General features: G+C 27.5%; 62 protein-coding genes and 1 pseudogene (2 of these 63 cut by a window edge). 51 read left to right on the forward strand and 12 right to left on the reverse strand.

Annotation, left to right across the window (positions count from 1 at the left end; all coding sequences use genetic code 11):
- From INR60_RS09220 to INR60_RS09250, 7 genes are all read left to right on the forward strand, one after another.
- Window positions 1-621, forward strand: partial view of a beta-glucoside-specific PTS transporter subunit IIABC gene (locus INR60_RS09220; RefSeq protein WP_194191229.1) — the final stretch only. Its footprint begins 1,239 nt before the window's first position; only the last 621 of its 1,860 coding nucleotides appear in the window; its start codon lies beyond the left edge, outside the window; it ends in the stop codon at window positions 619-621.
- 15 nt (window positions 622-636) lie between these two features.
- Window positions 637-2,064, forward strand: a complete 1,428-nt coding sequence (locus INR60_RS09225) for a glycoside hydrolase family 1 protein (protein WP_194191230.1) — start codon at window positions 637-639, stop codon at window positions 2,062-2,064.
- A gap of 246 nt (window positions 2,065-2,310) precedes the next feature.
- Window positions 2,311-3,216 carry an N-acetylmuramic acid 6-phosphate etherase gene (gene murQ, locus INR60_RS09230; protein WP_194191231.1) on the forward strand — a complete coding sequence of 302 codons (906 nt, stop codon included), beginning with the start codon at window positions 2,311-2,313 and terminating at the stop codon, window positions 3,214-3,216.
- A 104-nt stretch (window positions 3,217-3,320) separates the two neighbouring features.
- Window positions 3,321-4,685 (forward strand): PTS transporter subunit EIIC, encoded by a 1,365-nt coding sequence (locus tag INR60_RS09235; RefSeq protein ID WP_194191232.1) that lies wholly within the window; start codon window positions 3,321-3,323, stop codon window positions 4,683-4,685.
- 66 nt (window positions 4,686-4,751) lie between these two features.
- Window positions 4,752-5,831: a MupG family TIM beta-alpha barrel fold protein gene (locus tag INR60_RS09240; protein ID WP_194191233.1), complete on the forward strand. Its 1,080-nt coding sequence runs from the start codon at window positions 4,752-4,754 to the stop codon at window positions 5,829-5,831.
- A gap of 12 nt (window positions 5,832-5,843) precedes the next feature.
- Window positions 5,844-6,689 (forward strand): MurR/RpiR family transcriptional regulator, encoded by an 846-nt coding sequence (locus tag INR60_RS09245; RefSeq protein WP_194191234.1) that lies wholly within the window; start codon window positions 5,844-5,846, stop codon window positions 6,687-6,689.
- Between the two features lie 107 nt (window positions 6,690-6,796).
- On the forward strand, window positions 6,797-7,573 hold the full coding sequence (locus INR60_RS09250) for a dimethylarginine dimethylaminohydrolase family protein (protein ID WP_194191235.1): 777 nt from the start codon (window positions 6,797-6,799) through the stop codon (window positions 7,571-7,573).
- A gap of 14 nt (window positions 7,574-7,587) precedes the next feature.
- On the opposite strand, the gene INR60_RS09255 is transcribed toward INR60_RS09250, so the two are convergent.
- The 5 genes from INR60_RS09255 to INR60_RS09275 all read right to left on the reverse strand — a co-directional run bounded on the left by INR60_RS09255 (window position 7,588) and on the right by INR60_RS09275 (window position 9,260).
- Complete coding sequence (locus INR60_RS09255; RefSeq protein ID WP_194191236.1) at window positions 7,588-7,884, reverse strand: hypothetical protein; 297 nt, start codon at window positions 7,882-7,884, stop codon at window positions 7,588-7,590.
- Window positions 7,874-8,017, reverse strand: coding sequence for a hypothetical protein (locus INR60_RS09260; protein WP_194191237.1), 144 nt, complete (start codon window positions 8,015-8,017; stop codon window positions 7,874-7,876). The genes INR60_RS09255 and INR60_RS09260 overlap by 11 nt, the downstream gene beginning before the upstream one ends.
- A gap of 56 nt (window positions 8,018-8,073) precedes the next feature.
- A complete protein-coding gene (locus INR60_RS09265) occupies window positions 8,074-8,397 on the reverse strand; it encodes a hypothetical protein (RefSeq protein ID WP_194191238.1) in 324 nt (107 codons plus the stop codon).
- A gap of 86 nt (window positions 8,398-8,483) precedes the next feature.
- Window positions 8,484-8,741: a hypothetical protein gene (locus INR60_RS09270; protein ID WP_194191239.1), complete on the reverse strand. Its 258-nt coding sequence runs from the start codon at window positions 8,739-8,741 to the stop codon at window positions 8,484-8,486.
- 24 nt (window positions 8,742-8,765) lie between these two features.
- Window positions 8,766-9,260, reverse strand: a complete 495-nt coding sequence (locus INR60_RS09275; protein WP_194191240.1) for a hypothetical protein — start codon at window positions 9,258-9,260, stop codon at window positions 8,766-8,768.
- Between the two features lie 210 nt (window positions 9,261-9,470).
- On the opposite strand from INR60_RS09275, the gene INR60_RS09280 reads away from it, so the two are divergent.
- From INR60_RS09280 to fliB, 5 genes are all read left to right on the forward strand, one after another.
- Window positions 9,471-10,022: a hypothetical protein gene (locus INR60_RS09280; protein ID WP_194191241.1), complete on the forward strand. Its 552-nt coding sequence runs from the start codon at window positions 9,471-9,473 to the stop codon at window positions 10,020-10,022.
- Between the two features lie 198 nt (window positions 10,023-10,220).
- Window positions 10,221-11,531: a PTS sugar transporter subunit IIC gene (locus tag INR60_RS09285; protein WP_194191242.1), complete on the forward strand. Its 1,311-nt coding sequence runs from the start codon at window positions 10,221-10,223 to the stop codon at window positions 11,529-11,531.
- Window positions 11,532-11,560: 29 nt separating this feature from the next.
- Window positions 11,561-12,382: a MurR/RpiR family transcriptional regulator gene (locus tag INR60_RS09290; protein ID WP_194191243.1), complete on the forward strand. Its 822-nt coding sequence runs from the start codon at window positions 11,561-11,563 to the stop codon at window positions 12,380-12,382.
- Between the two features lie 13 nt (window positions 12,383-12,395).
- Complete coding sequence (locus INR60_RS09295; protein WP_194191244.1) at window positions 12,396-14,633, forward strand: glycoside hydrolase family 3 N-terminal domain-containing protein; 2,238 nt, start codon at window positions 12,396-12,398, stop codon at window positions 14,631-14,633.
- 193 nt (window positions 14,634-14,826) lie between these two features.
- On the forward strand, window positions 14,827-15,885 hold the full coding sequence (fliB, locus tag INR60_RS09300) for a flagellin lysine-N-methylase (RefSeq protein WP_194191245.1): 1,059 nt from the start codon (window positions 14,827-14,829) through the stop codon (window positions 15,883-15,885).
- Between the two features lie 28 nt (window positions 15,886-15,913).
- Here the strand turns inward: fliB and INR60_RS09305 are convergent, their stop codons facing one another.
- Complete coding sequence (locus tag INR60_RS09305) at window positions 15,914-16,234, reverse strand: DUF3784 domain-containing protein (protein WP_194191246.1); 321 nt, start codon at window positions 16,232-16,234, stop codon at window positions 15,914-15,916.
- Between the two features lie 128 nt (window positions 16,235-16,362).
- On the opposite strand from INR60_RS09305, the gene INR60_RS09310 reads away from it, so the two are divergent.
- From INR60_RS09310 to INR60_RS09360, 11 genes are all read left to right on the forward strand, one after another.
- Window positions 16,363-17,325, forward strand: coding sequence for a tRNA dihydrouridine synthase (locus tag INR60_RS09310; RefSeq protein WP_194191247.1), 963 nt, complete (start codon window positions 16,363-16,365; stop codon window positions 17,323-17,325).
- A gap of 17 nt (window positions 17,326-17,342) precedes the next feature.
- Window positions 17,343-17,504: a hypothetical protein gene (locus INR60_RS09315; RefSeq protein WP_194191248.1), complete on the forward strand. Its 162-nt coding sequence runs from the start codon at window positions 17,343-17,345 to the stop codon at window positions 17,502-17,504.
- Between the two features lie 239 nt (window positions 17,505-17,743).
- On the forward strand, window positions 17,744-18,685 hold the full coding sequence (locus INR60_RS09320; protein WP_194191249.1) for an iron-hydroxamate ABC transporter substrate-binding protein: 942 nt from the start codon (window positions 17,744-17,746) through the stop codon (window positions 18,683-18,685).
- 67 nt (window positions 18,686-18,752) lie between these two features.
- Window positions 18,753-19,766: a FecCD family ABC transporter permease gene (locus tag INR60_RS09325; protein WP_194191250.1), complete on the forward strand. Its 1,014-nt coding sequence runs from the start codon at window positions 18,753-18,755 to the stop codon at window positions 19,764-19,766.
- A 1-nt stretch (window position 19,767) separates the two neighbouring features.
- Window positions 19,768-20,775, forward strand: coding sequence for a FecCD family ABC transporter permease (locus tag INR60_RS09330; RefSeq protein ID WP_194191251.1), 1,008 nt, complete (start codon window positions 19,768-19,770; stop codon window positions 20,773-20,775).
- A 22-nt stretch (window positions 20,776-20,797) separates the two neighbouring features.
- The gene (locus tag INR60_RS09335) at window positions 20,798-21,589 is read left to right on the forward strand and encodes an ABC transporter ATP-binding protein (protein ID WP_194191252.1); all 792 of its coding nucleotides are present in this window, start codon (window positions 20,798-20,800) and stop codon (window positions 21,587-21,589) included.
- Between the two features lie 4 nt (window positions 21,590-21,593).
- Window positions 21,594-22,961: an MATE family efflux transporter gene (locus tag INR60_RS09340; RefSeq protein ID WP_194191253.1), complete on the forward strand. Its 1,368-nt coding sequence runs from the start codon at window positions 21,594-21,596 to the stop codon at window positions 22,959-22,961.
- Window positions 22,962-23,033: 72 nt separating this feature from the next.
- The gene (locus INR60_RS09345) at window positions 23,034-24,101 is read left to right on the forward strand and encodes a deaminase domain-containing protein (RefSeq protein WP_194191254.1); all 1,068 of its coding nucleotides are present in this window, start codon (window positions 23,034-23,036) and stop codon (window positions 24,099-24,101) included.
- A 123-nt stretch (window positions 24,102-24,224) separates the two neighbouring features.
- Window positions 24,225-25,901, forward strand: a complete 1,677-nt coding sequence (locus INR60_RS09350) for an immunoglobulin-like domain-containing protein (protein WP_194191255.1) — start codon at window positions 24,225-24,227, stop codon at window positions 25,899-25,901.
- A gap of 171 nt (window positions 25,902-26,072) precedes the next feature.
- Complete coding sequence (locus INR60_RS09355; protein ID WP_194191256.1) at window positions 26,073-26,738, forward strand: N-acetylmannosamine-6-phosphate 2-epimerase; 666 nt, start codon at window positions 26,073-26,075, stop codon at window positions 26,736-26,738.
- 17 nt (window positions 26,739-26,755) lie between these two features.
- Complete coding sequence (locus tag INR60_RS09360) at window positions 26,756-27,592, forward strand: MurR/RpiR family transcriptional regulator (protein ID WP_194191257.1); 837 nt, start codon at window positions 26,756-26,758, stop codon at window positions 27,590-27,592.
- A gap of 13 nt (window positions 27,593-27,605) precedes the next feature.
- On the opposite strand, the gene INR60_RS09365 is transcribed toward INR60_RS09360, so the two are convergent.
- Window positions 27,606-28,073, reverse strand: a complete 468-nt coding sequence (locus tag INR60_RS09365; protein WP_194191258.1) for a GreA/GreB family elongation factor — start codon at window positions 28,071-28,073, stop codon at window positions 27,606-27,608.
- Between the two features lie 100 nt (window positions 28,074-28,173).
- Between INR60_RS09365 and chbG the strand changes: the two genes are divergently transcribed.
- From chbG to INR60_RS09405, 8 genes are all read left to right on the forward strand, one after another.
- Entirely contained in the window at window positions 28,174-28,908 is a 735-nt protein-coding gene (gene chbG / locus INR60_RS09370) for a chitin disaccharide deacetylase (RefSeq protein ID WP_194191259.1), read from the forward strand.
- 76 nt (window positions 28,909-28,984) lie between these two features.
- On the forward strand, window positions 28,985-30,163 hold the full coding sequence (locus tag INR60_RS09375) for an MFS transporter (RefSeq protein ID WP_194191260.1): 1,179 nt from the start codon (window positions 28,985-28,987) through the stop codon (window positions 30,161-30,163).
- Between the two features lie 58 nt (window positions 30,164-30,221).
- On the forward strand, window positions 30,222-31,436 hold the full coding sequence (locus tag INR60_RS09380; protein ID WP_194191261.1) for an MFS transporter: 1,215 nt from the start codon (window positions 30,222-30,224) through the stop codon (window positions 31,434-31,436).
- 71 nt (window positions 31,437-31,507) lie between these two features.
- Window positions 31,508-32,170 (forward strand): ABC transporter permease, encoded by a 663-nt coding sequence (locus INR60_RS17545; RefSeq protein ID WP_338015012.1) that lies wholly within the window; start codon window positions 31,508-31,510, stop codon window positions 32,168-32,170.
- Complete coding sequence (locus INR60_RS17550; RefSeq protein WP_194191262.1) at window positions 32,154-33,080, forward strand: glycine betaine ABC transporter substrate-binding protein; 927 nt, start codon at window positions 32,154-32,156, stop codon at window positions 33,078-33,080. Before INR60_RS17545 ends, INR60_RS17550 begins: the two co-directional genes overlap by 17 nt.
- An 11-nt stretch (window positions 33,081-33,091) precedes the next feature.
- The gene (locus INR60_RS09395) at window positions 33,092-33,814 is read left to right on the forward strand and encodes an ATP-binding cassette domain-containing protein (RefSeq protein WP_194191263.1); all 723 of its coding nucleotides are present in this window, start codon (window positions 33,092-33,094) and stop codon (window positions 33,812-33,814) included.
- Window positions 33,815-33,883: 69 nt separating this feature from the next.
- Window positions 33,884-34,648 carry a 4Fe-4S binding protein gene (locus tag INR60_RS09400; RefSeq protein ID WP_194191264.1) on the forward strand — a complete coding sequence of 255 codons (765 nt, stop codon included), beginning with the start codon at window positions 33,884-33,886 and terminating at the stop codon, window positions 34,646-34,648.
- 102 nt (window positions 34,649-34,750) lie between these two features.
- The gene (locus INR60_RS09405; protein WP_194191265.1) at window positions 34,751-36,064 is read left to right on the forward strand and encodes an amidohydrolase; all 1,314 of its coding nucleotides are present in this window, start codon (window positions 34,751-34,753) and stop codon (window positions 36,062-36,064) included.
- Between the two features lie 39 nt (window positions 36,065-36,103).
- Here the strand turns inward: INR60_RS09405 and INR60_RS09410 are convergent, their stop codons facing one another.
- On the reverse strand, window positions 36,104-36,835 hold the full coding sequence (locus INR60_RS09410) for a GntR family transcriptional regulator (protein ID WP_194191266.1): 732 nt from the start codon (window positions 36,833-36,835) through the stop codon (window positions 36,104-36,106).
- 237 nt (window positions 36,836-37,072) lie between these two features.
- Here INR60_RS09410 and udp point away from each other — a divergent pair, with 237 nt between their 5' ends.
- The 7 genes from udp (at window position 37,073) to gloA2 (ending at window position 41,991) form a co-directional block, all read left to right on the forward strand.
- Complete coding sequence (gene udp / locus INR60_RS09415) at window positions 37,073-37,858, forward strand: uridine phosphorylase (RefSeq protein WP_194191267.1); 786 nt, start codon at window positions 37,073-37,075, stop codon at window positions 37,856-37,858.
- Window positions 37,859-37,904: 46 nt separating this feature from the next.
- Window positions 37,905-39,095, forward strand: a complete 1,191-nt coding sequence (locus tag INR60_RS09420; RefSeq protein WP_194191268.1) for a phosphopentomutase — start codon at window positions 37,905-37,907, stop codon at window positions 39,093-39,095.
- A 231-nt stretch (window positions 39,096-39,326) separates the two neighbouring features.
- Window positions 39,327-40,052, forward strand: a complete 726-nt coding sequence (locus INR60_RS17630; RefSeq protein WP_194191269.1) for a metalloregulator ArsR/SmtB family transcription factor — start codon at window positions 39,327-39,329, stop codon at window positions 40,050-40,052.
- Between the two features lie 148 nt (window positions 40,053-40,200).
- Window positions 40,201-40,926, forward strand: a complete 726-nt coding sequence (locus tag INR60_RS09430) for a ferredoxin-like domain-containing protein (protein ID WP_194191270.1) — start codon at window positions 40,201-40,203, stop codon at window positions 40,924-40,926.
- Between the two features lie 19 nt (window positions 40,927-40,945).
- A complete protein-coding gene (locus INR60_RS09435) occupies window positions 40,946-41,278 on the forward strand; it encodes a hypothetical protein (RefSeq protein ID WP_194191271.1) in 333 nt (110 codons plus the stop codon).
- The gene (locus tag INR60_RS09440; protein WP_238480424.1) at window positions 41,275-41,541 is read left to right on the forward strand and encodes a hypothetical protein; all 267 of its coding nucleotides are present in this window, start codon (window positions 41,275-41,277) and stop codon (window positions 41,539-41,541) included. The genes INR60_RS09435 and INR60_RS09440 overlap by 4 nt, the downstream gene beginning before the upstream one ends.
- Before the next feature lie 60 nt (window positions 41,542-41,601).
- Entirely contained in the window at window positions 41,602-41,991 is a 390-nt protein-coding gene (gloA2, locus tag INR60_RS09445; protein ID WP_194191272.1) for an SMU1112c/YaeR family gloxylase I-like metalloprotein, read from the forward strand.
- Between the two features lie 8 nt (window positions 41,992-41,999).
- Here the strand turns inward: gloA2 and INR60_RS09450 are convergent, their stop codons facing one another.
- Window positions 42,000-42,332 (reverse strand): winged helix-turn-helix transcriptional regulator, encoded by a 333-nt coding sequence (locus tag INR60_RS09450; RefSeq protein ID WP_194191273.1) that lies wholly within the window; start codon window positions 42,330-42,332, stop codon window positions 42,000-42,002.
- Window positions 42,333-42,477: 145 nt separating this feature from the next.
- On the opposite strand from INR60_RS09450, the gene INR60_RS09455 reads away from it, so the two are divergent.
- The 4 genes from INR60_RS09455 (at window position 42,478) to INR60_RS09470 (ending at window position 46,567) form a co-directional block, all read left to right on the forward strand.
- Window positions 42,478-43,593: an NADH:flavin oxidoreductase gene (locus INR60_RS09455; protein ID WP_194191274.1), complete on the forward strand. Its 1,116-nt coding sequence runs from the start codon at window positions 42,478-42,480 to the stop codon at window positions 43,591-43,593.
- Between the two features lie 84 nt (window positions 43,594-43,677).
- Window positions 43,678-44,319 (forward strand): response regulator transcription factor, encoded by a 642-nt coding sequence (locus INR60_RS09460; protein WP_194191275.1) that lies wholly within the window; start codon window positions 43,678-43,680, stop codon window positions 44,317-44,319.
- Complete coding sequence (locus tag INR60_RS09465) at window positions 44,294-45,700, forward strand: sensor histidine kinase (RefSeq protein ID WP_194191276.1); 1,407 nt, start codon at window positions 44,294-44,296, stop codon at window positions 45,698-45,700. Before INR60_RS09460 ends, INR60_RS09465 begins: the two co-directional genes overlap by 26 nt.
- 33 nt (window positions 45,701-45,733) lie before the next feature.
- Complete coding sequence (locus INR60_RS09470; RefSeq protein ID WP_194191277.1) at window positions 45,734-46,567, forward strand: metallophosphoesterase; 834 nt, start codon at window positions 45,734-45,736, stop codon at window positions 46,565-46,567.
- Between the two features lie 119 nt (window positions 46,568-46,686).
- Here INR60_RS09470 and INR60_RS09475 read toward each other — a convergent pair.
- Window positions 46,687-47,685, reverse strand: a pseudogene (locus INR60_RS09475) (NAD/NADP octopine/nopaline dehydrogenase family protein); the annotation flags it as partial.
- 321 nt (window positions 47,686-48,006) lie between these two features.
- On the opposite strand from INR60_RS09475, the gene INR60_RS09480 reads away from it, so the two are divergent.
- The 3 genes from INR60_RS09480 (at window position 48,007) to INR60_RS09490 (ending at window position 52,134) form a co-directional block, all read left to right on the forward strand.
- On the forward strand, window positions 48,007-49,977 hold the full coding sequence (locus INR60_RS09480) for a tetratricopeptide repeat-containing diguanylate cyclase (RefSeq protein WP_194191278.1): 1,971 nt from the start codon (window positions 48,007-48,009) through the stop codon (window positions 49,975-49,977).
- A gap of 18 nt (window positions 49,978-49,995) precedes the next feature.
- On the forward strand, window positions 49,996-50,166 hold the full coding sequence (locus INR60_RS09485; RefSeq protein ID WP_194191279.1) for a Spo0E family sporulation regulatory protein-aspartic acid phosphatase: 171 nt from the start codon (window positions 49,996-49,998) through the stop codon (window positions 50,164-50,166).
- 117 nt (window positions 50,167-50,283) lie between these two features.
- The gene (locus INR60_RS09490; protein WP_194191280.1) at window positions 50,284-52,134 is read left to right on the forward strand and encodes a sensor histidine kinase; all 1,851 of its coding nucleotides are present in this window, start codon (window positions 50,284-50,286) and stop codon (window positions 52,132-52,134) included.
- 13 nt (window positions 52,135-52,147) lie between these two features.
- Here INR60_RS09490 and INR60_RS09495 read toward each other — a convergent pair whose 3' ends face one another.
- Window positions 52,148-52,873 (reverse strand): LytR/AlgR family response regulator transcription factor, encoded by a 726-nt coding sequence (locus tag INR60_RS09495; RefSeq protein WP_194191281.1) that lies wholly within the window; start codon window positions 52,871-52,873, stop codon window positions 52,148-52,150.
- A gap of 147 nt (window positions 52,874-53,020) precedes the next feature.
- On the opposite strand from INR60_RS09495, the gene INR60_RS09500 reads away from it, so the two are divergent.
- Complete coding sequence (locus INR60_RS09500) at window positions 53,021-53,584, forward strand: beta-class carbonic anhydrase (RefSeq protein WP_194191282.1); 564 nt, start codon at window positions 53,021-53,023, stop codon at window positions 53,582-53,584.
- Window positions 53,585-53,627: 43 nt separating this feature from the next.
- Here the strand turns inward: INR60_RS09500 and INR60_RS09505 are convergent, their stop codons facing one another.
- The gene (locus INR60_RS09505; RefSeq protein WP_194191283.1) at window positions 53,628-54,437 is read right to left on the reverse strand and encodes a choline/ethanolamine kinase family protein; all 810 of its coding nucleotides are present in this window, start codon (window positions 54,435-54,437) and stop codon (window positions 53,628-53,630) included.
- A gap of 63 nt (window positions 54,438-54,500) precedes the next feature.
- Between INR60_RS09505 and cobT the strand changes: the two genes are divergently transcribed.
- The 5 genes in view from cobT to INR60_RS09530 are tightly spaced (at most 14 nt apart) and all read left to right on the forward strand, a layout consistent with a single transcriptional unit that may run on beyond the window.
- Window positions 54,501-55,583, forward strand: a complete 1,083-nt coding sequence (cobT, locus tag INR60_RS09510; protein ID WP_194191284.1) for a nicotinate-nucleotide--dimethylbenzimidazole phosphoribosyltransferase — start codon at window positions 54,501-54,503, stop codon at window positions 55,581-55,583.
- A 14-nt stretch (window positions 55,584-55,597) separates the two neighbouring features.
- The gene (locus tag INR60_RS09515; protein ID WP_194191285.1) at window positions 55,598-56,128 is read left to right on the forward strand and encodes a cob(I)yrinic acid a,c-diamide adenosyltransferase; all 531 of its coding nucleotides are present in this window, start codon (window positions 55,598-55,600) and stop codon (window positions 56,126-56,128) included.
- Entirely contained in the window at window positions 56,125-56,664 is a 540-nt protein-coding gene (locus tag INR60_RS09520) for a bifunctional adenosylcobinamide kinase/adenosylcobinamide-phosphate guanylyltransferase (RefSeq protein WP_194191286.1), read from the forward strand. The genes INR60_RS09515 and INR60_RS09520 overlap by 4 nt, the downstream gene beginning before the upstream one ends.
- Window positions 56,657-57,415 (forward strand): adenosylcobinamide-GDP ribazoletransferase, encoded by a 759-nt coding sequence (locus INR60_RS09525; RefSeq protein WP_194191287.1) that lies wholly within the window; start codon window positions 56,657-56,659, stop codon window positions 57,413-57,415. The genes INR60_RS09520 and INR60_RS09525 overlap by 8 nt, the downstream gene beginning before the upstream one ends.
- 11 nt (window positions 57,416-57,426) lie before the next feature.
- Window positions 57,427-57,671, forward strand: the 5' portion of a protein-coding gene (locus tag INR60_RS09530) for a bifunctional adenosylcobinamide kinase/adenosylcobinamide-phosphate guanylyltransferase (RefSeq protein ID WP_194191288.1). The gene runs 142 nt beyond the window's last position; 245 of the gene's 387 nt are visible here — the first part of the coding sequence; it begins with the start codon at window positions 57,427-57,429; the stop codon falls past the right edge of the window.

Genomic DNA, 57,671 nt, shown 5'->3' on the forward strand with positions numbered 1-57,671 from the left:
GATTATAAGAACTTTTATTCAATGATAATTGCAGTAGTTATTGGTTTTGTAGTAGCTTGTATTGTTGGGTATTTAATTGGAATACCAAAAGAGGATGATTCAGAAGATGATAATATAGATAAAATAGAAGGATCAAATGAAATTAAAGATAATAAATCAATTATTAAAAAGTCAGTAGTTTATGGCTGCACATCTGGTGAAATAGTAAAACTTTCAGATATTAAAGATAAGGCTTTCTCTAGTGGTGCACTTGGTAACGGAGTTGGTATTAATGCAAATTCTAACCTTATAGTCTCACCTATAGAGGGGGAAATAGTTAGCATTTTTCCAACAAAACATGCCTTTGGGTTAAAAAGTAAAGATGGGGTAGAATTATTAATTCATATAGGAATTAATACTGTCGAACTAGATGGAGAAAATTTTGAACTTATGTCAAAGGTTTCAGATAAAGTTGAAGTAGGTACTCCTTTAGTAAAAGTAGATTTTGATAACATAAAGAAGCAAGGCTATGATACTACAGTAGTTATGATAGTAACTAATTCTTATGAATATATGGATGTAATACCTAGTGAAGCGAATAAAATTGATGAGAAAAATGAATGTTTAAAAGTTATTTTATAAATTACGGAGGGTTTTATGATTAGAGAAGATTTTTTATGGGGAGGAAGCATAGCAGCGCATCAATGCGAAGGTTCATTTGATAAAGATGGTAAAGGAATCGGGATAATGGACTTAGTAACAAGCGGGAGCTATGAAAAACCAAGAGAAATATGTACTGAAATAGATAAAAACAAATTTTATCCATCTCATACAGGAATAGATTTTTATAATAGGTATAAAGAGGATATAAAGTTATTTAAAGAAATGGGATTTAAGGCTTTAAGAATATCTATAGATTGGTCGAGGATTTATCCAAATGGAGATGATGAAACTCCAAATATAAAGGGATTAGAATATTATAAAAATCTTATAGATGAGTTAATTAAAAACAATATTGAACCTATAGTTACCTTATACCATTTTGAAATGCCTATAAATTTAGTTAATAAATATGGTTCTTTTGAGAATAAAAAGGTGGTGGACCTATATTTAAAATATTGTGAAACAATGTTTACCCTACTAAAAGGAAAGGTTAAATATTGGGTTACGTTTAATGAGATGAATCATATAGACCCACAAACAGAAGCATCTGATATTTTTACGTATATTATAGCAGGGCTAAAATATAGCACAATGAAAGAAAAAAAGAAAACCCTGGCGACTATAGGCTACAATATGACCTTAGCGGGTGTAAGGGCAGTAAATTTAGGGCATAAAATAGATAGTTCTTATAAGATAGGATGTGTTTTTGGGTTAACGCCAGTATATCCTATAGATTGTAACCCTAAAAATGTTTTAAATGCTTTTAAAGAGATGGATAGAGAGTTTTATCAGATAGATGCTATGTGTAACGGGAAATTCCCAGAATATAAGCTAAAACAATACAAAGATTTAGGGATTGTTTTAGATATAACGGAAGAAGAGAAGGAAGAATTTAAAAGAGGGAAAATAGATTTTATTGGAATTAATTATTATTCTTCAAGCGTAGCCCATCATGATAACGCTTGTAATGAAGAAGAAACTTTGTTTGGTGGAATACAAAACCCGTATCTTGAAAAAAGTAAATGGGGCTGGGCGATAGATCCTTCAGGGTTAAGGTATTTATTAAATTATGTATACAGAAGATATGAATTACCTATAATAGTAACTGAAAACGGCTTAGGAGCTATTGATAAAAAGGATGAAAACGGAAAAATCCAAGATGATTACAGGATAGAATATCTAAATAGGCATTTAATTGAACTTAAAAAGGCAATCGAAGAAGACTACGTAGATTGTTTTGGCTATCTTATGTGGGGGCCGATTGATTTAGTTAGTGCAACTACAGGTGAGATGAAAAAAAGATATGGTTTTATTTATGTTAATAAACATGATGATTTAACAGGTGATTATAAAAGAGAAAAGAAAAGGTCTTTTTATTGGTATAAAGAAGTAATAAAGACAAATGGAGAAAGTTTAACTTAATAAAAATAAATAATGTGGAGAATTTAAATAGATACTAGATCAGTGATTAGAAACCATAGATTTAGTATCTATTTTTTTTATTAAAAGAAGGATTTTAGGGAATAAGAATACTATGGAATAAATTACTAGTGAAATAAAATAAAATATTTTAAATAAATACTTGAAACGTTGTTTCAAAGGTGATAATATATAATCAACAAATGAAAATGATTTCAAAGAAAATTTAATTAAAGGTGGTTTAAGGATATGGATAGATTAAATTTAGAAAAATTAACAACAGAAAGCAGAAATTCAAACACATTAAATATAGATAAAGTATCAACTTTAGAAATGGTTAAAATGATAAATAACGAAGACAAAAAAGTTGCAGAAGCAGTAGAAAAGGAACTTCCAGCTATAGCAGAAGCTATAGATGGAATAGTTGATAGAATAAATAAAGGGGGAAGGCTTATTTATATAGGGGCTGGTACTTCAGGAAGACTTGGAATTTTAGATGCATCTGAGTGTCCTCCAACTTACGGAGTTTCAGAAGAGTTAGTTCAAGGAATTATAGCTGGAGGAAAAACAGCTATCTTTAAAGCAAAAGAAGGGGCAGAGGATTCTAAAGAACTTGCAATAGAAGATTTAAAAGATAAAAACATAACAGAAAATGATACAATAGTAGGCTTAGCAGCATCAGGGAGAACTCCTTATGTAATAGGTGGCTTAGAGTATGCAAATTCTATAGGTGCCTTAACTGTTTCAGTAACTTGTAATAGCAATTCAGAAGTTTCAAAAGCTTCTAAGATAAAAATATCTCCAGTAGTTGGAGCAGAAGTAGTTACAGGTTCAACTAGATTAAAATCAGGAACAGCCCAAAAGTTAGTTTTAAATATGTTATCAACAGGAAGTATGATTAAACTTGGAAAAGTTTTTGGAAACCTTATGGTAGATGTTCAGTCTACTAATGAAAAGTTAGTTGAAAGAGCAAAGAGAATAGTAAGTGAAGCAACAGGTGTTACTTTAAAAGAATCAGAAGAAACATTAAATAAAACAGACTTTGATGTAAAGCTTGCAATCTTTATGATTTTATCAGGATTAGATTTAGATAAAGCTAAAGAAAAGCTAGATAAAAACAAAGGTTATATAGCTAAAGCTTTAGAAGATAAGTAATTTATATTTGGGAGATTTTAAATCTCCCAAATAATTAAATAAAATTTATTTAAAGGTATTATAGGAGCTATGTAAACGATTATAATTAAAGGGAGGCTATTATTATGACAAATGCAGAGATTGCAAAAAATTTAGTCCAATTAGTTGGGGGAAAAGATAATATTAAAAGTGCACAAAATTGTATGACTAGATGCAGACTAGAACTTTTTGATTTTAGTAAAGCTGATATTGAAGGGTTAAAAAAATCAGAAGGTGCTTTAGGGGTAGTAGAAGCAGAGGGTCAACTTCAAGTTATTTATGGTCCAGGTAAGGTTAATAAAGTAACAGAAGAAGTACAAAAACTTTTAGGTGATAAAAAGATAGCTTTAGGGGAAGAAGCAGTAGCAGAAACTAAAGCAAAACTAAAAGAAAAAAATAATACTAAATTTAAAAATATATTAAAGAAATTAGGTAATGTATTTATTCCACTTATTCCTTTATTTGTTGCTTGTGGATTAGTTTTAGCTGTTAATAATATTGCTAATGTATACTTTGGTGAAGCTTATAAAGCTACCAACGTTTCTCAAATTATAGGTTTAATCGGAAACGGAGTATTCTCAGTTTTATCAGTGTTAGTTGGTGTAAATGCAGCTAAAGAATTCGGTTCACAAATGCCTATGATGGGCGGTGTTTTAGGTGGTATTTTATCAGCACCAGCACTAGCTAACATAACTTTATTTGGTGAAAAATTAACTCCAGGACGTGGCGGAATTATTTCAGTAATATTAGTTGTAGTACTTTCAGTTTATATAGAAAAACTTTGCAGAAAGTTTGTTCCAGAAGTTTTAGATTTATTTATAACTCCATTAGTTACTTTAACTATTTCAGTTCTTATAGCATTATTTATACTTCAACCAATCGGAGGGTTTATATCAGATGGTATAGGAATGATAGTAGCGCAAACAGTAGCATCAGATAATAAAATAATTGCAATAATTTCAGGTGCAGTATCTGGAGGTTTATTCTTACCTTTAGTTATGACAGGAATGCACCAAGCTTTAACTCCAATCCACGCAGATTTAATTGCAACAGTAGGATTTACAGTTTTATTACCAATCTTAGCTACAGCTGGTATGGCACAAGTAGGTGCAACAGTTGCAGTTCTTAAGAGAACTAAAAACGAAAGACTTAAAAAGACAGCTAAAAACGGCTTAGTTCCAGGGGTTCTTGGAATAGGAGAACCTTTAATATACGGAGTTACACTTCCTCTTGGAAAACCATTTTTAGGAGCTTGTCTTGGAGCTGCAATAGGTGGAGCTGTTATGGCAGCCTTTAACGTAGGTGCAGTAGCACTTGGGGTTTCAGGTTTACCTTTAGCATTACTTATAGCAAACGGAAAAATGCTTCAATTCTTACTAGGAGTTTTAGCTTCTTATATCGGAGGATATGTATTTACAAATATGTTAGGGTTTGAAGATCCTGTAGAATAATTAAAATATAAATTAAGGGGGTGCTAAATTTAAGCATCCCCTATAAGTAGATAAGGAGAGTTTTTTATGAGTTTAGGTTTTTCAGTTTATTTTGGTTTAGATAACACTAAAGAAGAAAATATGGAGCTTTTAAAGGGTGCAAATACTTTAGGATTTACTAGAATATTTACATCACTTCATATTCCAGAAGCTAATTACGAAGTATTAAAAAAAGAAGTTAAAGAGTTTTATAGCCTTGCAAGAAAATTCGATATGGATATTATAAGTGATATTTCACCTAATACTTTTAAGTTTTTAGAACTAGAAGATATGGATATAAAAGGACTTAGAGACTTAGGTGTTAAAACTATAAGAATAGACTTTGGATATACAGAAGAAGAGATAGCTAAGATGAGTAAAAATAATTTTGGAGTTAAGATTCAATTAAATGCATCTACTATAACTAAAGAGTTTTTTAGAAGATTAGATAAATTCAATCCAAACTACGAAAATGTTGATGCTCTTCATAATTTTTATCCAAGAATAGGTACTGGTATTTCAGAAGAATGTATGATAGAAAAAAATGAAATACTACTAGATAGAGGGATATCTCCTTCAGCGTTTGTGGAGTCAAGCTTTAGAAAGAGAAGCCCTTTAAAAGATGGCCTTCCGACTTTAGAGGACCATAGAGGAGTCGATATAATTAAAGCTGCAAACCACTTAGTAGCTTTAGATAACAAATCTATCTTTATAGGAGACTCTTTGCCTAGCTTAAAAGAATTAGAGGATTTATCTTCTTTAAGAGAAGATGCAGTTAAGATAGATATAAAATTAAAAGTAGAATTAGACGAAGTTTCAAAAAGACTTTTAAAAGAGACTTATAGTTCAAGAACAGACGACGCAAGAGACGCTATAAGAGCCTCTGAAAGCAGACTTTTATTAAATGGAGGAGTAATAAAACCTTTAAATACTATAGAAAGAAAAGCCTTTTATATAACTATAGATAATGAAGATTATAAAAGATATATGGGAGACTTACAGATTTTAAAAAGGGATTTAGAAAGAGATGATAGAATAAACGTAGTAGGGGAAGTTTTACAGGAAGACTATTATCTATTAAAATATATAAGAAACGGAAAGAAATTTTATTTTAATATAGTAGATTAAAAGGGTGATTAGATGGACGTGATCGAATTTATAAAACAAAATTATGATAATTTTACTGAAAGAGAAAAAAAGATAGCAGATTATCTAATAAAAACTAAAGAAAGTATTATAGAACTATCAGCTAAAGAAATAGCTGATAAAACTGATACTTCCGCGCCAACTGTAGTTAGGTTTTCTAAAAAGTTAGGTTTTAGTAGTTTAAACGAGATGAAGTTAAAGTTATCTATTTCTTTAGAAAAAAAAGAAGAGCCTAAGGGATTTGAATATTTAGATAAAAGCTTAGAAACTAAAAGTATTATTTATGGAATAAAAAATTCCATTCATCAAGCCGTAGATAGTACTGTTGATTTAATTTCAGAAGAAGAATTAGATAAAGCTATTAAACTACTTGTAAATGCTAAAAATATTTACGTATTTAGTATAGGAAGTTCTCATTTAGTAGGTTTAGACCTTTATTACAAATTAAGTAGAATAAATAAAAGATGTATCGTCCACTCAGATACGCACCTTCAAATAACTTCTTCAGTCTTAATGGAAGAAGGAGATGTTGCAGTAGCTATATCATATTCAGGTGAAACTCGTGAAATATTAAAGTGCACAGAAAATGCAAAGGAAAAGGGAGCACCTGTGATTTCAATTACTAGGGCTGCTGTAAACAACAAACTTGAAGGACTTTCAGATATAACTTTAAAAGTTCCTTTTAAAGAGCGTTCTTTAAGAGAAGGCGCTATAAGTTCTAGAATCTCTCAGCTTGCGATTATAGATATGCTTTATCTTGGTATTGCAAGAAGTGATGTAAAGTCAGTAGAAGAAAAACTTATAGAAACAAGAAGTGCAATAGAATATTTAAAAGAATAGAAAATGCCTACATAATCACTTAGATTATGTAGGCATTAAAATTTTAGGATAATTTAAAAGATATAAAGGGATAATTAAAATAAGAACATTTAGTAAAGGAGATTACTATGTTTTATAAAGAAATTCTTTTATGTTATCCAGTAAATTATGATATTGATTCAAAAAATATAAATAAGGAATTAATGTATTCCCAATATAATTCATTAATTAATATGTTGATTTCTAATAAAGTAAATATAAGGTTTTTAGAACCGATTTACGGTAAGTCGCAAGTTTATACTAGGGATTTAGCTTTTCAAATAGAGGATATATTTTTTGTTAGCAATATGAAATCAGAAGATAGAAAAGAAGAAGTAAAAACTATAGAAAACTATTTTAAAGATAAAAAAATAAAATATTACAAAATGAAAAATAATATTGAAGGTGGAGATGTGATTCATTACAAAAATACAGTATTGGTTGGAATGAGTAATAGAACAACAAGGTCTGCAGTAGAAGAGCTAAAAAAATACTTAGAATTTTTAAAAAAGGATATTGATATTATTAAAATCGAATTTGAAAAAGATAAGCTAATTCATTTAGATTGTGTATTTAATATAGTAAATCCGGAAACTTGTGTTGTATCAGAGTATGTTTACAATATAGAAGAAATTAAAAAATTATTTAAAAAAGTTATTGTTATAAATAAGAAAGAAACATTAGATTTAGGTACAAATTTTATTACTATAAATGATAATATTATCTTAACTTCAAACAAAGAAATCCATAAAACTTTACTAAAAGAAAACCTTAATACTATATACTTAGATTATTCAGAGTTTGTAAAAGGTGGAGGGAGTTTTAACTGTACAACGCTACCCTTACTAATAAAAAAAGAGAATTGAAAAATTCTCTTTTTTTATTGTTCCAGTTTTGTATATAATTTAAATTTATAAAAGTAACCTTCTAGTATTTTAAGGGTAAAAGCGTATTTACCGAATTCATTTGCAAAAATACACCCTATAGTTTCTTCTTGGTTATTTTTGATGCAAACTCTAATTATTTCTATACCAGCATTTGGAACAGGAACTCCAAATGGGTCTAAAACTATTCCATCTATTAAGGTACTTTCAAAATTATTAACCTTTAAACAAACATTTGCAGTTTTATGCTCATAGAAGTAAGAAGATGGGATTCTAGCTATACTATGCTTCATTTTCATTACCTCTTAAAACTATATTCATAGTTATTTTCTTATTTTCTTTAATGTACTCAAAGTCAAGGTGGTCATATTTTTTATCATTAATAATAAGATAATCTATAATAAAAGGATTTAAAATATTATCCATATTACCTCCTAAAAGGTGGAGTAGCAAAAAAGCTACTCCTATATTAAAAATTTATATTAAGAAGCTAAATCAAAGCTCATTGTATAAGCAGTTGAAGCTGCTAAATTAGAAGTAGATGCACAAGTTACTATTAAAGTTCCAGGAGTAGTAGTATCATCTACTGTAACATTACTAACAGGAGTATTAGGAGCAGCTGTTAAGAAGAATTGGAATCCTTCGTTGTAAGTGTATCCAGCTGGGATAGTTACATTAAATACTGTAGATCCATCGTCAGTTGGTTTGTTTTGAGCTGTCATTCCAGTTACATCATAATAATATCCAAGATTAGCTACAGATATAGCAGCATCAGTAGTATATTTTTGTACGTTAATACTTGCCATTTAAATTTCACCTCTAAAAATATTTGGGATAAATTTTATTCCCAATAATATAATATGGAAATACTTAAAATTTGTTACATAATAATTTAATATATTTCTTTAAATGGATTGTTAGCTTCAATTATAAAAGTACTTTCAGGATAATCTGAAAGATTTATTATAAAGCTAAATTCTCCAAATAAATTAGTAGTAGTGTAAGCTAATTTTTCAGTTATTTCTATATTTCTTTTGTTTATATAATTTACATAAAGTATAACAACTGAGTCATAAACAGGATTATTGTTTGAGTCTGAAACATAACCACTTATAAGCCTTTTGCCATTTTTATTCACACAAATTTTCATAAAATTTACTCTTCCCTATTATATTTAAAAGTCAGTATAACTTGCTAACATTTCATAGTTACAATTAGTTTTAATAGGTAAATTAAAATAATACTCACCTAATTCATTAGTAAATGAATTTCCTATAAAAATTTTTTCACTTTCTGAAATAATTTCATAAAGTTCTACTTTTATATAATGAGGTGGTGGTAAATTTAAACTTATAAGTCCCTTAATTAAAACTCTTGCATTTTTTTTATATTTGAAATTTAGATTATAGTTACAACTTCTTTTAGAATTAAGAATATGTGTTTCATATGGATAGAATCTACTTCCTAATCTTTTTTTATCTAAAATTATAGAAGGAGGATCAATATTTGATATAGGTAATGTTTCTATCTTATATATGAAACCGGATAAAAAATCAGTCAGAGTCCCTTTACCGGTATAGGTTTTTGGAGGGGTAGGCTGCGTTATATTATACATATAGCCTGTTTCATCAATGCTGAAAGTAGTGATAAATTTTGTTATTTCACTCATAAAGATCATCCTTTTTTTTTTATAGTGAAAAATAATTATAAAAAATATAATTATATAGTATTAATATATGAATAATTATGTTGAAATGTTCATTTTTATAGTTTTGTCTAAATAAATAAAAAATTGTAGAAAAAACTTATTGAACCGTTGTATAATATTTATTAATAAAAGATATTAAATTAATATCTTTTAGCTTTAGGAGATATGTATATGAAAAAAAAGTTCGGGTTTATTAAAGAGTTTAAAAAAAGTTATGGGAAAGTTTTTAGTATTTATATGTTAGCTTCTATATTTGTAGTAACAGTTGGAATAGTTATATTAATTAGTTTGTTTTACCACGATAATCAAAAAAACTTACAGGTAACTGCAAATAAAGTTAAGGCAGTAGATGTTTACGAAAAAATACAAAAAGATTATTATGATAAAGTAAATGAAGCAAAGGAAATAAGCTTAGAAGATAAGGGTCTATATAAATGTTATAAACTCCTTTTAGACTCAATAACTTCTTATAATATAAATGAAGTTCAAAGTGCAAAGGTTGTTTATAATTTGAGCGAGGAACTTTTAAATGGATTATTTGATAAATTAAAAGAAATAACTTTAAATGAAGAAATAGAAAATTTTAGGCAATCACAAAATGATTGGCTAGAGAAAAAATCAGATATAAAAAATCAAGATCATAATAATGAATTAATAATGTATCAAAAACTTATCGATTTAAATACTACAAGATGTGAAGATTGGATAAGTTACTATAAATAGGTTTAATTAAACCTATTTTTTTTGGAAAAAAAGTTTCAAATTGAGAGCAAAATTAAAACATATAGCTTAATTTAATATAAATAAAGGAATAAAAATTCCATAAAAAATAATATATAGGAGTTTTTATTGACTGGAACTATATATAAAATTAAACTGTAAATGTAAACGATGTACATCAATAAAAAGTGGAGGTTTATTATGAGTTCAAAGATTGATAAATTTGTAGATAAGATTATGCCAGTTGTAGGTAAAATTGCAGGTCAAAGACACTTATGTGCTATAAGAGATGGCTTTATTGTACTTATGCCATTAATTATAGGTGCATCAATTTTCGTTTTATTAAATAATGTAGTTTTAGATTCAAACAATGGTATTTTAAAGTCCTTTGTTAACTTAGATAAATATAAAGAAATTGGAGTAATAGCAAATAATGCAACACTTGGAATATTAGCTATTTTGTTTGCTTTTACTCTATCATATAATCTTGCTAAATCTTATGATGAGGATGGAGTTAATGCTGGAGTTATTGGAGTATCAGTTATGGCAACAATGATTCCTCAAGCTATTACTATAATTCCTGATGGATTTAAAGACAGTATAACTGTTTCTGGCGTTATAAGTAGCGTTAATATTTCTTCATCAGGATTGTTTTTAGCAATTATTGCAGGACTTTTAGGAACTGAATTTTTTATTAGATTATCAAGAAATGAAAAGTTAAAGATAAAACTACCAGATGCTGTTCCATACGGAGTTTCAAAATCATTTAATGTTATGATTCCTTCAATAATAACACTAACTGTATTTTCAGTAATTGTATTTTTAATAAATCAAATCTCTAGCGTTAGCATACCTGAATTAATAAGTAAAATAATACAAGCACCCTTACAAAGTTTAGTTCAAAACCCTGGTGGAATGATTTTTATAACATTTATCTCAAACTTATTGTGGGCATTTGGAATACATGGTTCTAGTATTTTAAGTCCAATAACTAGTCCTACACTTTTAGCAGCTATGCAAGAAAACATGGATGCTTTTAATGCGGGACAAGCTGTACCAAATATTGTTACAGAACCATTTATAAATTCTTATAGCCTAATAGGTGGAGGCGGATGCATGCTTTGCTTAGTTATAGCAATATTTATAGCATCTAAAAGATCAGATCACAAGGAAATAGGTAAACTTGCTGCACTTCCTAGTGTATTTAATATTAGTGAGCCTATAATGTTTGGATTACCAGTAGTTTTAAATCCTATTTTTATACTTCCTGTAGTATTAGTGCCAGCACTTAATCTTATAATAGCATATTATGCAACTGCCTTTGGATTTGTTTCAAAAACAGTAGCTTTAGTTCCGTGGACAACGCCTCCAGTTATATCTGCTTTTTTAGCAACGGCAGGAGATTATAGGGCTGCAATTTTAAGTGTTATACTTTTAATTATTTCTGTACTTATTTATATTCCATTTGTGCTTATGGCAAATAGAGAGCAGGAATTAGAGAATAAAAATTAATTATCTTATTAAAATTAAGGAGATTAAGTATGAATGAAGTTAGTATAGTCACAAATATAAAAAGTTTATTTTCAAGCTTAACTAAAAAGGAAAAAATAGTTGGGTTATATATAATAAAAAATTATAGGGAAGTCTCTTATATGAGCATAAAAGACTTATCAGAAAAAATAGAAGTTGGAGAAACAACTATTTTAAGGTTTTGTAAAAGAATTGGATATAGTGGCTACTATGAGTTCAAAAAAAATCTTTCAAAAGAAATAAAAAGCGAGAAGGATATAACTTTAAAAAACTGTATATCAAATGCATTTGGAGATATTTTAGAAATGTTAGAAGATACATTGAATTTATCAACTTATAGAGAGATCAATAGAGTTGCAAGTCTTATAAAGGGGTGCGATACAGTATTTATTTTTGGTGTAGGATTTTCAGGGCTTTCAGCAACAGGAGCTCAAATAAGGCTAAATTCTATGGGACATAAAGCTTTTTCAAGTTCAGATAATTACACTCAAGTTTTATCTGCATCTGTAGCTTCAAAAAATGATGTAGCCATAGGGTTAAGTATTTCAGGAAAAACTAAACAAACTGTAGAAAACCTAAAAATAGCAAAGAAAAATGGTGCAAAAATAATTGGGATTACTAATAACAAAAAATCTCTAATAACAGAAATTAGTGATATAACTTTATATACTGCAGGAAAAGATTTAGGTGAAGAAGGAAGTACTCTAATAACAGAGATGTCTCAATTATTTGTGTTAGAGCAAATTTTTAATAGGCTACATGAAATTGATTTAGAGAGAATTAAATTTATAAATAGTAAGGTTTCTAATTATATAAATAAAGAAGAAATTTGATTAGGAGATATATATGGAAAATAGATATATTAAAGACTTAATAAAAAGTATGACATTAAAAGAAAAGGTCGGTCAGTTAAATCAAAAGTTATATGGATGGAATGTTTATAAAAAAATAGGAGATAAATTTGAGTTAACTGATGAGTTTAAAGAACACGTAAAGTGGGGAGGCGGAATAGGTGCTATATATGGAGTACTAAGAGCTGATGCATGGTCAGGAATAAGCTTTCCAAACGGAATAAAAAAAGAAGAAAGCAAAATAGTTATAGATATGATACGTGAGTACGTATTTAATAATACTAGATTAAAAATACCAGTTTTATTTAGTGAAGAGTGCACTCACGGACATCAAGGTTTAGACGGAGAAATGTATCCTTGTAGTTTAGGGATTGGGTCATCTTGGAATGAAGAACTAGTAGAATATGTATTTAAAGAAATATCTAATGAAATAGCAGCTAAAGGAGTAAATTTAGCACTAGTATCTTCTTTAGATGTGTTAAGAGATCCAAGGTGGGGAAGAGCAGAAGAGTGTTATAGTGAAGATCCATACTTATCGTCAAAATATACTGAATCTATAGTTAAAGGGATTAATAATAAAACTTCTGAAAATGGAGTTACAGTTGTATTAAAGCATCTTTGTGCTCAAGGGGAACCTGTAGGAGGGCATAACTCAGGAGCTGCAAGCATAGGAGAAAGAGAACTTAGAGAAATATTTCTACCACCTGTAAAAAGTGGTGTATCAAGTGGTGCTTTAGGTTTTATGGCAGCCTATAACGAAATAGATGGAGTGCCTTGCCATATTAATAAAAAGTTACTCACTGATATTTTAAGGGATGAATATAAGTTTGATGGCGTTGTAATGGCGGACGGTTGTGCTTTAGATAGACTGCTTCTTATGACTGGAAATGTAGAACTGGCTGCAAAACTTGCATTAGAAGCTGGAGTAGATTTAAGCTTGTGGGATGATATATATACTTCTATAGAAAGTGCTGTAGAAAGTGGAGCTCTAGATATAAAATATGTAGATAGAGCGGTTTATAGGATTTTAAATCTAAAGAATAAACTAGGCTTATTTAATAAACAAAAAAATACAGATTTAAGATTTATAAAGAGCACATTAAATGAGAATATATCAAAGGAAAGCTTAGTTTTATTAAAAAATGATAAAAGCTTGCTTCCACTTAAGAAAATAAAAAAAATAGCAGTTATAGGACCTAATGCAGATAGTAAGTATAATCAATTAGGAGATTATACTTCACCACAAGATGAGAAAAATATAATAACTGTTTTAGAAGGAGTAAAAAATATAGTTTCTAAAGATGTAGAAGTTTTTTATGAAAAAGGTTGTAATATAAGGTCATATATAGAAAATGGAATAAGTAATGCAGCTAGTGTAGCCGCTAAATCAGATGTAGCTATAGTTGTTTTAGGTGGTTCAAGTTCTAGAAATTTTAAAATGTCTTTTGAAAGTAATGGAGCTGTAGTTACTTCTTATGATAAATTTGATATGAATTGTGGTGAAAATGTAGATTTAGCAAATTTAGATTTAGAAAAAAATCAAGTTGATTTGATAAAAGAAATAAAGAGCAGGGGAACTAAAGTGATAACTGTGATAATTCAAGGGAGACCTCACAGCATAAAAGAAATAGTTAAGTATAGTGATTCAATAATTTGTGCTTGGTATCCTGGAAGTTATGGAGGGAAAGCTATAGCAGAAACTATTTTTGGATTTAACAATCCAAGCGGTAAGCTGCCTGTATCTATTCCTATTTCTTCAATGCAGCTTCCTTGTTATTATAATGGTAAAGATAGCGGTCAAAAAGAAGATTATATAGATATGGAAGGAGAATCACTTTATCCTTTTGGTTATGGACTTAGTTACTCAAAGTTTTTATATAGCAATTTAAGGTTGAGTAATGAAAAAATATCTATTAAAAGTATGGAAAAAGGTGAAAAACTAAGAGTTACTGTTGATTTGTATAATGATAGTGAGTTTGATGGACTGGAAGTTGTACAGTTATACATTAAAGATTTAGAAGCCTCTATTACAAGAAGAATAAAGGAACTTAAAGGGTTCAAAAAAGTTTTTGTAAAGAGTAAATCCAAGATCCAAGTTGAATTTTATTTAACTATAGATGATTTGAAAATTTGGGATATAAACTTAGAAAATAAAGCAGAGAGTGGAAATATAAAAGTTATGGTTGGTAAAAATTCAAAAGACTATCTAGAAAAGACTTTTGAATTAATATAAATCTTTTTAACAAATATAAGCTTCTAAATTATCCTTGTGTTTTGTATGTTAAGGTTAAGGTATTGCAATAGTTTTGAAGTGAATAGTTTGTTAAAACTATAAGGTGAAGTCTAATTTTTTAGGCTTTATTTTTTATTCAAAAAAAACAGTTTAAATATGTTACACTTAAAATATAAAAAGGGGATGAAATATAATGGATAAAAGAAAAATTGTATTTTCAAATTATAATAAATTTAATTGTATAGGAGATAAGTGTAAATATACTTGTTGCTCTGGCTGGGATATTAATATAGATAAAGTAACATTTGAAAAATGGAAAAAAGAAAAACAGGAGTTTTTAAAATATACTAAAAAGAAAGAAAAAGAAATTTTTATAGATAAAGAAACAAAAGATGATTGCAGTTTCCTAGATTGCAAAGGGCTTTGTAAAATTATAAAAGAGGATGGTTATGATTATATATCAGAAACTTGTAGGTGCTTTCCAAGAATTATTAATGATTATGAAGACATAACAGAATATAGCTTATCTTTAGCTTGTCCTGAAGCTATAAATTTTATAAGAAAAAATACCTTTCTTATAGATAATAATAGAAAAGTAATAGAATCAAGAGAAGTTATTTTAAATATATTAAATCTTGAAGATATTAGTTTAAATGAAAAATTACTAATAGCTTTTCAAGTTTTAAATATTATGAGAGAAGAAGATATTAAAGGAATTTATAATGATAAAGAATTTTTATATGAAATCTTAGATAATTTAAGAAGAGTAGAAACTGATAGGGAAGAAGCAATTTATGAATTAAATAATTTATTTTTAGATATAATTACTAATTATAAAGACATAGGTATTTTTAAAGAGCTATTTAAAGATATTGGTGATTTTTCAGAAAATGAATATTTAGTAGATTATTTAGGTGTTTTTGATAAATCCAAAAAAGAAATCAAAGGTAATGAAGGATTTTTATTAGATATAATAAAATCAAAAGTTATAAGTAACGTTATATCAGAAAATATAACAGAAAATATTATTTCACTTCAAAATATAATTTTAGAGAGCTTTTTAATTGATTACTCTTTATTTTTAAAATTTTCTTTAAAAGAAAAGATTAATAAAGAATCTATAAGTGATTATACTTTAGCTTTTTCTAGAATAATTACAAGTAATAAAGAAGCATTTTTAGAATTTATAATTGAGTCATTTGAAAGAGAAATAATTGATATATCTTATTTAGCCTTTATAGGGCTAATATAAAAATAAAGCTTGAATTTAAATTCAAGCTTTATTTTTTAAACTTTTTAGATACGTTAAGATAGATTACTGAAAAAAGTGTTGTTCCGATTATTAAAAAAGGTACAAGTACAGACATACCTTTAATTTCGTAGTAAGTATTTATTATTAGTAGAAGAATATAAAAAGCTATAGCAAAACAAAATTTGCTCATAAATTTGCAAACATTTAATAGATTATATTGTTCTCTTTCTTCTTTACTCATAGTATTAAAGCCAGCTATAAGAAATATCCCTTTTCCTTTTGATAAAAATATTCCTATAGTTATAAATAAAAGTATTATTAGTATTGGAATTAAAACCTCAAATCCCATAAAGATGTCTCCTTAAAATAATATTAATACAATTTTACCATATATTTGGTAAAAAGTAATGCTATAGATAAGTAAAAAAAAGATTGATATAATGACTTTAGTAAATAGAGAAACAAAGGAGATACTAAATGAAATACTATTTAGCACCTATGGAAGGTATAACTGGATTTATATATAGAAATGCATACAAAAAATATTTTGATAATATTGATAAATATTTTATGCCATTTATAGTACCAAACAAAAGCAGAAGCCTAAAGACTAGAGAACTTAGAGATGTTTTGCCGGAAAATAATAAGGAGATAAAGGTAGTTCCTCAGATTCTAACTAATGATAGTGAAGGGTTTATAGAAACTTGTAAAAAGTTAAAAAAACTTGGGTACGGTGAAGTAAATTTAAATTTAGGGTGCCCTTCAGGAACTGTTGTAGCTAAGGGAAGAGGTTCAGGATTTTTAGCTAAAAGAGAAGAACTTGATAAATTTTTAGAAGAAATATATAAAATAGAAGATATGAAAATATCTTTAAAAGTAAGGCTTGGAAAAGATAGCCCAGAAGAATTTTATGAGCTTATAAAAATATTTAATAAATACCCTGTATACGAGCTTATAATTCACCCTAGAACTCAAAAAGATTTCTACGGAAATACTCCTAATTTAAAAGTATTTAAAGATGCATTAAAACTTAGTAAAGCTGAGATTTGCTATAACGGTGATATCTTTACAAAAAAGGATATGGAAAAGTTTAAAGAAGAATTTGAAGGCGTAGATAAAGTTATGATAGGGAGAGGGATTTTAGCAAATCCAGGATTACTTAAAGAAATAAAAGAGGGGGTAGTTATAGATAAAAAAGTTTTAAAAGAATTTCATGATGAGATATTTAACTCATATAGAGAAGTTTTTAAAGAAGATAAAAATGCAATTTTTAGAATGAAAGAACTTTGGGGATATATGATTTATATTTTTAGTGATAATAAAAAATATTCAAAAAAGATTAAAAAATCACAAAAGCTTTCAGATTATTTAGAAGCTGTAAATAGTCTTTTTAGAGAAAGTGAAATAATTAAGGGAGCTGGACTTTTTTATAAAGAATAAATTAGGAGGTGAAATCTTTGAAATGTAAGTACTGCAATAAAGAACTTGATGAAAACTCATTTAAAAATAAAATCGGGGAGTTTTGCACAGAAGATCACTTTGATAAATATTTAAAAAGTCTTTCAAATGAAGAATACGTAAAATTACAACATTCATTTTGTGTTTGTAGTGATGATTAGATAAAAGCTAGTATGAAAATACTAGCTTTTTTATATTTATAAAATAATTTAAATTAAAAAAATGTAATAAAAATAGTAAAAATATTATAAAAATAAGAATTAAACAAAGTTTTTATGAGAAATTGATAAAAAAATGTTGACTAAATATATATGAATAAGATATTATACAAACATAACATGATATTAATTATCAATAACAACGGTAAATAAATATCAAAAGAAGAAGCGGGAGAGGGAAAATGAAAAGGATAAAAAATATTTTATTAGCATGTACAGTAGTTTTAACTTTAGGGGTTTTTGTTGGATGTTCACAAAGCGGAGATTCTAAAAATGAAGGAAGCGAAACTAGAAAAGTTCAAACAGTTAAAGGTGAAGTCGAAATTCCAAAAGATCCAAAAAAAATAGTAGATATTTCAGGAAGCAGTGAAGAGTTAGTTTTATTAGGATATACACCTGTTGGTACAGCAAATGTTGATTCTTATGAAACTGATAAAGTTCCAGCTTACGTTAAAAATAAATTAGGAAATTCAAAAGTAGTAGGACATTCTATGATGGATACTATGGACGTTGAATCTATAATAGAATTGCAGCCAGATTTAATAATTATGTCTCCAAGACAAGAAAAAATTTATGATCAATTAAAATCTGTTGCACCAGTAGTTATGCTTGAAGATAAGTCAAACGACTGGGAAGCTAAGTTTAAAGATGTAGCAAAGTTATTTGATAAAGAAAATGAAGCTCAAAAATGGTTAGATGAATACTATAAAAAAGCTAAAAATGTTGGTGATGAAATTAAAAAAGCAAATGGCGACGCAACATATCTAGCAGTTTTAGCAACGTCTGGACAATTTATGGTATTTACAGAAGGTGGAATAGGAACTGTTTTAAAAGAAGATATGGGATTAAAACAACCTAAAAATATGCCAAAGCAAGATAGTATTACACTGCCTACAGTTTCATTAGAGGGGTTAACAAAAATAGATGCTGATAACTTAATAGTTATAGGAACAAAGTCAGAATTAGATTCTTTAAAATCAAATTCAGTTTGGAATAAAATAAAAGCAGTTAAAAATTCTAAAGTTACAGAATTACCTGCAAGTCCATACTTTAGTCAAGCTTATAATCCTATAGGTAGAGAAATTTTACTAGATAACTTAAAAGAAGAGATTATAAAAAAATAATAAGATTTAGGGGAGTAATTAAATAATTACTCCTTTATTAATTTACTATTTAGGAGGTTAAGGAGTTTTGGGTAAACAAAATAAAAAATATAAAGTTACTGTTTTGTTGATAGTTGGATTGATACTTTTAGGTTTTGGGATATTTATTTCCATTTCTTTAGGTGCAAAGGATATAAATTTTAATACAGTAATTCACAGCTTATTTAATAATAGTGATGATATAAATACTAAAATAATTAGAGACGTAAGAGTCCCAAGAGCGCTAGCTGCACTTTTAGTTGGAGGATTTTTATCAGTGGCTGGAGCTATTATGCAAGGGGTAACTAGAAACCCTATTGCAGAGCCTTCAGTTTTAGGGATTACTCAAGGGGCTACTTTTGCAATAGCTATAGCTTTCGTTCTTCAAAGAGTTTATAAAGATTTAGTTATAAGTAGCTTTAGCCTTATGATATTTGCATTTTTAGGGGCTAGTATAAGTGGTATTTTAGTTTACTTTTTTAGTAGTAGATCAAGAAGAAAGGTAGATCCAGTTAAATTAGCACTTGCAGGGACTGCACTTGGAACTCTTTTAATTTCATTAGCTATGGGAATTTCTATGTATTTTAATTTATCAAAGGAACTAAGCTTTTGGATTCAAGGAGGATTAGTTAGTGCAAATTTTGAAGGAGTTAAAATGCTAGTTATACTTGGGGGAATAGCATTTGTTTTTGCTATGCTTTTATCTAAGAAAATAACGATTTTAAGCCTAGGAGAAGAAGTTGCTATAGGGCTTGGAGAAAATACTAACAAAATAAGATTTTTAAGTATTTTAATAGTTATAGTCTTAACTGGGGCATCTGTTGCAGTAGCTGGAAATATTGTTTTTGTAGGACTTATAGTTCCACAGATAATAAAGAAAATAATAGGAGCGGATTATAAATTTATAATACCTTTATCTATGGTGTATGGAGGAGTTTTATTAGTATTTAGTGATATTATAGCTAGAATGATAAATCAGCCCTACGAAACTCCAATCGGGTCTATTACAGCGATTATAGGTGTTCCTGTATTTATATATTTAGTTAGAAAGGGGGATAAGTAAAATGAAAAAAGATAAAAAATTTATAATAACTATTTTAGTTTTATTAGGGCTAATATTTGTTTCGGTTGTAGTTAGTTTAAACTTAGGCTCATTAAACCTTACCCCTACAGATGTTATAAAAACTTTATTTGGCTTTGGAAGTAAGAGTCAAAATATAGTTATATTTAATTTAAGACTCCCAAGGATTATTATTGGTATCTTAGTTGGAGTCGCGTTAGCAGTTTCAGGAACAGTACTTCAAGGAGTAACTAAAAATGAACTTGCAGACTCAGGTATTCTTGGAATAAATTCAGGTGCAGCTCTTTTTGTTGTTATTTATATATACTTTATGAATGGAAATGTCTATGAAGGAGTAAGTAATTTAACTATATTTACAATGCCTATAGTAGCGCTTTTAGGTGCTATATTTGGAGCCTTCTTAGTTTATATATTAGCCTATAAAGACGGTATAGACTCATCAAGGCTATTACTTATAGGTATTGGAATAAACATAGCATTTACATCAATTTTAACAATATTCCAATTAAGATTCACAACTCAAGAATTTAACAGAGTAATGGCTTGGACTACAGGAAGTATATGGGGTGCAAATTACAAATACGTTATAGCTATACTACCTTTTATAGTAGTTTGTTTAGGACTTATATTTTATAAAAGTAGGTATTTAAATGTCTTAAACCTTGGAGATGATATTTCTATAGGTCTTGGAGTAAACGTAGAAAAAGAGAGAAGAAAACTTATTATATATGCAGTAATTTTAGCTGGGGTTTCTACATCCGTTGCTGGAAGTATTGGATTTTTAGGACTTATTTCTCCTCATATAGGAAGAAAACTTGTTGGACCTAACCATAAAAAGTTAATACCAGTTTCAGCACTTATAGGAGCTTTATTATTAGTATTTAGTGATACTATTTCAAGAAATTTAATAGCACCTTTAGAAATTCCAGTTGGGATAGTTGTTGCTGTAGTTGGAGTACCATACTTTATATATTTAATGGTTAAAGAATAATAGAAAGGAAAAGGTAAAAGAGATGAATTCTATAATAACAAAAGATTTAAATATATCTTACGGCGATATTGACATAGTAAAGAATTTAAATATAGAGATTCCAAAAGGAAAGATAACAACTATAATAGGGGCAAATGGTTCTGGTAAATCAACTATTTTAAAAACAATAGCAAGAATCATAAAAGCCAAAAGTGGAGACGTATTAATAAACGGAAAAAGTATAAATAAAAGCAATTCTAAAGATATAGCAAAAGAAATGGCAGTTTTGCCTCAAGGACCAAAAGCCCCTAAAGGATTAACAGTAGAAGAACTTATTTCATACGGTAGATTTCCTCATCAAAGTGGATTTTCTAAAATGAAAAGTGAGGACGAAAAGATTATAGACTGGGCGCTTAAAGCAACAAAGATAGAAGAATTTAGAGATAGACCTTTAGAAGCTTTATCTGGAGGACAAAGACAGAGGGCGTGGATTGCTATGGCTCTTGCACAAAGAACAGATATATTAGTTTTAGATGAGCCTACAACTTACTTAGATTTAGCGCACCAGTTAGAAATATTAGAACTTTTAAAAGAACTAAACGAAAAACATAAAACTACTATAGTTATGGTAATTCATGAGTTAAATAACGCTTCAAGGTTTGCAGACTATATGATAGGTGTAAAAAAAGGTAAAGTTTCTTGTTGTGGTACTCCTTTTGATGTTATGACTAAAGATAACTTAAGAGAATTATTTAATATAGATGGGGAAATAGTAAATGACCCTAGAAACAACAGACCTGTTTTAATTACATATGATATGGCATTGGAAAGTTAGTCTTATGAAAAAGGAATTAAACTTAAAAGAAGATAAAATAACAAGCCTATTAATTAAATATTCTATTCCATCTATCATAGCTATGCTTGTAACATCTTTATATAACACTATAGATAGAGCTTTTGTTGGATCTATAGAGGGTGGTGGAGCTGAAGCTTTATCTGCTTTAGGTGTGGCTATGCCTTTATTTACAATAATAGGGGCTTTTTGCGTTGCTATAGCGATTGGAGGAAATACAAATATATCTATAAAACTCGGTGAAGATAATAAGGATTTAGCAGAAAAGTATCTAGGAACTACTGTATTTTTAGAAATCTTAGCAGCTATATTTATAATAGTTATAAATATTACTTTTTTGGAGCAGATTTTATATTTTTTTGGAGGAAGTGATTTAACTGTTCCTTTAGCAAAAGATTATATGATAATAATTTTATTATTTTCTATACTTAATTTGCCAGGTTTCGCTTTAAACGGTGCTATAAGGTCAGAAGGAAATCCAAAACTCGCTGCAAATATGATGGTTTTAGGTTGCATATTAAATATGATTTTAGACCCAATATTTATTTTTATATTTGATTTAAAAATAGCAGGTGCAGCAATTGGAACTGTTATATGTCAAGTTTTAATATTTCTTTGGTCTTCTTATTATTTTACATTTGGAAAATCTAAAATTAAGTTAAAATTATCAAATATCAAATTCGATAAAAGATTAGTTAAAGATATTATTAAAATTGGAATAACTCCATTTTTAATGGAAATTGCAACTGGATTTATATTTGTATTAACAAACAAAATCCTAAAAAGCTATGGTGGAGATTTAGCTATAGGTGCTATGACTGCTATAACTTCTATAGGGCTTCTTTTCTTAATGCCAGTTTACGGGTTAAGTCAAGGTATGCAAACTATAATAGCGTATAATATAGGAGCAAAGCTTTATAATAGAGCTAAAAAAGCTCTTTATTTAGCAATTATATTCGCTACAGGATTCTTAAGCCTTGGGCTTATAACTATATTGAATTTTAAAGAGTTCTTTATAGGGCTGTTTTCAGATGATGTAGCTTTAATAAACTTAGCTAAATATGGTATAAGCATTAATTTAATAACTTTACCAACTATCGGAATAGTTATTTTAGGAACTGTGTATTTTCAAACTATAGGTTATTCAAAAAGGGCAATATTTTTAAGTCTTACAAGAAGTGTGATTTATTTACTTCCTATATTATATTTTATGCCTAAGATATTTAATATTTTTGGAATATTTGCATCACAGCCGTTAGCAGATATATTGGCACTATTAACAGTAGTTAGTATGATAATTAAAGATAGAAAAAACAATTCAAATCCTATTAATTTAAATAAAAATAATATATAATTAAAAAGCCCTATAATTTTAGAGGGCTTTTTTGTTTTTTAAAAGATAAATTAAAGAAAGATAGTTGAGCTTATGGAAAAGATAAATAAAAAAAGAAATAGGATAAAGATATCTAGTTTTGAAGATATAAAAAAATGTGGTTATACTTTAGAAAAGTTTAAAGAAGATTTTAATTTAAAAGAAGAGGTTATTAAAAGAATATTTAGTGATATAGAAAAAGGAATAACTTACAAAGTTTATGATATAAAAGATTTTTTAGCGTATATAGATAAAGTATTGATTTTTGAAAAAGAACATAAAAAATTAAATGAAATATTTAAAGATATAAATAAATTAAATATAAAGAGAGTAGAGTTTGAAAGAAAGATTTCAAAAAAAGAAGATGTATCAAAAATTATAAATAAAATAGAATTTATAAAAAAGTCTACTAAAAAAATGATTTTAGAAGAGGATTTTTTAGTTATAAAAGATTTAGAAAAAGAAATTGATAAAGATTATATTTATTCAAAAGATATAGAACTTATAAAAAAAATGATACCTAAAACTTCTTTAAAAGAATCTTTATATGATATAGAAAAAGAGATAAATACAGTTAAAATAAATTTTTCAGAAGATTTAAATGGAAATTATATAAAATCAGATTTAGGGACAGTTGAATATCACAAAAGTTTAAAGTCTGATATTCCTAAAATAAAGAGGCTTATAAAATCTTTAGATAAATATATAATAAAAAAAGAAAACTATCATGAAATAAATCAAAGCAAAACATTAGGGGATTCTATAAATATTGCAGTTGCAAAATTTAATGATAGAGAATTTAAAGCTGTAAGTGGCAAAAATGATGTAGAGTCTTATTGCAAAGTAGTATGTAAAGAGGATGCTATTTTTTCTAGCCTTAAAGTAAATAAACTTGGAGAACTAGGAATAGGTTATCGAAGGATAAATGATAGTGAAAAAAAGATATTTGAAGCTATTTCTAAAAAAATAGAAGAAGAGGAATTAGAAGACGTTGGAGTAATAGATTTATATAGTAAATGGGAGCCTTGTCCTAGTTGCCTTTACGTTATAAGTCAATTTAAAGAGAAATATCCTAAAATAAAAGTAAATATAAAATATCAAAAAAGCTACGGTGAAAAGTAAAATTTAAACTGTAGCTTTTTTAAATAAATTAAATTATATTTAAAAAAACCATTGAATGGCAAAATTTACTATATTATAATAAAATGGAAAGGTTTACTTTAGAATAATTATGGAGGGATTTAAATGAAAAAAGAAAAGTTAAAAAAGATCATTGCCGTAACTATTGTGACTTCAGTTGTTTTTACAGGAATTTTGCCAGTATTAGAAAAGGACAAGGCTTATGCACAAGATAAGCAAGCTTATTCATTAGAAAAAGCCGAAGCTTATAAAAGTTTTGGTGTGGGACAAGGTATAGAATGGCCAAGCCAGGTTTATTCACCTTATGTTGATATGGTAGCTTGGATTAATAATCCTGATTACTCAAATAACGGAACTGTTAATTTGAAAAAGATTTACGAAGAAACTGGAGTAAAATTTTTTAATTTAGGATTTATTCAAGGGACTTCAGGAATTACAAATGGAAAAGTAAACTGGGGATGGGGTGGATACTCTCTTTTAAGTGAAAGTGGAGGAGACAACAGCCAATATAACGGAATTAAAAAGTCTATAAAAGAACTTAGGGATGTTGGAGGAGATGTTACTGTATCTTTCGGAGGCTTAAACGGAACTCCGTTTTGGCAAGTTACTCAAGATGTAGATGTTTTATATAATACTTATATGGAATTAGTTAAAGGATATGGTCTAACTAGATTAGATTTAGATATAGAAGGAGGAGCTCAAGATAAAACGAAAAATATAGCAAATGCAAAGGCTATAAAGAAAGTTCAAGATGAAACTGGAGTAGATATAGTTTTAACTTTACCAGTTTTACCTAGCGGTTTAACAAGCGTGCAATTAGATGTTTTAGAAGCTTATTTAAGTCAAGGAGTAAAAGTAGAACTTGTAAATATTATGACTATGTGCTATGGTTCAAGCACTTTAAACCCTGGAGAAAACTATGGAACTGCATCTTTAAGAGCTGTTGATTCTACTAAAGATCAACTTAAAAATTACTTTAAAAAGTATGCAAATATTGATTTAACGGATGCAGAAAGTTATAGAAAGATTGGTACTACACCTTCTATAGGTTTTGAAGGTTCAGCTCACCCAGTGTTTACTACAGATTGGACAAAGCTTGTAGTAGATCATGCAAAATTAAATGGGCTTGGAATGGTTTCATTTTGGTCATTAAATAGGGATGCTAAACTAGATAATAATAGTGGAGTTAAAAATCAATATGAGTTTACTAATATATGCAAAGAGTTTACAGGGGGAGGTTCTGTCGAAGTTAATAATAAACCTGTTATAAGTGGAGCTCAAAGCAAAACTATATATATAGGAGATAACTTTAATCCTTTAGATGGCGTTAAAGCTGTAGATAAAGAGGATGGAGATTTAACGTCAAAGATTCAAGTTACTGGAAAGGTTGATACAGGGAAAGCTGGCTATTATGATATAGTATATAAAGTATCAGATAGCAAGGGGCTTGAAACAACTTTGAAAATTACTATAGAAGTAAAAGCAAAGCCAGATCCAAGTAAGGATAATTATGATTCAAGCAAAATATATAACACAGGAGATAAAGTTATATTTAAAGGTGAAGAATATGTTTGCAAATGGTGGGTTAAAGGAGAAGACCCAGATAAATCAGCTGCATGGGAAAAGGTAAATTCACAAAACCCAGATGGCACTGTAGATTATAAAGAAGGAATGGTTTGCACAGCTGGAATGAAAGTGAGGTATGAAGGAAAGGTTTATGAAGCTTTGTGGTGGACAACTTCTGTTCCAGGGAGTGATAGTTCTTGGAAATTAATAAGATAAGCTAAAAGAAAAGGATGCTACTTAACGTAGTATCTTTTTTAGTTATATATTTATAAAATATGAAAATAAATTTCAAAAATATATTAAAGTGAAAAATATTTTAAAAAATATTGCATATGAAATTGTTTACGCTTATTATATAAATATAAGAAAAAAGGTAGGTGAGAATTTATGTTAGATAAATTAAAAGGTGGGTTAATAGTTTCTTGTCAGGCACTTGAAGAGGAACCTTTGCATAGTCCTATGATAATGGGAAGGATGGCAATTGCAGCGCAAATGGGAGGTGCAGTCGCTATAAGAGCGCAAGGGGTAGAAGATATTAAAGAGATAAAAAGAAGTGTAAACTTACCTGTAATTGGGATAATAAAAAGAAAGTATGATGATTCAGATATTTATATAACTCCAACTAAAAAGGAAGTTATGGAGCTATTAAGTACAGGCTGTGAGATGATAGCTTTAGATTGCACAAACAGAAAAAGGCCAAATGGTGAAAAACTTAAAGATTTAATAGATTTAATTCACTCAAAAGGTGTTTTAGTAATGGCGGATATAGCATGTTTTGAAGAAGGAATTTTAGCTGAAAAATTAGGAGTTAATTGCGTTTCAACAACACTTTCAGGATATACAGATTATTCAAATAAAAATAAAGGAGTTGATTTAGAGTTAATTAGAAAATTAAGTGAAAATTTAAAAATTCCAGTGATTGCAGAGGGAAGGATACATAGTCCAAAGGATTTAGAAGATGCTTATAAAAGCGGAGCGTTTTCGGCTGTTGTTGGAGGTGCTATAACTAGACCTCAAGAAATTACAAAAAGATTTGTAGATGTTTTAGGTTAATTAAAGGGGGAAAGTATTTGGGTATTATAGATAGGATAAAGAAAAACGACTATAAGAAAAGTAAAAATGATATCTTATTAGAAGAATACATAGAAGAAAAGAGAAATGAGTGCGTATATAAATCTATTTCAGAGATAGCAAAGGGTGCAAAAACTTCAGAAGCTACTGTAACTAGGTTTACAAAAAAGCTTGGATTTAGCGGGTTTCAAGAATTTAAAGTAACACTTGCTAAAGTTATTTCAAAAGAAAATGGTAAAAGCATAATAAGCGCAGCTGTAGATATAAATGAAAGTGTTCAAAACACCTCTAAAACTATTTTAGAGAGCAACAAGCTGGTTTTAGATAAGACTTTTGAAGAACTTGATTTTAATAAAATAGTAGAAATTAGAGAATTAATTTTAGGTGCTAAAAGAATACTTTTCTTTGGAATTGGAAACTCTGGAATTTCAGCTATGGATGCAAATTACAAGTTTATGAGGATAGGTTTAAATACGACTACTGTTACTGATAATCACACTATGCTTATGATGTCTTCGTTAATTTCAAGGGAGGATTTAGTTTTTTGCATTTCATACACTGGAGAAACTAAAGAACTTATAGAAGCCTTAAATTTAGTAAAAGAGAACAAATGTAAAATCATATCAATAACTTCAAATGTTAGAAATACAATTATGGATATGTCAGATGTAAATTTAAGCTATGTAGGAGTAGAAACAAAGTTTGAAACAGGGTCTATTATGTCAAAACTCACTCAAGGATTTTTAGTAGAACTAATCTATGCAGAAGTAATAAAAGAAGTATATGAAGAAGCTATAGAAAACAAAATAAAAACTACAAACTCTATAGAAAGATAAAATATTAGAGCTTTTAATTTAAAAGCTCTAATATTTCTATTGTGTAATTGTCACCAGGTGCTAAAACTTCTACTATATCGCCAGCTTTTTTATTTAATAAAGCCTTTCCTAAATCAGACTCGATACTAATTAGCATATTTTCAGGGTCTAAATCCATAGTAGTAACTAAAGTTATTTCAGTTTCATCATCATCTTCAACAAATCTAATTCTAGCTTTAGAATTAATTCCAAGAAGAGATTTATCTGTAGAGTCATCATCAACTACAGTTGCAGTTGAAATCATAGTGAAAAGGTATTGTATTCTGTTATCATTTTCTCTATAGTTAGCGCAAGCTTCTTTGTACTCTGCGTTTTCAGATCTATCACCATGAGCTGCTGCTACAAGTTTTTCTTTAGCTATTTCAGCTCTCTTAACTGTCATTCTATATTCTAGTTCTTCTTTTAATTTTTCCATGTTTTCTCTAGTAAGAGTATTATGCATAAGTATTACCTCCACAAATTTCTATTTAAATATTATAGCATAATAAAGATATTAAATGAACTTTTGAAGAATATGTTAAAATATGTTTGGAGGGGATAAAATGAAAGTAATTGTAAATGCAGATGATTTCGGGTATAGCAAGGGACAAAATATTGGAATACTAGAATCATTTAAAGATGGGATTGTAAGTTCGACGTCCCTTATGGTAAACATGGAAGGCTTCGAACATGCAATAAAGTTAATGAAAGAAAACAAAGAATTAAGTGTGGGAATACATTTAGTTATGACTGCTTCAAAACCAATTTTAAAGGGTCATAAAACTATAGTAGATAAAAAAGGCTTTTTTATAAGAGATATGAACATTATAGAAAAGGCAGACCCTGAAGAAATAAAAAGAGAATATAAAGCACAAGTAAATAAATTTTTAGATACTGGCTTTAAACCAACACATATAGACTTTCACGTTGGCGCTACATATAATCAATATTTAATAGCTATAGAAATAGCAAAAGAATTAAATATTCCGCTTAGAGGGATGAACGAATTTTACGAAAATCTTTTAGAAAAAGAAGGGGTTAAACATTCTAAGAATTTTATTGAAGATTTTTATGATGAGGGTGTATCTTTAGAAAATCTAAAAGATATATTTAAAAATAATAAAGATAAAAATTTAATTGAAATTATGACTCATCCAGCTTATGTAGATTATATTTTATTAAATGGTAGCAGTTATAACATTAAAAGGGCAGAAGAATTAAAAATACTTACATCTAAAGAACTAAAAGAATTTATAAAATCAAACAATATAGAACTTGTAAGTTATAAAAACATTTAAAAAGATTATAATATGTAATCTCCTAGAATAAGATTAATTAAGGTTAGTTAAGTAAATTTTATTTTAGGAGATTTTTATGTTTAAAGATAATTTGATGGTTAAAAACAAAGATTTAAGAAACTTTTGCGTTTATAGATTAATATTTGGAATAAGTTATACTATGATATTACCTATTATACCACTATACTTTAAAGAAATTGGTTTTGATACTATTTTAATAGGTACAATAGCTTCTTTTTATGGGATAAGTAAAACAGTAACTCAGCTTCCGTTTGGTGTAGTTACAAACACAATCGGAGATAAAAAAAGTTTGAAGCTTGCACTTATTTTGATGTCTATCTTACCTATAGGATACGTTTATAGTAAAAATTCATTTATGGCAGCAAGTTTGTATGTACTACAAGGTGGAATACTAGGTATGGCAGCCCCTGCAACTTATTCTATATTATCTAGAGTTTTAGATACTAAAAGAAGAGGAGAAAGCACTGGGTTTGCATCAGCAGTATTTACTTTAGGTGGAGGAATTGGAGCTTTAATTTCTGGAGTTATTGTAAATAAGTTGAATAATTTTGATTTAGTTTTTCATATAGCCTCCTTTGGAATATTTATATCATTTATATACCTTTTATTTTTAGTTCCTAAAAATAATTATAGAAGTTCAAGTGATAAGGTTAGAAATAAATCTATACTTAAAGAATTAAAAAAAGAAAAAATTATTAGAAAAACATTAGTTTTAGCATCGATTGCTTTTTTAGGAGATTATATATATGGCTGTATTTTATCTTTGATACATTTTTATGGAACTGATGTTTTAAATGGAACGACAGCCTATACTTCTTTTATAATATCTGTTTATCTTCTGGTTTTTGGAATAGGGGCGCCAATAGCTGGTTTAGTATCAGATAAAATAGGAAATAAAAAGAATTTAAATTTATCTTTTTTTGTTATGAGTTTAAGCTTACTTGGATTATACTTTATAAGAAATAAAATAATTTTTTTAATAATTATTATAATATATTTTTTAGGTGCAACCTTTTTAAATGCATCCCTTCAAAGTGAATTATCTAAAGCATCAAAAAACGAGTCTACAAAAGGATTTGTGTTTGGACTAGTTGGAGGTGCTGAATCCTTAGGGTTTGCTGTAGGTCCTTTAATTTCATCATATTTATATAGCTACAGCAAAGAACTTTTATTTTTAAGTTTATTTTTTGTAACTTTGATAGTTTCTTTATTTTACTTTTTAAATTTAAAGTAGTAATACTTATTAAGTTTTTAGTTAAAGATAAGTTTATAAAAACTTAAGGAGAAACTATATGAATTTAAGAGAAAGTGTATTATTTAAAAATAAAGAACTAAAAAACTTTTGTTTTTATAGGCTGCTTTTTGGAATAAGCTATAGCTTTACGATTCCTGTAATACCATTATTTTTTGATAATATTGGATTAGATACTATAATAATAGGTTGCTTTATGTCTCTTTACGGACTTTCTAAAGCTTTAGTTCAAGTACCTTCTGGAATTATTACAGATACTTTAGGAGATAAAATAGTTTTAGTTATATCTACAACTCTTTTAGCTTTAGTCCCTATAACTTATATATTTATAAATAATAATATACTTTGTGGCTCTTTATATATAGTGCAAGGAGCTATATTAGGCCTTGCAGCTCCTGCAGTATTCTCTGTATTAGGGAGAGCTTTAGATGGAAAACATATAGGAGAATCTACTGGGTTTGCATCAGCTGTATTTACTTTAGGCGGAGGAGTTGGAGCCTTTGTAGGAGGGTATATATTATCATTAACTAATAATTTTAATATTGTATTTTGGGTTTCATGTATTTCAATTTTAATAACAGTAGTTTTTATTATTTTTAAAATAAAAAAAGATACGAGTAAATCAAAAAAATGTGAGAAATCAAAGGAGCCTATACTTTGTAGACTTAAAGTTATAAAAAAAGAACTCATAGAAAAAAAACTTTTAACTAAAGTTATTTTACTTTGTTTTGTTGCGTTACTTGGTGATTTTATCTACGGGTGCGTCGGCTCTATTTTCCCTTTTTATGGGCTTGAAGTTTTACAAGCGACATCTTTTTATACATCTACTATAATATCGATTTACCTATTTGTTTTTGGAATATTTGCACCAATCGCCGGAATAGTAAGCGATAAAATAGGAATAGATAGGCAGATGCTTATTTCTTTTTTAGTTATGATAGTAACTTTATTTACTTTAGGTGTAGTTCGAGGAAAAATAATTTTTGCTGTAGTTATAACTATCTATTTTTTAGGTGCAACTTTTTTAAATGCTGCTCTTCAAAATTCACTTTTAGGATTTTCAAAATTTAAAGATATTAAAGGTTTTGTTTTTGGAGTAGTTGGGGCATCAGAATCTATAGGTTATGCAATTGGCCCTATAATATCATCTAATATATACAAATTAAATAAAAACTTTCTATTTTTTGGACTTTTGATATTTTCTATTTTTATCTTTTTTATATATCTAAAATTACATAAAAAAGCTTTTTCCTAAAATTCTCTACTATTTAGAGAATTTTTTTTTGTTTTTAGAATATTATTGTAAAGATATTAATTTTAAGGAAGGTGATTTATATTAGAGAAGCGTTTAATTTACTTATAGATAGGTGGGATTTTTTCTTAAAGCTAACTATAGAGCATTTAAAAATATCTAGTATAGCTATAATTTTAGCTGGAGTTATAGGAATAACTTTAGGAGTTTTAATTAGTGAATATAAAAAATCCTCAAAAATAGTAATTAGCATTACAAATTTTATCTACACAATACCATCAATATCATTACTTGGATTTTTAATACCCCTATCTGGAATAGGTAATAAGACAGCTATAATAGCATTAACTGTATATGGGCTTTTGCCTATGATTAGAAATACATATACAGGAATAGAAAGTATAGATAGCTCAATTATAGAAGCTGCAAAGGGGATGGGAAGCAAAAGATCAGAAATATTATTTAAAATTAAATTGCCTCTTGCAACAGGAATCATACTTTCAGGATTTAAAAATATGATAGTTATGACAATAGCACTTTCAGGTATAGCATCGTTTATAGGGGCTGGAGGTCTTGGAGTAGCTATATATAGGGGGATTACTACAAATAACGCTGCTATGACTTTAGTTGGAAGTTTGCTTATAGCAGTACTTGCCCTTTTAGGAGACTTTTTAGCAGGGGGAGTATGGAAATTTATTAATAGAAAATGGAGGTTAAATAATGAAAAAGTTTATTAAAATAGCACTTTTAGCTTTAACTATAGGAATACCTTTTACTTTTATTTCGTGTAATAATGATTCAAAAAAAGTAGAAGAAAAAACTGGAGGAACTATAAAAATTGCAACAAAACCTATGACAGAACAATTTATTTTAAGTGAAATGCTTAAAGCTTTAATTGAAGAAAATACAAATCTTAATGTTGAGATAACTAAAGGAATAGGAGGGGGAACTAGTAATATTCACCCAGCTATAGTAAAAGGTGAATTTGATATGTATCCTGAATATACAGGAACAGGATGGAGCTTTGTTTTAAAAGAGAAACATATACCAGATGATAAGACTCTTTTTGAAGATTTAAATAAAAAATATATGGAAAATTATAAACTAAAGTGGGTTGGGCTTTATGGATTTAATAATACCTTCGGATTAGCTGTAAGAAAGGATATTGCAAAAAAATATAACTTAAAAACTTATTCTGATTTAGAAAAGTATTCAAAAGATTTAAAATTCGGTGCAGAATATGATTTTTATGAAAGGGATGATGGCTATGATGCTTTATGCAAAAAGTATAACTTTAAATTTAAAGAAGCAGTAGATTTAGATATAGGATTAAAGCACAAAGCTATAAATTCAAAAGAGATAGATGTAATGAATATATTTACAACAGATGGACAACTTTCTACATCGGATATTGTTGTGTTAAAAGATGATAAGAATTTTTATCAAACATACTACTCAGGTACGGTAGTAAGGGAAGAGACTTTAAATAAATATAAAGACCTTGAAGGTGTTTTATTAAAAATGAATAATATTATAACAGAGGAAGAAATGTCTAAACTTAATAATGAAGTTGAATCTAATGGAAAAGATGAAAAAGAAGTTGCAATTAACTTCTTAAAGGAGAAGGGACTTATTAAAAAGGATTAAAGGTATTATAAATGTGTGAAAATGTTGTTAGTTTTAAAAATATAAATAAGTACTATGGAGATGAAAAAGTATTAGAAAACTTTAATTTAGATATAAAATACGGAGAGTTTTTAACTATAATAGGTACATCTGGTTCAGGAAAAACAACTATTTTAAAGCTTATAAATGGACTTTTAGAATTTGATAGTGGAGAAATATTTGTTTTTGGTGAAAATATAAAAACTATAGATAAAATTAATTTAAGAAGAAAAATAGGTTATGTAATACAAGGCGTTGGTCTTTTTCCTCATATGAGCATAAAAAAGAATATAGAGTATGTTTTAAATCTAAAAAAAGAAGATAAAAAGGTTATGGCTTTAAGAAGTTTAGAACTTATAGAAAAGGTTGGTCTTAAAGAGGAAATGCTAAAAAAGTATCCAAACGAATTATCAGGAGGGCAAAGGCAAAGAGTTGGGATAGCTAGAGCTTTAGCTTATAAGCCGAAAATACTTTTGATGGATGAACCTTTTGGTGCTGTAGATGAAATAACTAGAAAAATGCTTCAAGAAGAGATTTTAAATATATATAAAGAGTTAGATGTGACTATTATATTTGTAACTCATGACATAAAAGAAGCCTTAAAGCTTGGAACTAGGGTTATAGTTATGAATGAAGGTGAAATAGTTCAAAGTGGGACTAGCTTTGATATAAAAAATAATCCTAAAAATGAATTTGTAAAAGAATTAATCTCCTAAAAAGAAATTTCTAGGGGATTTTTAATGATATAATTAATTAAAAAATAATTAAGGGGATGTGATTTATATATGAAAAGAGAAAGTTATGGTGTGTTTTTTAGTCCTACAGGAGGAACTAAAAAAGCTTTAGATGTTCTTCTTAAAAACATAGATGAAAATTATACGGAAATTGATTTAACAGTTAAAGATAATAGAGAGAAAGACTATGTTTTTAAAAAGGATGATTTAGTAGTTGTAGCAGCGCCAGTTTATGCAGGAAGAATTCCTATGGTTACAGATTTATTTTCTAATTTAAAAGGAGATAACACTCCTTTAATAGTTATGGCAACATACGGAAACAGGCATTATGATGATGCTTTAATTCAATTAAAAACTATACTTTCAAAAAGAGGATTTAAAGTAATTGGAGGGATAGCACCTGTAATTCCTCATATTTATTCTAAAAAGTTAGGTGCAAATAGGCCGGATATTGAAGATTCAAAAGTTATTCTAGAATTTAGAGATAAAATCTTAGAAAAATTAGAAAATAATGATTTAAGTGAAGTTTATCTTCCAGGTAATAGTGATTTAGAACCTTTAAAAGAAAAGCCGGGAAGTAATATTTTAAAATATTTTAATGAAGGTAAATGTAATAATTGTAGAGTGTGCATTAACCTTTGCCCAGTTTCTGCAATTAGCGAAGATAGAGAGATAGATAAATCACTTTGTATAAATTGTATGAGATGTGTTAAAGTTTGTAAAAGTAACGCAAGAGATTTTGATGATTCTAAGATAAAAGAATATCTTGAAAGCAATTATTTAAAAAGAAGAGAGATTGAATATTACTTAAATTAATATAAAATTATTAAATATCCTAAATGGGAATAGAAGAAAAAAAGTGTGGTAAAATATAGATAAATAGGGCCGGTCAAAGGCTATTGGAGGAAACAAAAGAATATGGATACGAACGTAGATACTGCACTAGAAGGTATTAAAGAAGAAATTATTAAATTTAGAAGAGATTTTCATAAATATCCCGAAGCAGCTTGGGGCGAGTTTAGAACAGCCTCTTTAATCATTAAAAGATTAAAGGAATTAGGCTTTGAAGTTTTATACGGAAAAGATATAATAAATGAAAAATATAGAATGAATTTACCTTCAAAAAAAGAACTTAGGCAAAATTTTAAAAGGGCATTAGAGCAAGGTGGAATACCAGAATATATGGAAAATATGAAAGGTGGTTTTACCTCAGTTTGCGGAATTTTAAAAAATGGAGAAGGACCAACTATAGCTTTAAGGTTCGATATAGATGCAGTTAAAAACAACGAATGCGAAGAGGATGATCATAAGCCTTTTAAATTTGGATTCTCTTCAGTTAATAAAGGGATAATGCACGGCTGTGGTCACGATGGTCATATCTCTATAGGGCTTGGAGTTTCAGAAATAATTTCAAGGTTTAAAAATTTTAAAGGAACTTTGAAAATTATTTTTCAAGCAGCAGAAGAAGGGGTTAGCGGTGCAAGGTCTATAGCAGAATCTGGTATTTTAGATGATGTAGATTATATAGTAAGTGGACATATAGGAATAAAAGCTAGAAAGTCTGGAAAAATTATCTGTGGAACAGATGGATTCTTTGCAACTTCTAAAATAAATGCTGAATTTAAAGGTAAGTCAGCTCACGCTGGAGTTGCACCTGAAAAAGGTCATAATGCCTTACTTTCAGCATCTACAGCAGTATTAAATTTAGATGCTATCCCTAGAAATAGTGAGGGAGTAACTAGAATAAACGTAGGTAAACTTATAGCAGGAAGCGGAAGAAATGTAGTCCCTGGACGAGCTTTTATGGAAATAGAAACTAGAGGAGAAACAACTGAATTAAATAAATATATGGAAGACTACGCAAACAGAATATTAGAATCATCTGCAATGATGCACGATACTGATGTTGAAATAAAATGTGTAGGAAAGTCTATTAATGCAGATAGTGATAAAGAACTTATAGACTTTGCAGTAAATATTGCAAAATCTATTAAAGATTTTGATGAAGTTATAAAAAAAGCAAGTTTTGGTGCTAGTGAAGATATATGTTATATGATGAAAAGAGTCCAAGATAATGGAGGAAAAGCTCTTTATATGATGTTTGGAACAGAATTAAAAGGAGAGCATCACTCTGTAAGATTTGATTTCAATGAAGAAGATATGTTTAAAGCAATAAAAACATATTTAAATATAGTAGAGAAATTATCTAAAAACTATAAAAAAATAAGTTAAAACAAAAGGGATATTAAATTTTTAATATCCCTTTTAGCTTTATTTAGAAGGATTTATTTTGATTGTACTACTTTTTACTGGTAAATAATGCTTGTTTAGTATTATAGGAGAATTAGAAGATTTATATATAGCTTCTTCTAATAAATAAAAGGTATCTTCATCTGCTATGGGATGATTCTTTGTTACAAAATTTCCAGACTCTGATATTTTTATTTTTATTTCAATTCTACTACAATCACTATAAACATCTTCCTCTATAAATTTCTTTAATTCTTCTTTGTTGTTTAAGTTTAAGCTTAATTTAGAAATTTCTTCTATAGGTATTATTGTATAGGAATATGCAAGCGAAGATTTATTTTTTAAATACCATCTATCAATACAAACTGTAGCTACAGATTCGCTATTTAATACTTTTAAATAGTAATCAGAAGGCGGATTGATTTTAAATTCCATTTCTAAATCATCAGATTCTTCATTTAAACATTTATAAACTGGGTGCCCAAACTTTTCTAATCCATTTGAACTTTTTAAATTATCAGTGGTAATAAAATTTCCTTTGCCTCGGATATTTTTTATAAGCCCATCATCTTGAAGAAGTGCTAAAGATTGACGAAGGGTACTACGACTAACCCCTAGTCTTTTAGCTAAGTCAGGTTCTGAAGGAAGTCTTGAATTTTTAAGAAAAGTCCCCTCAGTTATCATTTTAAATAATTTATCATAAACTGTTACGTATAAAAGTTCTTTACTTTTATTTGGTATAAGTGTATCCATATTAATCACCTTTCTAAATCATACAAGTTGTAGACAAGTTATACTTTAAATAGTACAACTCTACACTTAAATTATAAGAGATTTTCTAATAAATACAAATAAATTTATAAAAAAAATATGTAAACGTTTGATAATGGGGAAAAAGTATGATATTATATATTCATAAAGAACATACAACTAAGCAGACAAGTTGTGGTTGTACAATTAATTTTTAACGAGAGATTAGGAGGAAATAGAATGATTTATTCACAAGGTTCAGCAAAAGAATATCACATAGATGTAGCAAAAGGAGAGGTTGGTAAATACGTTATCATGCCTGGAGATCCTAAAAGATGCGAAAAAATAGCTAAATACTTAGATAATGCAGAGTTAGTTGCAGATAAGAGAGAGTACGTAACTTATACTGGATATTTAGATGGAGTTAAAGTAAGTGTTACTTCGACTGGTATAGGTGGTCCTTCAGCTGCAATAGCTTTAGAAGAGTTAGTTAAATGTGGAGCTGATACTTTCATCAGAGTAGGTACTTGTGGTGGAATGGACTTAGACGTTAAAGGTGGAGATATAGTAATAGCTACAGGTTCAATTAGAGCAGAAGGAACTTCAAGAGAGTATGCTCCTATAGAATTCCCAGCTGTTGCAAACTTAGATGTTATAAACGCTCTTGTAGAAGGTGCTAAAGAATTAAAACTACCTTATCACGCAGGTGTAGTTCAAGCAAAAGATTCATTTTATGGACAACATTCACCAGAAACTAAACCAGTAAGTTATGAACTTCAAAACAAATGGGATGCTTGGTGTAAAATGGGATGCTTAGCTTCAGAGATGGAAGGTGCTGCTTTATTTATAGTAGGAAGCTACTTAAGAGTTAGAGTTGGTGCAGCATTCTTAGTTGTTGCAAACCAAGAAAGAGAAAAAAGAGGAATGGAAAATTCACAAGTTCACGATACTGAAAGTGCAATAAAAGTAGGTATTGAAGGAATAAGAAACCTAATCAAATTAGACAAAGCAAATGGTGTAATATAATATATCAATAAGAGATATATTTTTAGAGACTATAAGGAGTAACATTATGAAAAAATATAAAAGAATTTTTACAATCGTTATTGACTCTTTAGGAGTAGGTGCAATGAACGATTCAGAAAAATATGGAGATATAAATGTAGATACATTAGGTCATATTTCAGAATCAGTAGATAGTTTTAATATCCCAAACCTTCAAAAGATGGGAATTGGAAATTTACACAAAGTTAAACACGTAGCCCCTATAGAAAATCCTATGGGATACAGAACTAAGTTAAATGAAGCAAGCGTAGGTAAAGATACTATGACAGGTCACTGGGAGATGATGGGCCTTCATATAACTAAACCTTTTAAAACATTTACTGATACAGGATTCCCAAAAGAATTATTAGATGAATTAGAAGCTAGAACTGGTCACAAAATAGTAGGAAATAAAAGTGCAAGTGGAACAGAGATCTTAGATGAACTTGGTGAGCACCAAATGAAAACTGGAGATATGATAGTCTACACTTCAGCAGACTCAGTTTTACAAATCTGTGGACACGAAGAAACTTTTGGATTAGATGAATTATATAGATGCTGCGAGATAGCAAGAGAACTAACTTTAAAAGATGAATGGAAAGTTGGTAGAATTATAGCTAGGCCATACCTTGGAAACAAAAAAGGTGAGTTTAAACGTACTAGTAACAGACACGATTACGCTCTTAAGCCTTACGGAGAAACAGCTTTAAACGCTTTAAAAGATAAAGGGCTTGAAGTTATTTCAGTAGGTAAAATCAAAGATATATTTGATTCAGAAGGAATAACAGAAGGAAATAAATCAAAAAGTTCAGTTCATGGAATGGAACAAACTTTAGAAATTATGGATAGAGACTTTGAAGGTCTTTGCTTTGTAAACTTAGTTGACTTTGATGCTTTATGGGGACACAGAAGAAACCCTGAAGGTTATGCAAAAGAGTTAGAAAAATTCGACGTTAACTTAGGTAAAGTATTAGAAAAACTAAATGATGATGACTTATTAATAATCACAGCAGACCATGGTAATGATCCTACTTATAAAGGATCAGACCACACTCGTGAAAGAGTACCTTTCTTAGCTTACTCACCTTCAATGAAAAATTCAGGTGAATTAGAAGAAAGAAAAACATTTGCAGATATAGGTGCAACAATTGCTGATAACTTCGAAGTTAAAATGCCAAATGGAACTATAGGTTCATCAATATTAGATAAGCTTAAATAATTACATTAAGATAAATAACTAAAGAAAAACTTAAGAAAAACAAAAGATAAAGTAACTATAAACAAAAGATAAATTTAAAAAACAAAAGATAAGATTTAATTAGAACGAAAGATAAATAATTGTAGTTTTTTAAGAGCGAGCCATTTTGGCTCGTTTTTATTTTCCTTGAAAAAGGAAAATTGTAGTAGTATAATTTAATTAAGCAATTACTTAATTAAATTAGGAGGGGCTATGATAGAAGAGATTAAAGTTTTTAAAGCATTAAGTGATGAAACTAGGGTTAAAATTTTGCTCCTAATTTCAAAAAAGAGCATGTGTGCAAAAGGAATTGCAAGAGAAGTAAAACTAACTGAATCTGCTGTATCGCAGCATATTAAGGTTTTAAAAGAATCAAACTTAATAGTTGGCTATAAAATTGGATATCATATTATTTATGATTTAAACATAGATGTTTTAGAGAAAGCATCTAATATGATTCGTAGCATAGTTGATTTAGATAAAACTCATAGAAAAGAATCGGTTAGTAAATTATGTATCAGGGATTGTAAACATATTAAATGTTTAAATAATAAAATAGAGGAGGAAATAGTAATGAGAGTATGTTTTCCAGTTAAAGAAAATGAAGGAATGAGTAGTATGCCTTACGGACATTTTGGTACTGCACCTCTTTTTGTAATTTGTGATTTAGAAAAGAAAGAGGTAAAAACTATTAATAACGGAGACTTAGGGCATGAACACGGAAAGTGTCAACCGATGAAAGCATTAGGTGGAGCAGATATAGATGCTGTTATAGTAGGTGGTATTGGTGCTGGTGCTATAACTAAATTAAATTCTATGGGAATAAAGGTTTATAAAGCAGTATCTGGAGATATTGAATCAAATATTAAAGCTTTAGAGTTAAACGAATTACAAGAGTTCTCAAGTACTCATACTTGTAGTCATAACTGCACTCATTAAATTAAAAAAAATCCTAGAAGTTATATATAACTTTTAGGATTTTTTTATTTATAAGTAAAATCTTATTATTATGATAAAAACAATATATATTATTTATAAGTGGATTAGGTATATAATTAAATTAAAGTTAATTATAGGGAGATTTAAAATGGGTAACAAACTAACAAGTGAAGAAAAAGCAAATTTAAAAAAGATTGGGATTATTAATCAAAAGCAAGAAGAGTATTATACAGTCAGATTTTTAAGTGATGTTGGCTATTTTAAAGCAGAGCAAATAGAAGCTTTAGCTAAGATAGCAAGAGATTTTGGAAATGGTGAAATAAGCTTAACTAGTAGATTAACTATAGAAATTCCGTTTATAAAAGAAGAAAATATAAATAAAGTTATAGATAGAGCGAAAGAAGAAAAACTAAGAATTGGTGGTGCAGGTAATACAGTTCGTGCAATAGTTTCTTGTAAGGGGACTGTTTGTAAACACGGAATGATAGATACTAGAAAACTTTCTAAAGAAATAGAAGATGAGTTTTTAGGAAGAGAAGTCCCATCTAAATTTAAGATAGGTATATTTGGTTGTATGAATAGTTACGGGAAAGCTCAAAGTAATGATTTTGCAGTGATTCCAAAGTTTAATATAGCTATGAACGAGATGGACTTTTTGGTATTTTTAGGAGGAAGAGCTGGAAGAAAAGCTAGGAAGGCAAATCCTATGAAAAAGAAGTTCAAAGAAGATGATTTAATTAGACTTTTAGATAAAACTATAGAATTTTTCAATGAAAATGCTACAAAAAAAGAAAGATTTGCAGAGGTTATAGAAAGACTTGGTGAAAATAAAGTAGAAGATGAGATAATTAAAAAATTTAAAGCTGAAATTTAAAAAAAGAGATGAGTTAATTATGAAATACAAAGAAATAGTTATAAAAGAAACTAAAGAAATAGATAAGTTTTTTAATAAAAATAAAGAATATGAAAATTTTATAAAAGATAAAATAAAAAATGATACTATAAAACTTATAGAAGAAAAGCCATATAAGATTAAAACTTGTAGAGGATTAAAATACTCTGGAAAAACTATTTTTGAATTCAAATTAATATATAATAAATTTTTAGCTTGGAGAGTAGCATATATCTATAATGAAGATGAGATAGCTATATTTTTTATATCGAATGTTTTAATTAAAAATGAGTTCATAAAAGAGTTAAGTAAGTCAAGAGGTGTATCTAAATGATGGTTAGTAATTTAGAATTTATAAATATAACTATGACCTCCTTAAAAAGGATTAGTGAAAACTCAAAGGTTCAGTTTAAAACTTTCAAAAAAGATAGAAAGGTTGAAATAATTAAACTTAAAGAAGGCTTTACTATCATAGAAAAAGGTTTTAGAGATACGACTTTTGAAAATTTAGATTATAAAGAGGTAAAGAAGCATTTAAAAGATATTCAAAAAATAGAATTTCCAAGAAGTAATAAGCTTTGGTATAAAATAGTCTAGATATGTTTTCTAGGCTATTTTTGTTATAATAATTATATTATTTTAAAAAGAGGTAGATATATGAGAATTAAAAGAATACATCACGTAGCAATAATTTGTAAAGATTATAAAAGGTCTAAAGACTTTTATGTAAATATATTAGGGTTTAAAATAGTTCATGAAGCTTACAGAAAAGAAAGGGAATCATATAAGTTAGATTTAGAGTTATTTAATAATAAAATAGAATTATTTTCTTTTAAAGATTCACCTAAAAGACCTAGCTATCCTGAAGCTTTAGGGCTTAGACACTTAGCTTTTGAGGTTTCTGATATTGAAAGAGAGGTTGAGTTTTTAAAAAGTAATAATATAGATGTAGAAGATATAAGAATTGATGAATTCACAGGGAAAAAATTTACTTTCTTTAGCGACCCAGATGGACTTCCTTTAGAACTATATGAAATAAAAGAATAAGGATATCCTTATTCTTTTATTTCTTTAAAATATTTTTTTGACCAATCCTCTAAAGAATGTAATACTTTAGCTAAATCTTTTCCTTTAGGAGTTAGAAAGTATTCTACTTTTGGAGGATTTTCTAGGTAATCAACTTTTTCTATTAAATCATCTTCTTCAAGTTCTTTTAACTTTTCAGTTAAAACCTTGTGGCTTATAGAGGGTGTTATCCTTTGAAGTTCTAAAAATCTTTTTTCACCATTATCTAGGTGGCACAAAATAACTGCTTTCCATTTTCCACGTATAAGTTCCATAGCTAGATCTAATAAACAAACATAATTTTTATCTTTATAATTTATCATAAAAATATCTCCTAAAAATCTTTTCTTATAGTATATAATAACAGAAAAAAATGAAAATAATATAGTTACTAAAAAGTGCGTACTTATATAAAAGGGTCAATAGAAATATACTAAACACATAAGAATTTTTAAGGAGCGAGAAAATATGAAAAGTTTATTTGATAAAACAAATCTAAATGGAATGAATATGAAAAATAGATTTATAAGGGGTGCTTTGTGGGAAGAACTTGCAGATAGCAAAGGGCATTTAACAGATGAACTTATAAATGTATATGAAGAACTTGCAAAAGGTGGAGTTTCAACTATCATTACAGGGTATGCATTTATAACAGAAGAAGAGCAGCCAAACCCTAGAATGATGGGAATATATAATGATTCATTTATAGAAGAATATAAAAAATTCACAGATAGAATCCACAGCTTAGGCTCAAACATAATAATGCAAATAGTTTACGGCGGATTTATGACAAATTTTAATACAGAAGATAGAGTTATATTTGGTCCGTCAAGTATTCAAAACGAACAAACAAAAACTTTTGCAAAAGAAATGACTAAAGAAGATATAAAATATATAGTTAATGCATTTTCTGAAGCTGCACTTAGAGTTAAAAAGTCAGGATTTGATGGAGTTGAAATACACGCAGGGCACGGATATTTATTAAGTCAATTCTTATCTCCTTACTATAATAAAAGAAATGATGAGTACGGTGGTTCTATAGAAAATAGAGGTAGAATAATATTTGAAGTTTATGAAAGCATAAGAAAAAAGGTAGGAGACGACTTTAGAGTTTTAATAAAATTAAATTCTTCAGATTACGTAAAAGAAGGTGGCTTAACTATAGAAGATAGTCTATATGTAGCTAAAAAGCTAAGTAGCCTTGGAATTGATGCAATTGAAGTTACAGGAGGAAATGAGTCTATAACAGAGGTAGCTAAAAATAATTTAGGGGCAGCTAGAACTAAGGTTAAATTATCAAAAGATAATGAATCATACTTTAAAGATTATGCAATAAGATTAAGTAAAGAGGTAGATACAAAGGTAATTTTAATTGGAGGAAACAGGCACTTAGATGTTATGGAAGATATATTAAATAATTCAAATATAGAATACTTTACTATGTCTAGACCTTTAACTTGCGAGCCAGATTTGATTAATATTTGGGAAAGCGGAAACTTAAAAGAACCAAAATGCGTATCTTGTAACGGATGCTATAGCACGTATGGGAAAAGGTGCATATTAAATGGTGCAAAAAGATTATAATATAAAGAGATGTTTAACTTTCTAGTAAAACATCCCTTTATATATTTGTGTTATTATTTATGATATAGAATTTGGAGGTGCAATATGAATATCCTAATAGCGGATGATGAAGAGAAAATGGTTAAAATATTAAAAGCATACTTTGAAAATGAAGGATTTAATGTAATATACGCATATGACGGACAAGAAGCCTTAGATAAATTCTTTGAATATAACATAAGTTTGGCTATTTTAGATTGGATGATGCCTAAAATAGATGGGATAGAAGTATGTAAATATATAAAAGAAAACAGTAGTGCAAAAGTTTTAATGTTAACTGCAAAAGAAGATATGGATGATGAATTTAATGCTTTAAATTCAGGTGCTGATGAATATATAAAAAAGCCATTTGACCCAAGGATTTTGATTTTAAGGGCAAAAAAACTAATAAATGAAAAAGAAAAATTAAAAGTTAAAGATATAGTAATAAATACTGAGGAAAAGAAAGCATATAAAGGAAGCGAACTATTGAAATTAACCAAAATTGAATATGATCTATTAAATATGTTTATTAAAAATAAAGGGATAATTTTATCAAGAGATAAGATTATTGAAATAGTATGGGGAATAGGATATGACGGAGATTATAGAACTGTAGATACGCATATTAGAAGGCTTAGAAGTAAAACATATGAAGATCTTATAAAAACATATAGAGGAATTGGATATTCTTTGGAGGTGGATTAAAATTAAGATAAATAAAAAGATATCTTTAGTTGTATCTTTAGTAATTATTTGTGTTTTAGGTTTTTCAACTTTAATTAATACTATTTTTGTATCTAAATATTATATATACGAAAAAAGTAAGATTATTAACAAAGTATATGAAAATATATCAAAGCTTACTCTAAAGGAAACGATAGATGATATTAAGTTTTTAGAAGATAAATATGGAGTTAAAATAGCTTATACGAAATATACAAAAAATATTGATAATGTAAATGAAAATATAAAAGATCAATTTTTTAATAAGGGAATAAAGTTAAATAAGTTTTGGATAACAGAAGATACTCTTTTAAAATCTAAAGAGGATAAAGTAAATAAAATATATTATCAAAATGAATCAAAATATAAGGTGTTTGCAAGTATATTTTTAAAAGAAGATTACATATTTGTTATTGGAGTTCCTATGGAGTTTGTAAATGAAACTTTAGGTATAGTAAATAAATTTAATATTATATTACTTATAGTATCTATTGTAATAATAACTATTTTAATTTACTTTTTCTCAAAAAGATTAGTTAAACCTTTAGAAAATTTAAAAGATTTAGCTAAAGATATATCTAATTTAAACTTTAGAAAAGAAGAAATTAAAACAGGTGATGAGATAGAAGAGTTATCTATAGCTATAAACACTATGAGTGAAAATTTAGAAAGTGCAAACAAAAAGATAAATGATAAAAATGAAATGCTTAAAGGTGTTATTTCAGGAATTTCTCACGAATTTAAAACGCCATTATCATTAATTAAAATATATGGTAGGGGAATAAAAGATGGTTTAGACGATGGAACGTATTTAGACACTATAGAAGAAGAAGCTGATGATTTAAATAATCTTGTAAACGAACTTTTAGTTTGGGCTAAAACAGAGACAAAAGAATTAGAGTTAAAATCATTAAATTTAGAGGAAATACTATTAGAAACTTTAAATAAATATAGTGTATTAATAAAAGAAAGCAATATAGAGATTTATAAAGATATAGAAACTTTAAATATAATAGGAGATAAGGCTTTAATTAATTTATTATTATCAAACCTTGTATCTAATAGTATAAAATACACAGATAATAATAAAATAGAAATTAAAATAGATAAAGATAAGAAAGTGTTTAAAATAAGAAATGGTAATAGAGAAAAAGTTTCAAACACTGATGATTTAATTAAGCCTTTTTATGTAATAAATAAATCTAGAAATAAAGAACTTTCTGGGACAGGACTTGGACTTACTATAGTAAATAATATTTGTAAAGCGCACGAGTTTAAGCTTGAAATTAATTCAAAAGATAATTATATAGAATTTAATATTTATTTTGATGGATGTAACAGTAGTGTAACAAAAGGAAGATAAAGTATCACTAAAGACTAAAGAAAAGGTGATACTATGAAAAAGAAAATTCCGATAATTATATTTATAGTTTTTATAATTATTCCAGTTTCTCTTTTTGTTTATACAAGATATATAGAAAGAGAATTACTTACTGTAAAAAAGATAAATTTAAATTTTAATGATAAAGGATCAGAAAAACTTAGGGTAGTTCAGTTTACAGACACTCAATTAGGTGAGTTTTATACTTTAGACAATTTAGAAAAAGCAGTAGAAAAAATTAATAAATTAAAACCTGATATAGTAGTTTTTACAGGAGATTTAATAGATAATGCATCAGAATATAAAGATATAGATAAAGTAGCTAAAGTTTTATCTAAAATAAATAGCAAATACGGAAAATACGCTATTTATGGAAACCACGATTACGGAGGAGGCGCTGTAAGATATTATAGTAAAATAATGAATAAATCAGGTTTTGAAGTATTAAAAAATGATTCCCATCTAATAAAAGTAAAGGGTAAAAATATTAGAATTTTAGGTGCAGATGATGGCCTTATGGGTAGCTTTAATTGGAGAATAACTATGAGCAACATAAATAAAGATGATATAAATATCTTATTATTACATGAACCAGATTTAAGTGAAAAATTCTTAAATTATAAGTTAGACCTTATATTATCAGGACATAGCCACGGAGGTCAGATAGACTTACCTTTTTATGGACCTTTAGTTAAAAATGTTTTATCTGAAAAATACACTAAGGGCTTATATAATTTAGGAAATAAATTCAATACTAAATTATACGTAAGTAGCGGACTTGGAAATACTAAGTTGCCATACAGATTTAACAACGTACCGCAAGTAGTATGTTTTGATTTAACTATATAAAAGCTTATTAAATCTTTTTTATTAGTTATACCTAAAGTTTCAGGTGTAACTAATTTTTTTGCATCTTTTCCATTTAATTTACCATCTACAATAAATTCTTTATTAAATAGGTTTTGTGCCCAAACAATTAATTTATCTATTGTAGGGGTATCCACTTCTAATATTTCAGAAAAAGATTTTAAAATACATAATCCAAAATCTATATCTTCTGTAAAATATCTTGAATTTAAGTCTGGAATATATTCATTACCTATTTTTATCATAGGGGAGTAAATTCCTAAAAATCCAGGTGACGTATTTATTTTTTTAGAAAGCTCATCTGGAGTTTCTATATTATATCTAATTTTTATTTTTTCAAAATCATATTCGTAAAAATCACCATATTCATTAAATTTATTAAATATACTTTTAAGTTCCTCATCTAAATCTAATAATGTTTTAGATGCAAGGTAACCCCAGTCTTCATAAAATAAAGGGTTCTCATCATAAAAGACACCTTCTTTATAGTCTTTAAATAATTCATAAAGCCTTGAAGGGTGCATTGTAGGATTAGATGGTGAAAGAGATATTGAGAGGTAACTTTTTAAAGGTAAACAAGGTATATCTATAAAATTTGTCATATCATTACAAACTTTATTTGTATATTCTTTTGGAATTACTGATATCTTCATAAAATTATTTTTTTGCTTTAAAGTTACTGACTTTCCATAAGAATTTAACCTTGTTATAGATGGAACTCTTTGAGTTCCAAAGTAGATGATACCTTTATCTAAAAGGTCTTTTATATAAAATTCTTTTCCGCCAAAACCTGGAACAGTACCGACAATAGAACCTGCTTTTGCATATTTAATAATTTCTTTAATTGTAGATTCAGCCATAAAAGAAGGGTGAGTTATTAAGATATAATCTGCATTTTCAACGCATTCTTTAATACTAGAAGTTACCTTTTTTAATTTAGTGTTGAATACAATATTTTTTTCTTCTTCGATAAGTTCTATTTCATCACCAAAACTTTCAGTTTTTGATGTATGCAAAAAAACTTCAGTATTTTCTTTTAAAGAAATATATGTAGCTAAATAAGTTCCTATGTTTCCAGCGCCTATAATTGCTATTTTCATTTATTTCACGTCCTTTCTTAGATATTAAAATAATTTTACTTATTTATCATTTTTTAGTAAAGAATTAATAGTAAAATTATAGTATAAATATAAAATAAAATGCTTTTATTTTATAAATTTTTATAATTTTAAATAGTAGAAGAAAAAGTCACAAAGATAACTTAAAAAAGAACAATAAATTCATTATTTGAAAAAGTTATAATTAGGTTAAAAGTATGATTAAAAAGGACATGGATTTTGCAATAAATTACAAAAGAAGATATTAATTCAAGATAAATGTTAGGATTAAGGTAGAAATTAGGGGTAAATGAGGTGCTTAAAATGCTTAAACAAACTAAAACTAGAAATGTAAAGATCTTCATTTATGGTATATCAATAATTCTCATGATAATATTTATTTTTTCTATTTATAAGATAGAAAAAGGAAAAGTGTACACAACTAGGTTTATAAATCTAGTTAAAGAAGAAGAAGTTATTCAGTTAGAAAAAGAGGATTTGAATAACTATAAGAAACAGATTTTAATTGAAAAAAATAATACAAATAAAGCAAAAAACTTGAAACTTTCAAATTATTCATTAGGAATTATTGATTATTTAAATGAGAATTATGAAAAATCAGTAGAATTTTTAAAGGTAAGTGAAGGTTATAAACTTAAAAATGACAATGAGTTAGAACTTGATATATTAGTAAAACTATCCCTTGACTATACATATATGGGAGACTTGCATAAATCTAATGAATATATTAAAAAAGCAGAGGAATTCGGGCGAAATAATGGGCTAGGGAATGAGGTATCAGATGCTTATTATGAACTAGTTTCAAAGCGAGTTGATTTAAATTATAACGTTAAAGAATGCATAGAATTGTTAGAAAATTCTTTAAATTTGATACAGGACCATAAAAGGGTAATTAAATCATATTTACTTTTATCATCATTAAATAGATTAAGAGGAGATTACAATCAAGCTTTGATTTATGACCAAAGGGCTATTGGAATTTCTATAGATTCAAAAGACGATGAATACTTAGGTAAATGCTTAATTAGCCTTTCAGAAAATTATTATACAAAAAGACAATATAGAAAAGCTATAAATTTATTTCAGACTATTTTAAAAGGGGATATGATTAAAGATTCAGAAGACAAGCTTAAGTTGTATGGATATCTTATAGATTGTTACTTTAAAACTTCTAATTCAGAAAAAGGCGAAGAATATAAAGAAAAGTTTTTAGAAACTGTAAATGAATTAAATCCAAATACAAGAATTAGAGAAGTTATGTGGCTTCATATATTGTATTCTGATTCTAATCTTTTAATTGGCAATTATGAAGTTTCAGACAACCATTTAAAAATGGCAAAAAAATTATATTCCAAAAATAATGATAAAGTTCATATAAATACGAAACTATTGTTAGAAAAAATAGAAATAAAAAGACAATATACTAAGGATAAGGATTATAAAAAGGCAATTAAAAAATATGAAAATATAATAGATCAAATAAAAAAGGAAGAAAGTGGGCTTAATTTATATTATGATCTAGTTTGGGAAATTTCAACTTTAAGTTATCTGAACAATAATAATGAATATTTGTATAAATATTCTAAAGAAATATACGAAATATATAATGAAACAAATATTACTGTGGATACGGATAGTGTTATAGAGGATTTGAATGTATATGTTGAAAAGCGAGAAGCATATATTGATAAATATAAAATATATGGATTAATAATTTTACTTATTTTATCTATAGCTATAGTGTTTACAATTTATAATATAAATGTTAAAATATCCAAATCAAACAAGAGATTAGAGATAGATAATATCACAGACGGTTTAACAGGGGCTTATAATAAGAGATATTTAAATCAAATCTTAAAGAAAAACATAGGTAAAAACCTAGTTTTCGTTATGTTAGATATCGACTTTTTCAAAAGTTATAACGATAATTACGGGCATATGCAAGGAGATGAAGCTCTTATTACAGTTTCAAATCTACTAAGGGATGTATTTAAAGAGGATTTAGTTTTTAGGTATGGTGGAGAGGAATTTTCAATAATTTCAGAGAGAAATTTTGATTTTGTTATAAGAGATTTAGAAATTTTTAAAAAAAGACTGAATGAAAAAAATATTGTACATGAATTTTCAAGTATAAGTGACAGAATAACTTTAAGTATGGGGATTAGTAAAGGGTGTATAACTTCCTTTGAAGATGGTGAGAATCTAATTAAAGAATCTGATAGGAAATTATATGAGTCTAAAAGTACGGGGAGGAATAAAATTAGTTTTTAAATACTTAAGGAGGAAATTATGATCAATGATAAAATTATGAGGGAATTACAAGATATTTTAGGTGAATTATACGTTAAAAACGGAACTACTGATGAAGTGGTACGTTTAAGCCAACTTATCGACGAACTTATAGTTAAAAAGCAATTAATTAAATGCAAATCACTTATAATAAAAAATAAAAATAATTAATAAATAATAGAAAAAAGCTTAAAAAGATGTTAAGTTATATTTAAAAAGGATAAAAGGTGGGGAAAAAAACTGAAGAAAATAGTTATTTTTGCTAGTTGTGTAGCATTATTTTTATTAATGATACTAGTACCTATTAGAGATTCTATTTATAAAGAATCAGATGATTATAGGGGGCTTATTTCAAGATTATCACTAAAATATGATAATGATATCTCTAGTATGAAAAAAGATACATTAGGTAAGATCAATGACGAATCAATAAGTGATAAGGAGAAGGGAGAAAATTATGTTGCATATATAGTCTGTAATTTAATATCTCCAGACTATAGCGAAATAATTAGGATATCAGAGGATGCAGAAGCAATTTTAATTAAAGAAGATATGCAAGTTCACCTTTCATATTTATATTTTTATTTAGCTTTTATGTATAGTGAAATGTATGATTATAACAAATCTTACGTAAATATTTATAAAGCAAATGAAATTGCAGGTAAGTTATATAGCAAAAATAAAAGCGAATACGTTACTCAGCTTCTAATATCTACTAAATATCTTCAAGCTTGTATAGAAAGTGATTTAGGATTAGGAGATATTGCAAAGTCTACATTTAGTCAAGCTAGCAACTTAGAAGAAAATACACACATTTGTAATTATTTTGATACAATAAATAGTAAGATAAATTATTATCTTTATGTAGATGATTATGATAAAGTTATAGAGTTATCATTAGACTTTAAAAATAGAGTTGGTACTTTGAATAAAGTACATCGTTTATATTTCTATAACGATATGCACTTAGCAGAAGCATATATAAATAAACGAGAATTTGATAAAGCTACTGATATAGTAAATAATTATAATAAAATAAAATTAGTTCAAAAAGAAGTAGCTGAAAAGTATAGGATATACGGTAAGATAGAGGAAGAAAAAGGATATATAAACAAGGCTTTAGATTATAGAAAAAAAGAATATGATATTTTAAAAACCACTAAAGATTATAGAGGTCAATTAAGATCTTTAGAAAAAATTTTAGTATTAACTAAAAAAACAAATAATATGGATGATTACGGATACTGGAATGAGCAATTTAGAGGATGCGTAGAAAATATTTCAAAGTTAAAAGGTACTCAATATCTTATAGGTTCTTTAGGGGATATTGAGCTTCAAAACGCAAGATATAATAATAAAATTCTTGAGTTAGAATCTAAAAATATAGCATACATAGCTATAATAGTTGCTGCAGTTTCTATATCGATTATCTCTGTAATATCAATAGCAAACAGAAATAAAAGAATTAGAAACGAGATGCTATCATCAAATATAGATATATTAAGCAATCAACTTAACTATCAATACGATCATTACAACAGTATAATACAGTATCAAGAAGAAGTAAGAAGACTTTGGCATGATATGAAGCATCATACTAACTTACTTAACACACTAATAGAAAAAGGTGAGTATGATGAATGTAGGAAATATTTAGCGTCAATGTCTAATACGATAGACTCAAATAGAAGTAAATCTATTACTAGACACAGCATATTAGATGCGATTTTAGCTAACAAACAAAAAATTTGCAGTGATAAAGATATAAATTTAATTTTAGATATAAAGGTTCCTAAAACATTAAATATAAATAACTTTGACCTTTGTGTAATCTTTAAAAATCTTTTAGATAATGCTATTGAAGCAAATTTAAATGATAAAAATAAAGAAAGATATATAAGCGTTAAAAGTATGGTAATGAATAAATATCTATATATAGAAGTTTTAAATAGTAAAACTACCGATATAGTTAAGTCAAAAGGAAAATTCCTATCATCTAAAACTGACGGGAAGCTTCACGGACTTGGAATAGAAAGTGTTAAAAAGAGCATTGAGAAATATGATGGTAATATTAAATTTGAATTTAGTGATGAGTGGTTTAAAGTAACTGCACTTTTAAAAAATGAGATTAAGCAATAAAATTTGCTTAATCTCATTTTACTTTTTTAGAGAAATAATCTAAAAATGAATCTTTTGTGGATTTTAAATAGAATCTACTTATAGGAATTTCAAGATTTGAGTTTGTTATTATGTTAGTGCCATCTATAGAGTCAATATAATGCATATTTACAAGATAACTCTTATGACATCTTACAAATGATTTAGTTGATAAAATTTCTTCTATTTCATTTAATTTATCATAAAAACTAAAGGTTTCTCCATTTGCTTTAGTTAAAATAATTTGCCTTAATTTAGATTCAAAATAAATAATATCATAAATATTAAATTTAGATATAATAGAACCAGATTTAATAACTATGTAATCTTCCTTTTTTTTATTTATATCATTTATGCACTTTAGTAATTCTTTTTTTACTTTGATTAAAGAAAGTGGTTTTAAAAGATAATTAGAAGGATTAACTTCATAACCATCTAAAAGATAATCTTTACTGTTAGTTGTAAAAATTATTTTGACATCTTTATCAAACTTTCTAATAGCTTTAGCAAGTTCTATTCCGTTTAAAGAGCCCATAATTATATCTAGAAAAATGATATCAAAAATCTCTTCTTTATTTGTTATAATATCAAGTAGCTCATAACTAGAAGAATAGCTAGATATAAGTGATTTTATGTTTAAATCATTTACAATATTGTGCACGATATCGTAAGTCTCTTTCAATTGATGTAAGTCATCATCACATATTGCAATTTTAATCATTTTAAATTCCTCCAAAAAGTTTAATTAAATATATTATAATATAGAAAAAAATTATTATAAACAGCTAAGGAGCTTATATAAAAATTTGACGAAGAAAAGGAAGTTATTTATCATAAAAGTTATAATAGAATTAAAGGATGTGGGTTAATGAGAAAATTAGATGAAATTATTGAATTTAATAAAAGATTTGTTGAAAATGAAGAGTATAAAGAGTATGAAACATCTAAAGTTCCAAAGAAAAAGCTAGTTATTTTATCTTGTATGGATACAAGATTAACTCAGCTTCTTCCAAAGGCAATGAATATAAAAAATGGTGATGCAAAAATAATAAAAAATGCAGGGGCCACAGTTATGCATCCCTTTGGAAGTATTATGAGAAGTATATTAATTGCAGTTTATGAATTTAATGCTAGTGAAATATTAGTAGTAGGTCATAGCGGGTGTGGGATGTGTAATTTAGATACTTCAAAAGTAATAGATAAAATGATAAATAGAGGAATTAAAAAAGAAAATCTAGATGTTTTAGAGTCTGCTGGAATAGATATAAAAAAATGGCTTCACGGGTTTGACTCTGTAGAAGAATCAGTAAAAGATAGTGTGTTTTCTATAAAAAATCATCCGCTTATGCCAAGTGATAATATAAATATTCATGGGTTAGTTATGGATCCTAAAACAGGAAAATTAGACATAGTAGTTAACGGATATAAATAAAACTTCCGCTTATTTAAGGGTTTCTTAAATAAGCGGAAGTTTTTTATTTAGAAATTTTATAATCTTTGATATTGTCTAAGATCATGTTTGCACCTAAGACATAATCATAGTCGGAATTTGAGGTTAATGATTTTTTTAAGCTCCAAGATGCGTTCCAAAGTTTTACTATAAATAGATAATCATTTAATTTTTTAATCTTTTCCTTATCTGTATAGCCAAAATACTCAAATATCAAATAATTTCTTAAATGCTCACTTAAAAACCAAGAAATAGTAGCTAGATCAAAAAATATATCATTCATTCCTGAAAATTCAAAATCAATAAATTTAACTTCTGAATTTTTATAAAGTACATTAGAAATATTTAAGTCATTATGGCATAAGCCTAAAGAAACATTTTTAGTTAAGTCTAATTTTAAAAAATTCATCTTTTTTATAAAAATATCAATATCGTGATTAAACTCAAAATTATTTTCCTTTAAAAATTTAAAATTATCTTCTATGTCTTTAAAAGGGTCAAAATAGCTTGAAGCCTTAAGGTTATGTAGTTTTTTTAGCGATATAGATAAAGATTTTATAAATTTTCTAGTAGTTAGTGTATTAATATTTACTGACGAGTTATCTAAATATTTAGTAAGAAGTATACCATTTTCTTTATTGTGATATATAATATGTGGTGATAGCTTCTTAGAATTTACTAAGGAAAGAATATTATGTTCACTTGAAAAATCATTAGAATTATCTTTATTTGGAAGCCTTAAGACATAAAAATTATTATAATAATCTATTAAATAATTTTTATTATTTAAACCGCCAAGTTTTTTTAATTTGTGATTTTTAAAAAGGTTTAACATTATTTTCTCCTTTGAATTTTGTTAAGTTATTATATCAAAAAAGAAAGGAGGGGAGAAGACGATATGATAAAAAAGTTTATAGAGGGAATTACTCCCTTAGATAATTATGCTATGGAAAAGGCAAAACTTAGAGTTGATTCTTTAGCAAAACCTTTAGGTAGTCTTGGAGAACTTGAAAGTATTTCTGTAAGGTTATCTGGAATAACTTCAAAAATAATAAACGAAACTGATAAAAAGTGCATTATCATTATGTCAGCTGATAATGGAGTAGTAGAAGAGGGGGTTGCATCTGCACCCCAGTACGTAACTTTAGCTCAAACTAAAAACTTCATAAAAGGAAAAACAGGGGTTTGTTCGATCGCAAAAGCAAATGAGACAAGCCTTAAAGTAGTAGATATAGGGATTAATAGTGATGAAAAAATAGAAGGAGTTATAGATAGAAAAATCAGAAAAGGAACAAAAAATATCTATAAAGAACCTGCTATGACTTATGAGGAATGTAAGATTGCAATTCTTATAGGAATAGAAACAGTTAAAGAAGCTAAAGATGAAGGATATAACATCTTAGGTGTAGGTGAGATGGGAATAGGAAATACTACAACATCATCTGCAGTTTTAAAAGCTCTTTTAAACATCGAAACAGAAAAAATAGTTGGAAAAGGCGGCGGAATAACTAGTGATTCTTTTATTAAGAAAAAAGCTATAGTAGAAGAAGTTATACTTAAGCATAATGTTAATAGAGAAGATATTATAGATATAGTCTCTAAAGTTGGAGGATACGATATTGCAGGGATGATAGGAGTTTTTATAGGAGCTTCATATTATAAAATACCTGTAGTTATAGACGGGTTTATATCAGTAGTAGCTGCACTTTGTGCATCAAGATTAAATCCACTTGTAAAGGGATATTTATTCCCATCTCATAAATCAGAAGAGATAGGGTATAACCTAGCTATGGAAGAATTAAATTTAAAACCATTTTTAAATTTGAATATGAGACTTGGTGAAGGAAGCGGATGTCCTATTGCTTTTTCAGTAATTGATTTTGCAAATTCTATGATGAAAAATATGGCTACATTTAGTGAAGGCGATATAGATGATAGTTACATAGAAGAAGTTAGAAGTGAAGAATGTTATAAAGTATAAGGAGGTAAAACTATATGGAGGTTGGATTAATTCATATTTACTGTGGAGACGGTAAAGGTAAAACTACAGCAGCTATGGGTCTTGGGATGAGAGCTTCAGGAAACAATCTAAAGGTTTTATTAACTCAATTTTTAAAGAGTAATAAAACAGGAGAGCTTAACTCAATTGAAAAACTTAAAGAGTATTATCATTTTGTTCCAGGTGTTCCTGTAAATAAGTTTTCTTGGAATATGACAGAGGAAGAAAAGGCAAACGCTAAAGTAGAACATACTAAAAGATTTAAAGAGATAACTAAAAAGGCTGTTTTAGAAAATTATGATTTACTTATTTTAGATGAACTAATTGGAACTGTTAATTTAGATTTCGTTCCTTTAGATTTAGTTTTAGATTTTCTAAAAAATAAACCAAAAGGACTTGAAGTTGTAATGACAGGAAGAGACCCTAAAGAGGAATTAGTTAATATAGCAGATTATGTATCAGAAATAAAAGCTGTTAAACATCCGTTTAAAAAGGGAATTCCTTCAAGAAAAGGAATAGAAATATGATTGTCCTAGTTATAGGAGGGTCAAAGAGTGGAAAATCTAGTTTAGCTGAAAATATAAGCTATAACTTAAAAAAAGAGGGGATTTTATATTACCTTGCAACTATGAACCCGAAAGATTTAGAGGATTTAAAAAGAATAGAAAAACATATTTCAAGTAGGGAGAAATATAATTTTAAAACTATAGAAATTAAAAGTGATATAAAAATGGTTAAAGATATAAAAGGCTCTGACACTATGCTTTTAGATAGTGTTACTTCTTTAGTAACTAACGAGATGTTTAAAGAAAATAATTTTAACTTATCTGTTAAAGATAAGATTACTAGTGAAGTAGAAAGTCTTTCTAAAAGGCTTAAAAACCTTATATTAGTTTCTGATTATGTTTTTTCAGATAGCAAAAGATATGATGAATTAACGAATAATTTTAGAAAAGAATTAGGAAGTATTAATTGCACCTTAGCTTCACTAGCAGATGTAGTTATTGAAGTTAACTTTGGAAATATAATATTTCATAAAGGAGAGGGGGTATTAGATGTTTAGTGATTTATATAAAGGGTTTAATATGACTTTAAGTATGTTTACTAAAATACCTCTACCAAAGTATGTTTGGGATGAGAAATCTGCAAGATATATTATGAGGCTTTATCCGATTATAGGTCTAATAGTTGGACTGTTTTGGTATGTATCTTTTAGAATTCTTATACTATTTAATATAAATAATATACTTTTAAGTGCTTTAACTATGCTAAGTCCACTTTTAATTACAGGGTTTATTCATTTAGATGGATTTATGGATGTGTCTGATGCGCTTTTATCAAGTAGGGATAAAGAAGAAAAGGTAAGGATACTTAAAGATTCTACAGTAGGTGCGTTTTCAGTTATAGCTTTAGTAATTCTTTTTTTAATAGAATCATCTTCTATATCTTCACTTTTAGAAAAAGGATTTGACCCTAGGATTCTAATCCTTATTCCGATAGCTTCAAGATGTTTTGGAGGGTATACAATACTTTCTAGAAATCAAATATCCAAAAGCTACTTTGGTGATTTATTTAAAAAAGGAACTAAGCCTTATGAAAAATACATATTAATCTTTATTTATTTTTTAGTGTTATTAGTTTCATTAATATTTTTAAATATAAAATATTTTATTTCACTTATAGTACTCGGGTTAGTTGGAGTTTTAAGTATTAGAAAGTGCAATAAAGAATTTAGTGGAGTAAATGGAGACGTTGCAGGATTTACCCTTGTATTATCAGAAGCTATATGCTTTTTAGTTTTAGGCGTTATTTAGGAGGAAAGTATATGAAATTATATTTTGGTGGTGCATACAACGGGAAATTAGAACTTGTTAAAAACAAATACAAAATTAAAGATTTTGAAGTCTTTGATTGTAAATCAAATATAATAGATTTTGATAAAAAGGTTATAAATAACTTTCACGAATTTGTTTTTAATATGATAAAAGATTCTAAAGACCCTAAAGAATATGTTTTGAAAAATCTTGATAAATTCAAAGGAAAGATAATTATTTCAGATGATTTAAATTC

It is taken from the genome of Clostridium chrysemydis, assembly GCF_015234215.1.
GTDB lineage: Bacteria > Bacillota > Clostridia > Clostridiales > Clostridiaceae > Clostridium > Clostridium chrysemydis.

Bases quoted from the DNA above. Each gene is read 5' to 3' on its own strand.
- INR60_RS17550 (WP_194191262.1), top strand. From the start codon at position 32,154: ATGAAAAAGTTTATTAAAATAGCACTTTTAGCTTTAACTATAGGAATA.
- INR60_RS09365 (WP_194191258.1), bottom strand. From the start codon at position 28,073: ATGCATAATACTCTTACTAGAGAAAACATGGAAAAATTAAAAGAAGAA.
- INR60_RS09290 (WP_194191243.1), top strand. From the start codon at position 11,561: ATGAATGAAGTTAGTATAGTCACAAATATAAAAAGTTTATTTTCAAGC.
- INR60_RS09285 (WP_194191242.1), top strand. From the start codon at position 10,221: ATGAGTTCAAAGATTGATAAATTTGTAGATAAGATTATGCCAGTTGTA.
- INR60_RS09260 (WP_194191237.1), bottom strand. From the start codon at position 8,017: ATGGATAATATTTTAAATCCTTTTATTATAGATTATCTTATTATTAAT.
- INR60_RS09250 (WP_194191235.1), top strand. From the start codon at position 6,797: ATGTTTTATAAAGAAATTCTTTTATGTTATCCAGTAAATTATGATATT.
- murQ (WP_194191231.1), top strand. From the start codon at position 2,311: ATGGATAGATTAAATTTAGAAAAATTAACAACAGAAAGCAGAAATTCA.
- INR60_RS09505 (WP_194191283.1), bottom strand. From the start codon at position 54,437: ATGTTAAACCTTTTTAAAAATCACAAATTAAAAAAACTTGGCGGTTTA.
- INR60_RS09240 (WP_194191233.1), top strand. From the start codon at position 4,752: ATGAGTTTAGGTTTTTCAGTTTATTTTGGTTTAGATAACACTAAAGAA.
- INR60_RS09355 (WP_194191256.1), top strand. From the start codon at position 26,073: ATGTTAGATAAATTAAAAGGTGGGTTAATAGTTTCTTGTCAGGCACTT.
- INR60_RS09515 (WP_194191285.1), top strand. From the start codon at position 55,598: ATGGAGGTTGGATTAATTCATATTTACTGTGGAGACGGTAAAGGTAAA.
- INR60_RS09380 (WP_194191261.1), top strand. From the start codon at position 30,222: ATGAATTTAAGAGAAAGTGTATTATTTAAAAATAAAGAACTAAAAAAC.
- INR60_RS09490 (WP_194191280.1), top strand. From the start codon at position 50,284: ATGATACTAGTACCTATTAGAGATTCTATTTATAAAGAATCAGATGAT.
- INR60_RS09470 (WP_194191277.1), top strand. From the start codon at position 45,734: ATGAAAAAGAAAATTCCGATAATTATATTTATAGTTTTTATAATTATT.
- INR60_RS09405 (WP_194191265.1), top strand. From the start codon at position 34,751: ATGGATACGAACGTAGATACTGCACTAGAAGGTATTAAAGAAGAAATT.
- fliB (WP_194191245.1), top strand. From the start codon at position 14,827: ATGGATAAAAGAAAAATTGTATTTTCAAATTATAATAAATTTAATTGT.
- INR60_RS09520 (WP_194191286.1), top strand. From the start codon at position 56,125: ATGATTGTCCTAGTTATAGGAGGGTCAAAGAGTGGAAAATCTAGTTTA.
- INR60_RS09255 (WP_194191236.1), bottom strand. From the start codon at position 7,884: ATGAAGCATAGTATAGCTAGAATCCCATCTTCTTACTTCTATGAGCAT.
- INR60_RS09350 (WP_194191255.1), top strand. From the start codon at position 24,225: ATGAAAAAAGAAAAGTTAAAAAAGATCATTGCCGTAACTATTGTGACT.
- chbG (WP_194191259.1), top strand. From the start codon at position 28,174: ATGAAAGTAATTGTAAATGCAGATGATTTCGGGTATAGCAAGGGACAA.
- INR60_RS09440 (WP_238480424.1), top strand. From the start codon at position 41,275: ATGATGGTTAGTAATTTAGAATTTATAAATATAACTATGACCTCCTTA.
- INR60_RS09525 (WP_194191287.1), top strand. From the start codon at position 56,657: ATGTTTAGTGATTTATATAAAGGGTTTAATATGACTTTAAGTATGTTT.
- INR60_RS09485 (WP_194191279.1), top strand. From the start codon at position 49,996: ATGATCAATGATAAAATTATGAGGGAATTACAAGATATTTTAGGTGAA.
- INR60_RS09345 (WP_194191254.1), top strand. From the start codon at position 23,034: ATGGAAAAGATAAATAAAAAAAGAAATAGGATAAAGATATCTAGTTTT.
- INR60_RS09225 (WP_194191230.1), top strand. From the start codon at position 637: ATGATTAGAGAAGATTTTTTATGGGGAGGAAGCATAGCAGCGCATCAA.
- INR60_RS09460 (WP_194191275.1), top strand. From the start codon at position 43,678: ATGAATATCCTAATAGCGGATGATGAAGAGAAAATGGTTAAAATATTA.
- INR60_RS09270 (WP_194191239.1), bottom strand. From the start codon at position 8,741: ATGAAAATTTGTGTGAATAAAAATGGCAAAAGGCTTATAAGTGGTTAT.
- INR60_RS09280 (WP_194191241.1), top strand. From the start codon at position 9,471: ATGAAAAAAAAGTTCGGGTTTATTAAAGAGTTTAAAAAAAGTTATGGG.
- INR60_RS09400 (WP_194191264.1), top strand. From the start codon at position 33,884: ATGAAAAGAGAAAGTTATGGTGTGTTTTTTAGTCCTACAGGAGGAACT.
- INR60_RS09375 (WP_194191260.1), top strand. From the start codon at position 28,985: ATGTTTAAAGATAATTTGATGGTTAAAAACAAAGATTTAAGAAACTTT.
- INR60_RS09480 (WP_194191278.1), top strand. From the start codon at position 48,007: ATGCTTAAACAAACTAAAACTAGAAATGTAAAGATCTTCATTTATGGT.
- INR60_RS09235 (WP_194191232.1), top strand. From the start codon at position 3,321: ATGACAAATGCAGAGATTGCAAAAAATTTAGTCCAATTAGTTGGGGGA.
- INR60_RS09455 (WP_194191274.1), top strand. From the start codon at position 42,478: ATGAAAAGTTTATTTGATAAAACAAATCTAAATGGAATGAATATGAAA.
- INR60_RS09435 (WP_194191271.1), top strand. From the start codon at position 40,946: ATGAAATACAAAGAAATAGTTATAAAAGAAACTAAAGAAATAGATAAG.
- INR60_RS09495 (WP_194191281.1), bottom strand. From the start codon at position 52,873: ATGATTAAAATTGCAATATGTGATGATGACTTACATCAATTGAAAGAG.
- INR60_RS09245 (WP_194191234.1), top strand. From the start codon at position 5,844: ATGGACGTGATCGAATTTATAAAACAAAATTATGATAATTTTACTGAA.
- udp (WP_194191267.1), top strand. From the start codon at position 37,073: ATGATTTATTCACAAGGTTCAGCAAAAGAATATCACATAGATGTAGCA.
- INR60_RS09395 (WP_194191263.1), top strand. From the start codon at position 33,092: ATGTGTGAAAATGTTGTTAGTTTTAAAAATATAAATAAGTACTATGGA.
- INR60_RS09310 (WP_194191247.1), top strand. From the start codon at position 16,363: ATGAAATACTATTTAGCACCTATGGAAGGTATAACTGGATTTATATAT.
- INR60_RS09500 (WP_194191282.1), top strand. From the start codon at position 53,021: ATGAGAAAATTAGATGAAATTATTGAATTTAATAAAAGATTTGTTGAA.
- INR60_RS09305 (WP_194191246.1), bottom strand. From the start codon at position 16,234: ATGGGATTTGAGGTTTTAATTCCAATACTAATAATACTTTTATTTATA.
- INR60_RS09265 (WP_194191238.1), bottom strand. From the start codon at position 8,397: ATGGCAAGTATTAACGTACAAAAATATACTACTGATGCTGCTATATCT.
- INR60_RS09320 (WP_194191249.1), top strand. From the start codon at position 17,744: ATGAAAAGGATAAAAAATATTTTATTAGCATGTACAGTAGTTTTAACT.
- INR60_RS09340 (WP_194191253.1), top strand. From the start codon at position 21,594: ATGAAAAAGGAATTAAACTTAAAAGAAGATAAAATAACAAGCCTATTA.
- INR60_RS09410 (WP_194191266.1), bottom strand. From the start codon at position 36,835: ATGGATACACTTATACCAAATAAAAGTAAAGAACTTTTATACGTAACA.
- INR60_RS09275 (WP_194191240.1), bottom strand. From the start codon at position 9,260: ATGAGTGAAATAACAAAATTTATCACTACTTTCAGCATTGATGAAACA.
- INR60_RS09295 (WP_194191244.1), top strand. From the start codon at position 12,396: ATGGAAAATAGATATATTAAAGACTTAATAAAAAGTATGACATTAAAA.
- gloA2 (WP_194191272.1), top strand. From the start codon at position 41,602: ATGAGAATTAAAAGAATACATCACGTAGCAATAATTTGTAAAGATTAT.
- INR60_RS09330 (WP_194191251.1), top strand. From the start codon at position 19,768: ATGAAAAAAGATAAAAAATTTATAATAACTATTTTAGTTTTATTAGGG.
- INR60_RS09335 (WP_194191252.1), top strand. From the start codon at position 20,798: ATGAATTCTATAATAACAAAAGATTTAAATATATCTTACGGCGATATT.
- INR60_RS09420 (WP_194191268.1), top strand. From the start codon at position 37,905: ATGAAAAAATATAAAAGAATTTTTACAATCGTTATTGACTCTTTAGGA.
- INR60_RS09450 (WP_194191273.1), bottom strand. From the start codon at position 42,332: ATGATAAATTATAAAGATAAAAATTATGTTTGTTTATTAGATCTAGCT.
- cobT (WP_194191284.1), top strand. From the start codon at position 54,501: ATGATAAAAAAGTTTATAGAGGGAATTACTCCCTTAGATAATTATGCT.
- INR60_RS09430 (WP_194191270.1), top strand. From the start codon at position 40,201: ATGGGTAACAAACTAACAAGTGAAGAAAAAGCAAATTTAAAAAAGATT.
- INR60_RS17630 (WP_194191269.1), top strand. From the start codon at position 39,327: ATGATAGAAGAGATTAAAGTTTTTAAAGCATTAAGTGATGAAACTAGG.